The sequence below is a fragment of the Planococcus glaciei genome (assembly GCF_900099655.1).
Taxonomy (GTDB): Bacteria; Bacillota; Bacilli; order Bacillales_A; family Planococcaceae; genus Planococcus; species Planococcus glaciei.
This window is the reverse complement of sequence record NZ_FNDC01000012.1, coordinates 57,672-112,620: the sequence shown is the minus strand read 5'-3', so window position 1 is coordinate 112,620 and position 54,949 is coordinate 57,672. Positions and strand designations below refer to the sequence as shown.

Genomic DNA, 54,949 nt, shown 5'->3' with positions numbered 1-54,949 from the left:
TCTGATTTTGAAGGCTTCGGCAAACCGGAATGGATGGCCAACCGCTAAGGGAGGAGAATGTTTGTGGAAGACATTATCGTAAAAGGCGCGCCTGCTGAATATATCTGCAATACCCATGTTCTCGAAGGACTCGAGGACAAACTGTTGGCGCGTAATATCAACAAAGTGTTGCTCCTGACTGGCAGCAAGTCGTGGGAAGCGCTGCGTCCGTTCTTTCCAAAACTGGAACGAGTTGAAGTAGCCTTTGAAAATTACCATGGGGAATGCTCGCTCCCTGAAATTGCCCGGGTGGCGGAAATCGCAAAAGCTATCGGTGCGGACGCCATTATCGGAGCGGGTGGCGGCAAAGTGCTCGATATTGCAAAAGCCGTCGCCCATGACACCGGCATCAAGTCGGTGCTGATTCCGACACTTGCCTCTAACTGCGCGCCGTGGACACCGCTTAGTGTCGTCTATACCGAAGAAGGGACGATGACCCATTACACCATTTTCCCGGGCAGCGTTGATCTGCTTTTGGTTGAACCGCGCGTTCTGCTCGGCGCTCCGGTACCGCTGCTGGTCGCGGGAATTGGCGACACCATCGCAAAATGGTACGAAGCAGACGTTCAGATCAGTCGCTTCGATAACCCGCCGCTTGCCTTGAAAATCGCCCATTATACCGCGAAGCTCTGTGCCGATGAAATGTTTGAACATGCGGAAGTTGCCATTCAGGATGCGAAACAAGGCAGGTTGTCAGAAGCCTTTATCAAAGTGGCCGAAATGATCATTATGGCGGGCGGCATGGTCGGCGGGTTCGGCGACAAATTCGGCCGCACGGCAGGTGCCCATTCCATCCACAACGGCATGACCATTTCACCGGAATCGCACCACGCCTTGCATGGCGACAAAGTGGCTTACGGCGTCCTGGTCCAATTGCTGCTTGAAGGCAAAAACGGTGAAGTGGAACGGCTGAAAGTGTTCTATCAAAAAATCGGATTGCCGGCTTCACTGAAAGAAGTGGGCATTCCGAGCAAGTGGATCGAAGACATTGCCATCCAGTCTACACGCGAGGGCGAAACAATTCATGTGTTAAGGGAAGAACCAATAACAGCACCGGAAGTCGCTGCTGTGATGAAGGAAATTGAAGAAACGGTAACTGCGTGAGTGAGCTAAGCAGTTCAGTGATAGGAATCTACTTGATGTATAATATGCTTTTAGAATCTGAAGGCTGTTCTTAAACTTCTTCGCGAAAAAGTGAACGTCCGTAAAGTGTTTTAGCACTTTTACGGACGTTTTTTTATGGGTTTTTGGAGCAGAATTAGAGCGTTCGGAAAGGTGTACTTTTACGAACGCTTTGAAAAGTATAGCGAAACTTATAAAAAGGGAATAAAGGAGAAATCGGCGAATTACCTATTTAAGGAAGTAACCTACTTGCTAAAGAACAAATCAATACAAATGGGAAAGGAGGACAAATCCATGCATCTAACAGAGGAAGAAGCATATCTAGCGATGTTCAAGTTTTTAGAGAACTACTACTTTTTAACAAAGACAGATGATGTAGGAGCATTATTAGGCATCATGAGTTTTATGGAAGACGGTAAACCAGTTGATATCGCACTGTGGGATGATTGGTTAGAATGTATTGAAGATGTGAAAAAGCAGGAAGACATATAACAAAGCAACAGAGATTGCTCCTACCACGAACTTGCAGCTCGTCTAAACGTTCTGAAAGCAACTTAAGTGCAGTTAAGTTACATTCAAAACTATAAAAATTAGTTAGGGAGGGTATGAGAAATGTCGAAAAAAAAGAAGGAAATGAAAAAAGAGGAAGAGATATTTTACGATTTTGATCCATACTTTTCAAAAAGAGCAAAAATGGAAATCAAAATTGATGAAATTGGCGTTTCATTTGTTGGAAACGCGGAAGAATATTTGTCACTGTCCAGGTTCTTTACCTATTTGGCAGAGGTTCATACGTCAATTCGAGAAGAGTCTCCTCAATCTGAAGATACAAATACGGTAAGAGGATATGGAGCTTACCATTTTAAAGACTACGTGAGGGAAGAAAAAATCCAGCAAGGGGATTATGTCTTTAACCCTGGTCCAATTAGCCACTTAGAACCCGAGAATCATGAACAGGATGTTTTATTTTGGTTATCGGATGTGACAGGTCCAGCTTTTTGGCAAGAAGATGGAGATACGAAAAAGAAAGAAAAATAACGTACTTTAAAAGCGATTGAGAACGATTGATTCTGAATGTAACTTATTGGTAATTAAGTTGCATTTAATTTTAAAGATAAAAAGGAGTAATTAGAGGAGGAATAGATGGTGTCTAAAATAAAAATTACTCTAGAAGCTTTGAAGAAGCGACTGGATTCAAATGGCCTTCTGGAAGTTCAACAAGAAGATGGATATGTTACAAAAGTGAAAATGACTTTTAATCCCCCGGCAACAGAAAGTGAACTGCAGAAATTACCATTTACTGTACCCGAAGACTACGAAGAGTTTCTGCGGCTGCACAATGGCGGACTTATTTTTAGCCATCCCCAATATGGTAGCGGATTTGAACTGTTTAACGTAGATGAGATAATGGAATACAGAGCCATTCCGGGGTATGACTATCCGGATAATTGGTATCCAATCGCCTATGGATATGACGGCTGTTATTTGATTGTGACAGACAAAGTGGTGGGCAATGGCTATCTCTACGTGATGGATACCGGTTACAACTTTGAGGATAATATGTATATCGGCATGACCTTCGAGGACTGGCTTGAAAAGTTCGTCATCGCGCAAGGATCGAAATTCTGGGAATGGGGATTCATTATTCCATAAACAATCGATTGCTCATATTTAAAAAATTGAATGAAACTTATTAGTAATTAAGTTTCATTCAACTGCTAATAAATAAAGGGTTCCATTTCAGGCTCTATTTAAACTTTTTATATAAATAGGCTGCTATTTGGCAGCCTTAAGTTACTCATCAGTCTATTGTATATAAACGAGGTGTTTCAATTCGTTATACTTTTCCCTAAATGCCGCTAAATGTTGAGTCCGTGTGTCTTTCTGTCTCAAGTATAAAAAGTTGCCGGCACTTGAAACAATCTTTTGCAGGAATTCCATTTCACTCAACGTAGCTTTAATTTCAATTAAAACAGATGTCTCAATTTCCCCATCATAAAAAGCATTGGGTCTCTTAGAATGAAATAAAAGAAGATTCTTGGGTTTTGCCTGTACTTTTTTTATGGACCATTCCAATCCATTTATTGATGAATAGCTGGCCCCATACCCGCCATTTTGCAAGTAGTCCAGCCCCATCGTTACAAGGCCGGTCCAAAGCAAATCCAAATCGTCCCAGTCCGATAAAGTGGTCAATTTGTTTTGATCCACTTGAATAACAATGGCACCGTTTAACCCACGATCTATATTTCGAGAAGAAATTGAATCGATGACAGCCAGCGCTTCTTTCGATGTAACAGGCACAAAGAAGGCATCTGCAGCTTCCTTGTTTTCCTCGTAAGTTCCCAATTCTTTTTGTCCAATGTATGTATTAATTTCGATCACTTTTACTCCAGTCTCCTTCTACGTCAGTTTACTAGTTGTACTCTCATACAAATTAGTTGTGGTTACTATACCAATTTCTTTCCAGCAAGGTTTCGTTTTTTCTAAAATATGGACGTTTAAAGAAATTTCTCTAATGGTTTTGAATGTAACATACTACGAATTAAGTTACATTCATACTTCTAATACCATGCACTATATTAGAAGATCCATTGAAGTTGATTTTAAATGAAAAATGATAAATTCAAATGGCCAGGCCCTAAGGTGTTAGAACTCATATTTTTAAAGGATCTGGGCTTATTTACGCTGTGATTAACTATTATAATGTTTGCAGCTAAATAATCGCTAATTACAGGGCGATTCCAGGAACAGCTTATAATTGGAGGAAGGCTGCTTATGGACAAAATAAAAAAAAGCATAATGAAAATATCTGAAAAACAAAAAGTCATTTTTGTTTTAGTGCTGGCAATACTGGCCTTTATCTACTCAATTGCAGATATCATCAACCAGATACAGTTAGATATATCGCCGAGATCGACTTCCTGGTTTGTATTTATCTACAGTCTTTTCATTATTATTGTTTTATTAATCGTGATAGTAAAAGACTGGAATAAAATTGAATAATAGAGCAAATGCCTATCGTAGTTGGCATTGTCGCTGTGCTGATCTAAGCTTTGATCGCCGCTGTGTCTTCAGCGTTCAATTTTAATCAGGTTAGTTACTGTGAAAACCAATAAAAAGCTAACTATTCGTTGCTATTAATGATTTTAAGCCAGATCATTTTAAAAAGAGTTATATGCCAAAACAGAAGTTACCTTTGGAACCATGCTTATGCAGGTGGAAATCTGATATAATTTATTCAATATCAGCTCTTTTATTAAATTGAAATTTGGTGAATCTCATGAAGGAAAAAGAGAGAAGAAGCAGCGATAATTCTGATCTGAAGAAGACCTTATTGCGATACAAGGAAGAAACAAATGAAGACCGTTTGCCGCAGCAGGCTTATATAATTATTCAAAAAGCGATCCGAAACTTACAGCTTCAGCCTAATGAAGCTTTTTTGGAACGTGAAATTATCGAAATGCTGGAGATGAGCCGGACGCCTGTTCGCGAAGCATTGATTCGATTGGAGATGGATCGCTGGATTCGATTGATCCCCCGCAAAGGGTTTACCGTCGAACCAATCGTCAAAGAAAATATTGAGCAACTGTGTCAAATCGCTGAAGCGCTGGAGGGAGTGGCTGCCGAGTTAGCGACATTGCATATCAGCGAAGAGCAGCTCGAAATTCTGGATTCTCTCATTGCGAATCAGGAAAAGTATCTGAATGAAAATAATTTAAAAGCTTATTTAGATATAGACAATCAATTTCATAATCTGATCGTTGAGTCCTCACGGAATGAACGGCTGAAAAATATAATGGACAGCCATTCGGATCAGTTGTACCGGGCAAGATTGTTTACCATTAATGAGCGAGAGCTTCCTGTCCGGTCCATTAAGGAACATCGGGCAATCGTGGCTGCCATGCGAGCCCAAGACAGCAAAGCGGCTCAACTCTTGATGCATTCCCACAGGCATCGCGGCGGGCAGGAAATTTTGAGAATTATCGAAAATAAACCAAGGAATAAGAAAAACGAATAATGGAAGACGTTTCTTACCAAGAAGCGTCTTTTTTATATGCATTCAAATTAAAAAATTTATTATTTAGCTTTTTTAACTATTTTAAAGTAATTAAGCGCTTTATATTGACATTAATAAATTTATTAATTATTCTTGAACTAGATTATAAATTCGAAATGGGAGGTTTCAAGATGAAGATTATTGATATCAAAGAAAAAGCCGTACCTATTAAATCGAGTATCAGCAATGCGTATATTGATTTTTCAAAAATGAATGTTTCGGTCGTAGCAATCGTCACGGATGTGTTTAAGAATGGCAGACGAGTGGTGGGATACGGTTTTAACTCAAATGGCCGGTATGCGCCAAGCGGACTGCTTCACGAACGCTTTGTCCCTCGTCTGTTGGAAGCGGAAACAAATGATATTTTAAATGATGAGGGATCCAATTTTGATCCTCATAAAATTTGGGACATCTTGATGACGGGCGAAAAACCAGGCGGCCACGGGGAACGGTCGGTTGCGGTCGGAACGCTTGATATGGCAATTTGGGACGCCGTTGCCAAAATAGAAGAGAAGCCGCTTTATCAACTGCTGGCCGACCGTTATGGAGATGGAAAGCCGGACGATAAAGTATTTGTTTATGCGGCAGGCGGCTACTATCAGCCAGGAAAAGACGATAAAATGCTTCAAGATGAAATGAGAGGCTACCTGGATCTGGGGTATTCCGTTGTGAAGATGAAAATCGGAAACGGTTTAGAAGAAGATCTTCGAAGAATCGAGGCCGTCCTGGAAGTGGTGCCATCCGGCCAATCTTTGGCAGTGGACGTAAACGGACGGTTTGATCTGGAGACAGCGATTCAGTATGCAGAAAAATTAGAGCCCTATAACTTGTTTTGGTATGAGGAAGTAGGAGATCCGTTGGATTATGAACTTCAAGCGGAGCTTTCCAAGCATTATAAACACCCAATGGCTACAGGAGAAAATCTGTTTTCCATGCAGGATGCCCGAAACCTCATTCGCTACGGGGGAATGCGGCCGGACCGGGATTATCTGCAGTTCGATTGTGCATTGAGTTATGGACTGGTGGAGTATATGAGAATACTGGATATGTTGAAAGAACATGGCTGGTCTTCTCGCCGTTGCATTCCGCACGGGGGGCATCAATTGTCTCTGAATATTGCAGCGGGATTGGGGCTAGGCGGAAATGAGTCGTATCCGGGAATTTTTGAACCATTCGGAGGATTTGCCGATGATATTCCAGTTGAAAATGGATATGTGGGCTTGCCGGACGTTCCAGGAATAGGATTTGAAACCAAAGCCCCGTTGATTAAATTGCTTCGCTCAGTGGCTGAATAATACAGGGCAAGGAAATGATTTTTTAATAAAATCTAGCTACGGGATTATCTAAGAAACAAGCTTTTGCTACAAAATGATGACATCAGTACAGTGGTTTAACCATTGGTACTGTGTCATCTTTTTTTGTTCACTAATGTAGGAATTGAGTAGATTAATCACCATCTTATGAAAAGTTGCATGGATATATAGTATAGAAGAGGCCAGTAAGACGTATATTCGCTTTTGAAGCAGATAAAAAGCTTTAAAGAACTTTTTAATTTGCTTAACCATCCAATATTTAGTATTTTGTTTTTTACTAAATACTGGTAATATATACCTGGCGTGGAATTTATTAAAGATGTTGAACGAAGTTTCTGAAACGCGAAGCAGGAAATAACAGGAATAATAAATTCGTTGTAAAAAAGATGATTTTAAAGCAAAGAAAAATCTTTTGATAAAATTATAGTTCATTGCATCGACTTCAAAAGAGCCTGCAGGATAGATACAGGCAAAACGAGGTGAAATTTAAGGTATTTCAGAAAGGAGCAGAAAATGAAGAAAAAGATCGGCTGGACACTTGCTTTGACTATGGTTTTGTTAAGCGGAGTGGCATATTATTTCATAACCTTATCCCTTTACGAATCAAATATAGAATTATTCGGCTTTCCAGTCCCTAAAAATGCTGAGCTCGTAGGAGAAAGCAGCGTTGGGAAGAACTATGAGTGGAAGAGAGCATCGGAAGAATATGGCATACCTTATGGATATGAAGTTGCCCTTAAAAAGAATGGATGGAAAAAAGGTGAAAGAGAAGGGGCTTCTGTCTATTATACAAAAGGGAACCATAAAATAGACTTGATCAGTATGACAGAAACCTTAGATATTCTTAGGGTGTATTGAGAAGAAAGACGGAAAAGCAGAAAAACATATGCTTCTTAAAGCAGAATAGATATTCCAAGGAATAGTGTCTCTAAAGTATAGCTAAAATCATATTTCCTTGAAAAAGGCTGGACCATATATTATCGAAAAGCACTATCGAAACAGCAGCACTGTGTTTTTTGCGGAAATTTTTTACCCATAAAGCGAGGGATCAAATGTCGGATTTTGAAGAACATCCACCAAAGAAAAAGAACAGAAAAGATGCCCCCACTAGAAAAAAGATTTTAAAGAAAATCATGCGGTACCTGTTCATCATAGTCAGTATATTGGTGATGGCTGTTCTACTGGTTATCAATCTATCGCCGACGTTTGGTGGTAATCCAAGCAAAGAGCAAAAAGAAGCATATGAGGTATTTGATAATTACAAGGATGGAAAATTTGTCAATCTGCCGTCTGAAATACCAGCCGGCAGTATTGAAGTTCCTGCGACACTTGCTACTTCAATGTCCTCGCGAGAAGAAACCAGTCCGTCCGTTCGCTTGCCGGTTTCTGAAATTGATTGGAATGCAATCAACTCGGATGAAGACAGTTTAACTTGGCTTGGCCATTCTGCTTTTATCTTAAGCATCGACAAGAAGAAAATTTTGGTGGATCCAATGCTGGGCCCTATTGCATCCCCGGTTTCCTTTATCGGACCAAAACGATACAGTGAGGATTTGTTGGGGATTGTAGAAAAGCTGCCTCCTATTGATGCAGTCTTTATCACACATGACCATTATGACCATCTGGATTATCAGTCCATAACCAAACTGGAAAGCAAAGTCGCTCATTTTTTTGTGCCATACGGCGTGAGCAGCCATTTGATCGATTGGGGCATTGCAAAAGAAAAAATTACAGAACTGAACTGGTGGGAGGAAGCGGAGTTCCAAGAGTTGACTGTAGCATTAACGCCCGCCAAGCATTTTTCCGGGAGAGGCATTTTAAACCAAAATTTGACGCTCTGGGGCGGATGGGTCATTCTCGGAGAACAAACCCGTTTCTATGTCAGTGGAGATGGAGGGTATGATGCACATTTCAAGGAAATTGGCGATACGTACGGACCCTTTGATATTGCTTTAATAGAGGGCGGTCAATACGATACGCGCTGGCCCGAATCCCATATGCAGCCGGAAGAATCCGTTCAGGCCAGTATCGATGTACAAGGCAAGGAAATGGTATTGACTCACTGGGGAGCGTTTACGCTAGCGCGGCACGGATGGACAGAGCCGATTGAACGGGCAGCGGCAGCGGCCGAAGAAAGAGGAGTAACCCTCACTTCTTCGCCTATGGGTGAAACTGTCCCACTGGATGGAAGCCTGTCTTCTCCTTTTTCCACATGGTGGAAGAGTGCAACAGTCAAGTGATAGAAGAATTTAAGAGACAGTGAACTAAATAGAAAACGGAGAGGAATGCTAGCTATAGAGCACCCCTCTCCGTTTTTTTGCTTATAGCCAATGTGGGGGGGTTAGATTCACTAAGTGGAGAATGACGATTGTGCAAAGGACTTTCAACGAAAGCTTACTTATTGATCACAATAGAAAGTTTATAGTTGACGTGTTCATTCAGCTTGATTAGCAATTGGTCCAATTCTGCGTTGGAGGGAAATTTACACTCAAGCAAATAACAGCTGTCTCCACTGATTTGTGATTTTTGAGCACAAAAGCTTCTTGTGATTTAAGAAAAGACAAATAGGGCTACTTCTATGTGTTTCTGGTGAAAATGCTGATGATGGCTTGCACAAGAAAATCCATATTTGCTTGAGTGACTTTGAATAGCTCTCGATAATTCCGCTGTCTTCTACTTTCTTTAAACTAGCTGAGGCGGCTGTTCAAGGATCTTTTTTCTGGCAACCGTCACCCTTATACGAAGCAATTAATTTCTCTCTATGATTGAAATGTTCGTTGTCTTTCGTTACAGTAAATTTCGAGTGTAAAGAGATTAGCGAATAGGAGCATTTCTATGAATCACAAATCATATTTGGCATTAGCATTGCCGCTGACGCTTTCGACAGTTACCACACCTTTATTAGGAGCCGTGGACACGGCTGTCGTAGGTCAACTGGACAACCCTGCTTACATTGGGGGAGTAGCCATCGGTACAGTGATTTTCAATACCATGTACTGGTTATTCGGATTTTTGCGCATCAGCACTTCGGGCTTTGCTGCCCAGGCTTTTGGAGCAAGGGATGAATTGCAGGAAAGACTCTCTTTCATAAGGCCTTTTTTTATTGCTTTGTTGATCGGGCTTGTGTTCCTGCTTTTACAAAACCCCATTGAGTATGCAGCGTTAAAATTACTTAACCCGGAATCTGACGTTGAGGCGTTGGCTTCAAGTTATTTTGCAATTCGCATATGGGGAGTTCCGGTGACGTTTGTCAATTACGTTATTCTTGGGTGGCTTATGGGCATGTCCCGCATCAAAATAGCAGTGATGATCCAGGTGTTGATGAATTTAGTCAACATATTCCTTGATCTCCTTTTCGTGCAGGGGTTTTCCTGGGGAGTCCCGGGAGTCGCTGTGGCAACCTTAATTGCTGAGAGTCTGGCCTTGGTAATTGGAATATATGTAATAGCTAAAAGTACATCAATTACGTTCAAATCTTTATCAATGGCTCATATTCTGGATACTTCGGCATTAAAGAAAATGTTGTTGGTCAATCAGGATTTATTTGTCCGGACAGTCTGTTTATTGCTTGTATTCAACATCTTTACATACAAAAGTGCGTCTTTTGGCACCGAAACCCTTGCTGCGAATGCGGTGCTGATTCAAATCCATTATTTGATGGCGTACTTTTTCGATGGTTTTTCCAATGCTTCCAGCATTCTTTCCGGAAAAGCGGTGGGATCACAAGATTACTCGCTGCATAGAAAGACACTTTCCATTTCAGCACAGTGGGCCGTTTACACGTCCATCTTTCTAACGGTCTTGTACGGACTATTTCATGAAAGAATCATTCAGCTTTTCACGAACAATCAGGAAGTCATTGCAATTGCAATGACTTATAGCGATTGGTTATTATTGTTTCCCATATCAACAAGTATCGGCATCATCTTTTACGGGATTTTTACAGGAGCTACAGAAACTGCACCTGTCCGAAAGTCGATGATTTTTGCCTTTCTTTTCTTCTTGGTAGTTTACTTTGTTTCAGTTCCATTATTAGATAACCACGGGCTTTGGTTGGCTTTTATCGCTTTTAGCGCTGGTCGTTCTATATTTTTATCATTCTACGTACCGAAGCTGAAAACCAGCTTCGCGGGTTTGAATTAAATTCAGCGAGTTTTCTATCAGAAGAGCAACGGGTGAATTAGCGTCTTTCAACAACTTTCATGAGCACTTAAATTTAGATGCTTTTCTTAAAAAGAGAAATCTAAATCCAAATTCTTTGCGTTAGTACTGGTGAAGCACAGCCGACCAACTTCAACAATTCTTATGGAAAATGTAAGTAAGTGAAGTTCGAATCCTTATCAAGAACCGGAAAATTTCAAGGCGGCTCGGGAAAAGAGGAGTAACAAATGGAAAAGAATACAGAGAAAACGAGTGCTGCTAAAGCACCGAAAAAATCAGTGAATGGCAGATTCTATAAAACCGTGTGGAGATGGCATTTGTATGCGGGCATTATTTTCGCGCCGCTTCTCGTGCTGTTAGCTATAACAGGTTCCATTTATTTGTTCAAGGCTGAAATTGAAGAAGTACTATACAAAGATTACTATCAAGTTAGTCCACAGGATGAAAGAGCCGCCGTTACAGAACAGCTTGATGAAGTGAAACGGCTGTATCCGGATGCGGTGGCGACGAAATACCGACCCGGTGAAAGCGAAACCCGCTCCAGCGAAGTGACCATCAGTTCGAACGGCGAGTCTCTTACTGTATTTATGGATCCCTATACTGGAAAATCCATTGGGGAATTGAACAATGACGACCGGATCATGGATAAGATCGAAGAAATCCACGGGGAATTGATGGCTGGGACACTCGGGGATCGAATTGTTGAACTGGCTGCCTGCTGGGCTATTGTGCTGATGGTGACGGGCTTCTTTTTATGGTTCCCCAAAAAGAAAACCGGCATCGCCGGGACCTTGATCCCTCGATTGCGAAAAGGCAAGAAAATCCTGAGGAGGGATCTTCATGTGGTTCCGGCTTTTTGGGTAACGGGAGGGCTGTTGTTCTTGGTGCTGACCGGGCTGCCTTGGTCCGGTTTGTGGGGAGCCAATTTTCAAGCCATCACGACGAATACAGGGGAAGGTTATCCGCCATCCGTTTGGATTGGGGATGCACCAACTTCGAATATCCAGACACAGGATATTGCCGAAGTGCCATGGGCTGCCGAAACTTTGGATGTGCCTCTTTCCGCTATACAAGGCCAAATTCCGCTTTCACTGGATAAAGTAGTGGAGGTGGCGGAACAAGAAGGAATTTATCCGAGTTATTCCATCTTTATCCCACAAGAACCAGAAGGTGTTTATACGCTTTCCGTCTTCCCTCCAAAAGCGCAGGATGAAGCGACCATCCATATTGACCAGTATTCAGGGGCTGTCTTGGCAGATTACCGTTACGAAAACTATGGCGTCATTGGGAAAATTGTGGCATGGGGCATCACGCTCCATAAAGGTTCTCAATTCGGACTTGCCAATCAATTGATCAGCTTGTTCATCTGCTTAAGCGTTGTTTTTGTAGCCATCAGCGGCATATATTTATGGTGGAAACGTAAACCCCAGAACGGAATAGGGGCGCCAGCAGCACCAGCCCTTTTCAACACGAAAGCTTTTCTGTTCCTTATGATTGGATTGGGGATTTTATTCCCATTGGTCGGTCTGTCCATACTCGCCGTCTGGCTGATTGATTGGCTCTTAATCCAACGCATTCCTTCTGTAAAAAAATGGCTGAATGCTTAATGCAAAAAGGAGGAGAACGCAATGAGAAAATCAGGAATGCTGGCATTGTTGCTTCTATGTATGCTTATTCTAGGCGCATGTTCCCTTAACAGCGATGCAGCTAGCCTGTACAAGCAAGAAAGCCCGCTTCAAGTAAAAATGAACGTGCCGGAGGACCTTTCGGTGAATGAAGAAGTCGTATTTGAAGTTTCGTTAAGCCAAAATGGAGCGCCGGTGGATAGCGCAGACTTTGTCCATTTCGAAGTCCAGAAACAGGATGGTTCAATCCGCTTTCCAATGGAGGAAGCGGAAAATACCGAGAACGGCGTATATCAAATGCAATTTGAATTTGAAAGCGAAGGCCTCTACTACTTCGAAGTGCATGCAGGGAATAAGGGATCTGTTGTAAGCCCTCAGCAGCAATTCATCGTCGGCAAGCTCTCGGACAGCGAATTGGAAAGTCTGAAGCAAGGATCCAAGCCAGAACAAGGCTCATCTGGGCATCATCATTAAATTAAATTTTATAAAAAAATAAACTTCCGGAGTCATTATTAAGACTTCGGAAGTTCGAGGCTGCCGATATTTTATCGGCAGCCTATTTTTTTCAATTAGGCGAAAGATTTTAAACTTCTATTAATTCTTCAACCAAGATGGCTGGTTTAATAGTTCGCTCACACACCAAGATTTCCCGCAGAAACAATCCTTTTTTCGCGATGCAGCGGTCGGTTACCGTGAATCCAGCTTCTTCTATCATGTGATCGATGGACTCAATGGTCACGACAAGCAGTTTTTCGGCGAAGGGCAAGGCATGGCTAAGGATTTCCTGTTGTTCGTCTGGTGTGGCGTGCGTATAAAGGTTATAAGGCATATCTATAATGGCGACGTCATATTGCTGGCGGATGTCGGCAATCGGTCCTAAGTCAACTCTACCCGTCAAACCGAAATGCGCAATGTTTTCACGTGAACCATCCACGACAAGCGGATTGATGTCCCGGCCGACAATATCGATTCCCATCGATAAAGCTTCGACCAGCACAGTTCCAATGCCGCAGCATGGATCGATTGCTTTGACTCCCGCGGGTTCCGGAACGGCAATGTTGGCGATCGCACGCGCCACTTTTGTGCTCAGCGCGGTAGAATATTCCCGCGGTTTTTGCTGGTGCTTGAACCAGACTGACTCACTTTGCAGGTATGTGCCGAAATACCAGCGGCCGCCAAACGGCATGAGTCCGAATATGACATCCGGGTTATGGACGTCTGCTTTTCCGGTGATGACAAAGCCGATCTGGTGCTCAAGGTCGCGTTTTTCCATATAATCGATCTTATCTTCAAAAGCCAATCCGTTGATTTTCGGGAAAATCACTTTAAACGTGGAACTGTCCATATTCACCTGGGCAGCCTGCTCCAGAATATCCGCTACATTTGCGCCTTCAAAGAGCACTTCGATGCGCTCCTTGATGAACGGGCTTCTGCTCGGGTCTATATCGCGCGTGCTTTTGACAACTTTCTCTTCAGAATCTACTCCAAAAAATGCGCGCATTTCCAAGAAGCATAGGTCTTTCTCATCTTGATGGTATGCGTATGTATAAAGAAATTCACCTGTTGGCGTTAATTGTTTCAATTCATCCCGTCCTTCTTTGCGCCTTGTTCCGGCTGCGTTTATCTAGTATACCAATAACGGAAGAAAAATAAGGCATAAGAACATCAGAAAGAATCTGGTTTTGTACTCATACTCGATTAGTTGTTCACTTGAATGTGCTTTTAAGCCTTTCAATCATTATTAAGAACTCTCCTTTTTAGCAGTTAATTTCATTTTTAAGATGAAAATTAAAGGGGTTGCTTATAGAAAATTGACAAGGTTAGTCAATATTATATTGATGGAAATTAATGCTATTATAAGTATATTAAGTATTTTTTTAGAGATTTAATTGAGTGAAAAATGCGTCGCGAAGGAGGGAGTAGTTTGAATAAAATTGTGAAGGAGTGGAAAGAACTGTCGGTCTTATTGACATCACTGGGTATTGCCGGTATCGGTGATTTCATTTATCTGGTCGCCATCAATATTATTGTTTTTCAAATGACCGGCTCTGCAGCAGCGGTCGCAGGGCTATGGATAATCGGACCGGTTGTCAGCATCTTCACCAAGTTTTGGACGGGCAGTTTTATCGATTACCGCAGCAAGAAGAAAGTGATTATCGCGACGTATTTATTGAGGGCAGCACTTATAGCGTTGATTCCTTTTGCGTCTAACATTTTTGTCATCTATGCCATTTTAGTTTTTCTAAGTGTGGCGAAGTCTTTTTTCGGTCCTTCTTCGATAACTTATACGGCCATGCTTGTACCACAATCGAAAAGGAAACGCTTCAATTCCATTCGGTCCGTCACTTCCTCGGGCGCTTTCATTATTGGCCCAGCCATCGGAGGCACCTTGATCTTGCTTAGTTCGATTCAGATGACCCTTTGGATCAACGCTCTTTTCTTTGTGATGGCAGCTTTGCTGTTGGTAAGACTGCCAGAAAAGGAAGATATTAAGCGGGAGCTCATTCCTTCGATGAATATGGCTCAAATATGGAGCGACTTTACTATCGTTAGCCGATTCATCTCTAAAAACAAATACATCGCTTTTATTTATCTCGGATTTATTTTGGTCATGATATTCTCTTTTGCGATGGATGCCCAGGAAGTTGTATTTACGCAGCGGGTGGTGGGGTTGTCGGAAGTCGACTACAGTCTGCTCATCAGCATCACCGGGATTGGTTCGGTAAGCAGCGGCGTTCTGCTTTCCGTCTTTTCTTCAAAATTTTCTTTAAGGCTGATGATTGTGGTGGGTGTTCTGATGACGGCAGTTGGCTATGTCGTGTATGCCTTTTCTTGGTCGTTCTTGACGATTACGATCGGCTTTTTAATTATAGGTTTTTTCAATTCGTTCATGAATGCTGGCATCTCTACATTTTACCAAAACAATATACCGGTTCCGATTATGGGGAGGGTCACCAGTATCTTTCAATTGATTCAAAGCGGTGTACAAGTGAGTTTCATCATGGGAATCGGAATCTTGGCTGATGTTATCTCTCTGCGAACCACGATTGTCGCGCTGGCGATCATTATGCTTCTGGCAGCATTCACCTTTTCTTACTTTGTGCTAAAGCCTCAAAAAAATTTATATTACCGGGAAGAAAAAGAAGAACCTGACAAGGAAGTGCTGGTTTAGGGAGCTTTCTCATGGATTAGCGTAAGAAAATAAAAAAAGCCCTTTCAGGAGAGCTTTTGAATTTATGTATTTTATAAATGCTATTACCAGTTTATAAATGAGATTTCTTGTCACAGGATTCCGAAAAAGTCGGTGGAGAATAATACAATAAGCAAAACTAAAATGAAAGCGGATTGGTAGATTGTAGAAAGATAGGCATTTGGATTTTCCGCGTATTTTCGTTCCATGACGGCTCTTATGATTTCAGAAGTGAACACCAACACAAATAGCAAAACCCAGGGCTGCAGGAACAAATAGGGTTCCTGGCCGATTCTTCCCGCATTAACAAAAGCTCCGATTATCATCAAGACAATGAAGAAAATCCTTAGAGTCCAATCAATTTTTTTATGTCGGTCATTTACATGGTTATGGGAAAAGGCTTTTGGCTTCTCGACTTTTAACCATTTTCGTATAAGGGCATTAAATAACGTGGTCAGTCCGATAAAAACGGTTAGCACGAGAATTAACTTCAACCAAAAAGAGGGCTCAACTGCATACATAAAATCTTCTCCTTTCTTTGTTTTTTTGTTCTATTACTATACCAATTAATTTCCAATAAAGTTTCATTTTTTAAAAAGGCTTTATCGGGATTATTTAATGTTCGAGATAAATAATATCCCGCGGTTGGCGTAAATGCATGGAGAAACATTATGAATACGAGTTCTGCTGTTTGTAAGTTAAGAGAGATTAAAAGTGTTTGCGGAGGCCTAAATTTTTTGATCTTCTAGGAGCAATAAAATTTTATTCGTTGCCTTGCGCTTCGTTAATTTTTTTTATTAATGCATCTAAGGCAAAGCCATAAAGTAATGCTAAAAGAAAATGGAGAAGCAGAAGAAAGGGGAGTGTATCCATAATATGCGGCAATAGTGAACGAATAAAACCGAATACAGGATCTAATCCCATCCAAACAAGAGGCTTTGCCGGCTGCACAAACAACTCAAATAAAATCAGCATAAAACTAAAGAAAGGCAGCCAAAACGAAAATTTGAAAAAAAGTTTCATGTTCAACCTCCTCCTGACGGATGTAAAATGAAAAATCGGTTTGATTTTGTCTGCTGTATCTGCTTCAAGCACTATTAATAAGTACTTTATTATAGCATTCGGATTTCGAGAAAAATGAAGTATTTCTAAGTGAAGACTTTCTTACAAATCATGTGTAATACATGGACTTAATGCAGAAAATAAAATCTTACAAAATACTAATTAGGTTCGAAAGCAAGTCGGAAAGTTTATGAAATTTTGTTTTAGGAAGATTTCCTTTTTGTATAAAATACATAGTTTCATAGAGTTCTATAATCTTGCTTGAATAAACGTTAACAAGATTTTTGCCCAACAGCTAAAGAGGAATTCGATTCTTTCAAGACGAATGTATGATATTGAAAGTCTGTAAAATTCAAAAGAATTGGATTGATCTATATGAGCTATACAACTAGACATATGGAAAGAGATGCATCTTTACCAGTACAACGGGAAGTGCTTTTACACAATGCTTTGGAGGATTTAGCAGCAGATGCAGATGTTCTTGCTATTTATCTAAGTGGATCATTAGCAAAACAAAATGACGACAATTACTCGGACATTGATTTGCATACGATTGTTCAAGCTGAAAAAAGAAGCGGATTTATTGAAAATAAGCGTAAAAGGGCAAAAATTTGGGGAGAAGTGCTATTCCATGAGGATGCTCATCCATTAAGTCCAGCAGTAGTTACTCATTACGATTGTTTCGTCAAAGTTGATAGCTGGTATCATGCCCTAGAAGAAATTCAACCTTCAATCTGGTTAAAAGGGGCAATAGTGCTTTATGATCCGAACGATTTAATAAATCCGGTCGTTAAGGCATCATCTGCTATTTCATATGAGCTGCTTTCGAAAGATGTGGAACTTTGGAAAGGAAAACTCCTTGCTTTCGTTCATGAAACTTATCGAGCCGTCATGAGAGAAGAAGTATACTATGCCGAAGCTAATCTAGATAGAATTCGCTGGTTGATTGTTTCTGGGTGGTTTATGGAAATGGATCAGCATTTTGATGCATCTCCAGGCAGTTGGTCAAAAGTCGAGGGGAAAAGAAGTCTATTGACTAAAGGACAACGCTCTATGTTAAAACAGTGGCGATGCGGGAAAGAAGCTGGTGAAACTATGAGGATATTAACGAGCATGGTGCCCGAAATTCTAAGATTGAATCTTATTTTATGCCGAAAAGTCGGAGTAGAAGCAAACGAAGCACAATTTAAAAAGATATTGGCGATGGTTTTTTAAATTTACTAAGTATAGAGAAGCGACTTGGCAGAGAATTTTTATGAGGTGAGAAGGAACAATGGCTTTATACTAAGTGACGTTTTAATTCTTTTGGTCACTTAAAAGAAGATGAAACTAACTAAACAAGATTTTTATAGAGGAGGATAATATGAATAAAGTTATTGTATGTTTGTTACTGGGCTTATTGATTTTAACTACAGGCATATATATTTCTACTTTTTTAACTGAATCATGGATTTTAATCGGAATAATCCTTTCCGGGTTTGGCGGAATACTAATGGGAGCTAGTTCCTTTTTCTTGCCTAAGCGCATGGTGAAGTAGTTTGCTTAATAGAGGGGTGGGACTCTATGTTGGAGTGGGAAGTTTTTAGAAACACTCTAATCTATTTTAAAGGAGAGGAAGAAGAAAAATGACTCAAAACACATACAAAGCCGCTAAAAAATTGATATTGAAATACAAAACAAAAGCAGATTTTGTAGGTGAAATACCTTCTGGAATTATTACAAAAGCTGAAGAGGCTTTAGAAATTAAATTTACCGGTTCTTATTTGGATTTTTTACAGAATTTTGGATCAGGAGATTTTAATGGAGAAGAAATTTATGGCATCGTAGATAGCGACTTTGAGAATTCTTCTGTCCCAGACGCAATCTGGTATACTCTCCAACAACGAAAAGAAACGAATCTCCCATCCAATCTTCTTATCATTTATGATACTGGGAGCGAGGAACTTTTGTGTTTGAACTTCAATGATTGTGATAAAACAGGTGAACCTAAAGTTGTTTCTTATATGCCAGGGATAGATATCGATGAACAAGAGTTTGAAATTATTGCTGAAAGTTTTGGCGACTTCTTGTTGGAGCTATTAGAAGACTCGTTGGACTAATAGGCTGAAATTCTACATATAAAAAATGTTTGAAAACAAAAAGAAGAAACTCTAGAACATCCTGATTTTTTAATACATTAGGATTTATTACAATCACCTCGTTTTGAGTACGCTGTTTTGGTACCAACTACATGAGTCTTGCTGCATCAACCACAAAGATTCAGTATAGTGGTTTTCTTAAAAGGAGTGTTCGTATGTTTTTAAACGAGATAGTTTGGGCGAACCAACAAACATTTGGCTGTGAATATTTAAAGTGTCTTATTGCGGATACCGCCGTCCTGGCAGAGAGTACAGTCGTATATTTGGAGCCAAGTTCTTCTGTTCAAATCGATTACCAAATTGAAATGGACCGCTCATGGCGTACAAAGCATGTAAATATCTATTCCAAGAGTGGGCAAAGCTTACGTCTCACTTCTATTAAATCAGGAAAGTGGACCGATCAGAACGGAACTGTGATGACGGAGTTGGAAGGTGCGATTGATATTGATATATCAGCCACTCCTTTTACCAACTCACTTCCGGTAAATCGTTTTGATTGGAAACCGAATCAACAAAGAGAACTGGACATGGTCTACATTGCTGTTCCTTCACTGGAAGTGTCCAAAATGAAGCAGACCTACACTTTTATAGGGAGCAGGGGGGAGATTCGGGTTTTTAATTTCCAAAGTCCTGGATTTGAGTCCCTCATTTCCACTGATGAAAAAGGATTTGTTGTTGATTATCCCGGGCTATTCAAAAGAAAATATTAATGGCTATTTTCTTTTTGGTGAAATAGAAAGGCAATTTTTATAGGGCATAACAAAGAAGCTGAAATGTTCCAGGAACAATTTCAGCTTCTTTTTGTATAATTTGTGTATAAGTTTTTAAAATCCACTAGGCCGATTGGTATTTTCTTCATTTTGATGTTTTCTCCAGCTCTTTTAAAGGTAGTGAATAAGAAAAGGGGCGTTCAAAGCGCAAAAGGGAGCAGCATCATGAAAACACTCGACTATTGGGTCTACCTGGCCCTTACTGCAGGAAAGTTGTATATGTTCAGCATCTACACCGACACACCGTTCAGCTTTGGGTTCTTTCTGATCAGTTTATCAGGAGCGCTTGTGTTATCGAGCTGGACTTTATTGATAGGCGCGAAAAAACGCCGGTGGATTTTGCTTTCGCTGTTGGCACTCCATAGCACCTTGCTGATTTCTGATGTATGGTATTACCGGTATTTCGGTGATTTGCTGTCCGTGCAGCTGATATCTTCGATGACGCAAATGAGCGACGTAGGCGGCGGCTTTATGAGTCTAATCCGCTGGACAGACTTTTTCTTCTTCGCTGATTTCTTCGTTTTCCTGGCCTTCATCCTAATTTTTCGGAAGCGCCAGAAACCTGTACAAAGTACATCGAATAAGAAGCTGGCAGGCGTCATTTTAGCTAGTGGCCTTGTTATTTTTGCAGCACCCCTTCTGTCCAGTGTCGTAAAAGGAGAACCGTGGCTCTCCGGCGACGCGGTCAGTGATATGCGGGAATACTACGAACTTGGATTTTGGGGCTACCATGGCTATGACCTCGCAAAAGGAGCCGTTTCGTTGGTGCGTGATGCATCACCGTCCGAGCAAAATCAGGCCCTGGTACAGGAAGCCTTTGCGGCGAGCATCACAGAGAATACCGGTGAACAGCCGAATGTCATTCTCGTGCAGCTTGAATCCCTTCAGTCTTCCCTCATTGGACAGAAAATTGGCGGGGAGGAAGTGACCCCGTACTTGAACGAACTGAAAAACGAAATGCTTTATTTCCCGGCTTTCCATCACCAAACCCATGAAGGGCGCACGTCGGATGCCGAATTCACGATCAACACATCGCTTCATCCTCTGCGCACCGGCTCGGTCTACACCCGCTATGCGGACAGCACGTTCAATTCCTTGCCGGAAACCTTGCGGGACGGCGGCTACGATACCGCGGCGATGCACGCCTACGAAAAAAGTTTCTGGAACCGGGATATCGTCTACGAGAACATTGGATTTTCCCATTTCTTCAGCAAAGAGGATTACCCGGAGACCGAGAAAATCGGCATGGCCATAAACGATGAAGACTTCTTCTTAACTTCCATCGAGCACATGAAGCAATTGGAGGAACCTTACTACAGCTTTCTGGTTGCCTTAAGCAGCCACATCCCGTTTGAAATGCCGGAAGATCGAAAGCAATTGGAACTGCCGGGCTACGAAGATGAACTCGTACGCAATTATTACCACTCCGTCCATTATGTCGACGGGGCTGTCGAGTCTTTCGTCAATGAACTGAAAGCACAGGACATGTGGAACGATGCGCTCGTCATTTTCTACGGGGACCATGACAGCGGCTTAGTCGAAGCTGAAGGCGAAATGGCAAAGGAGTTAGGTGTTCAGGGTACAACGGAACAATTTGAACTGTTCCGGACGGTCCCCTTGTGGATCAAGCCGCCGGGTCTTGCAAAAGGCGAAACCGTTGAAACTGCCGGAGGCCAAATTGATGTAGCGCCAACCATTTTGGAAGTGGCAGGCATCGACCAAGGGTTCATGCTTGGAACCTCGCTGTTGTCAGCTACCGAACGCCTCACCGTTTTTCGCAACGGTTCGTTTCGCAAAGGAGATTTGTATTTCGAACCTGATTTGACGACCGCTGCCGGATCCGGAGAATGCTATTCCATCGAAAGTGGAAAAAAAGTTGAAGATGCCCGTTGTGAGCCGTATATCGAAGACGCCCTCAATCAGCTGCGCATTTCCGATACCGTCATTGAAAACAACGGCCTCGAATATATAGAAACGCAGTAAAAAGCTTTGGACAACATGTCCAAAGCTTTTTTTATGGGGATATTCCTTAAATGAAAAATCTAAGTAAATAATACGTGTTTCTAATAAGGAATACGCACTATACAATCGCTCAATTCCTAACTTTAAACCGAATTAAATGAACTATAATGATTGATTTTATAAAAAATTTGTTTTATTCAGGCTACAAATTGTATAGAATAGGATTAGCTTGAAAAATTCCCGCTGTTTGAGGAGGTACTTTACTGCTAGACTAGACATCAAAATAACAGCTCGGCTGCAAGATTTTTAAAAACAAAGGGGATGCACTAATGAAATTATTAAGTACGTGGAATCGAATCAGTCTTGTGAAGCAAATCATGATCGGCTTGGTTGTTGGGGTGGCTTTGGCTCTTTTGATTCCGGAAGCAGCGAAATCGTTGACTATTTTCGGCGCCTTGTTCGTTGGGGCATTAAAAGCGATTGCTCCTGTATTGGTGTTGTTCCTGGTCATGGCATCAATCGCACAGCATAAAAAAGGCCAGCAAACCAATATGAAATCAATCATCTTCCTTTATCTGTTAGGAACATTTTTAGCAGGTTTGATTGCAGTTATTGCCAGCTTCATTTTCCCGGTCAACATTGCACTTACGGAAGGGGCAAAAGATTTAGCGCCTCCTGGCAATGCAATTGAAGTCATCAAAACCTTAGTCTTGAATATTGTCGACAATCCGGTTAACGCACTGATCAATGCCAACTACATAGGCATCTTGGCTTGGGCGATTGTCCTTGGACTGGCGCTTAGAAATGCTGCAGATTCAACGAAAACCTTGATCACGAATTTCTCGGATGCAGTGGCCAAATTGGTTGGATGGGTCATTAAATTGGCGCCGCTTGGCATCATGGGCCTAGTTATTGAATCGATCACGACAAACGGATTGGAGTCGCTGCTTGGCTACGGGAAACTGCTTGCCCTTTTAATCGGGTGTATGGTGTTTGTTGCACTAGTCATCAATCCAATCATTGTGTTTATCAACATCCGCCAAAACCCTTATCCATTAGTATTTAAATGTATTAGAGAAAGCGGAATTACGGCGTTCTTTACGCGCAGTTCAGCAGCAAACATCCCGGTGAACATGACGCTATGTGAAAAACTGGGCTTGGATCCGGACACGTATTCGGTTTCCATTCCGCTTGGCGCAACAGTCAACATGGCCGGTGCAGCCGTAACGATTTCCGTTTTGACGCTTGCTGCGGTGAATACGCTTGGCATCCAAGTGGACATCCCGACAGCCATCATCCTGAGTGTGCTTGCTGCAGTTTGTGCATGCGGCGCATCGGGTGTTGCCGGCGGTTCGCTTCTGTTGATCCCGCTTGCGTGCAGCTTGTTTGGGATTCCAAATGACGTAGCGATGCAAGTAGTCGGTGTAGGATTCATCATCGGCGTATTGCAGGATTCTTTTGAAACATCGCTTAACTCTTCTACAGACGTTCTTTTCACAGCAACAGCTGAATACAAGAAGCGCCTGAAAGAAGGGGAAAAAGTGAACTTCAAGAAAGTATTCGCTCTACACAAAGCTTCTAAAGATTTGGCGAAAAATTAATTTTTTTACTGACACTTTAAAGAATGCGGTTAGCTAAAAAAGGCTGTTTGAACCTGGGAAACCAAGGTTCAAACAGCCTTTTTCAATAAGTGGAATCAGGGCCAACTTTAATGCCTCTCATTTGTCTCTGAACAATCAGATTACCCGCAAAAGAAATCCGGCAAACCTGTGGGGACAGGGGTGCCGGGTTTCTTAGTTTTACCGTCAATTGTTCGGCTTAATGGGCCATGCGTTTGGATTTAGCGAACGCTTTTGTTCCAGCTTCGGCCCTAATTGGAACAGGAGCACACCGCCGCTGATCAGCAGGACGCCAAGAAGCGATTGCCAAGTGAACGGGATTTGTTCGAGTCCGAACCAGCCAAGCCCATCCCATACCAAACCGAAGAAAATCTGAGAGACCATGACGAGTGAAATGGCATGGCTTGGACCGAGAATCTGCACGCCTTGGGTGACGCAAGCCACCACTCCGACTCCGACGATTCCGCTGAACCAAAACCAAGGTTCTGCCTGGAAGCTGAACAAACCGCTTCCTTCAGAAACTAGGCCAGCCACAAATGATGCAGCAAATCCAAGAAACAGCACAAGTGCAGTAGTCGTCCAGACGCTCACCCGTTTTTTGACGTTTGCATTAAATGTATTCTGCAGGCTGACAAATCCGCCTCCGATAAGTGCCAGCAAGATGCCGCTAATCATTTGCTTTCCTCCTATTCGTATATATTTTGACCGGCTTGCGCCAACAATGCCTTTCGATCGAGCAGCGTAATTTTTCCGCGCTTTTTCACAAGCCAGCCCGCTTCTTCAAACTGCCGCAGGACCCGGTTTAAATGGCGGTAGCTGGTGCCAATCAAATCAGCCATATCGACGAGCGATGTGGAATCCAATACCGGCTGCGTGGGCGTCATGGATAAAAGGTAGCTCGCGACTCGGACATCGACGGTGTAAAGCAAGTTGAAGTTCATTGCTCTGGATTTGTTTTCGAATTTTTGAGTGATCGTCCGAAGCAAAAATTGCAGCCATGCAGCATTCTCACTCAATTGTTTTCGCAAGCTGTCATGCGAAATTCCAATCACTTCGATATCTGTAACGGCTTCCACGGTGTTGATGAAAGGGCAGTTCCGCACATATTCAATGTCGCCTACAATATCGAAGGGTGTTTTGAAAGCCAGGATCAATCGTTTTCCTTCTGGAGACAACATCGAGATTTTCAGCTTTCCTTTAACAAGAAAATAAAGGATATGGGCTTCATCGTCTTGAGAAAATAGGCGTTCACCATTTTTAAAAGTAGCCAGAGTCATTTCTTGCCTTACCCCAGGCGGGAACAACTCCATTAATTGAAACTGCTTTAAATAATCAATTACACGCGGATCCATTGTTTTCCTCCTCACCATTTCAAGACAATAACACCTGTAATCATCAACAAGACGCCAATGACTTGTGTCCGGCTAATTTTCTTTTTGGACATATCAAACCAGCCATTGCCGTCGATGGCAAGTGCCATGACGAGTTGGGCGATCAAAAACACGCCGATTGTCAGCGTAACGCCCATGATGTGGACAGCTGTCATATTGCAGAACAGCACAATGGCTGCCAGCATCCCGCCGGATGCATAAAGAGGCGATACCCGGTTAAGCTGGCGATAAGTTTTGTCTCTAATCAGGACAACAATCAGCAATGCGAACAAAAATCCCGTTAACTGCGTCATGGCAGCCGCTTGCCAGGTGCCGATATGGCTGCTGATCTCTGCATTCGCTACGCTTTGCAAGGTCAGAAAAAAGCCACCCGCCAGCGCAAAAAATATCCCTTTCATAATTTCCCACACCTTTCTGTCTTCTTAATGTACAGGGAATTAAAGGGAGTCGAAAGGACACATGTCCTATTATCTTTTCGTATTCAACGAAATTTTACAAGTATTAAAGTACTCAGAGGAATCTAGAAAAACCATTGCAAATTGTACCAGCATTAGTCGTGAAAAGTGGCGGCTAAAAGTCCAGCCGAGAAATTTGCAAAGCTATCCATTTTAAAGAAAAAAGAGAAGTGAAACTTTATAGAAATTAGTGCGTAAGTTAAGAAAGCGAGAACTGATTTTACTGATTCGAAAAAGCAAATGAGGGATTAACTGCTTTGAAGAAAAAATTTTAAGCGGATTGAAGGTGCACGGATGGAAAAGTCAAAATTAAAAGCCGCAACTATGCATGCAGATGTTGAAGTAATTGAATTTCTTGGTGAAGGGGCCTGGCACTATGCCTGGAAAGTAAAGAAAGGCAGAGATAAATTGGTCCTTCGGATTCCAAAAGATATAGCTTATGGCAAACCGGTTCCTTTCAACGAAGAAGCATTAAAAGCTGAGTACGGAGGAACGGAACTGTACTATCGATCCGTCAATAAAGCAGCGGGAGGAGCAGCTCCTGAATTCTTCAAATTCCATGTTTCAGCGGAACTGGCATATACGCTGGAAACTTATGGTGGGGAACAAATTGATTTACATAGTACGACAGAAGCAACCGCTTTTCAGATAGGGAAAGAAATAGGAGAGATTCATCGGAAAACAGAAGAAGTTCCGCACGGTTTGGACGGTTTCGGCTATTTGGCTTGGTCAGAAGAAAAGGGATTGCGAGGCAGCATAAGCGGAGACGCAAGGAAGTTTCTTGATGAAGAAAGTGCAGAGCATTTAGCAGATTATCAAGCCCTATGCGCAGCTTATTCGGAATTCGAAGACAAAGTTCTCTTTCAAACGATTCAACTGGCTGTTGACCTAAGAAAAAAATCATTTTCAAAGCCGCTTTTGGTAAATCAGGATGCATCTCCTGAAAATATTTTGATGAACGACAATCGTGTGTGTTTAATAGATCCTTACCCAAGCATCTATTACCCGAGAGGGATGGCCGGAAATTTCATGAATCTCTATGAAACTTACTTTATCGCTTTGGCGCAAACGGAGCGTTATAAAAAGCACCGGTTTGCAGCTTGTGACCGGCAGTTAAAAATGATGGCAAAAGGATTTATGGAAGGATACAGTGCAGAGGATCAAAAGGTTGCTGCAGAAGTCAAAGGGGAACAATTGCTGCAACTGCTTGAAATTGCAAACATCCATCGCCAGCTGTTAGCGGAGAACTTAACAGAAGAAACGATGATTCGTTATGGCAATAAAGAAGAAATAAAGAAAAGGCTCTTGTTCCTGTCAGAAGAGTTAAAGACGCTGGCATCCCGGCAAGTTAAACAGCTAGAGGATTTAGTAGTGGAAGAACTTAAATGATTTAATGAAAGAACTGGACTGAGCGGCAGCACTTTAAAAGGTGATTGCCGCTCAGTCCAGTTCTTTTATACATATTATTAACAATGAAATGAAATGAACAGCATTCCAGCTTGAAAAAGAAGCGTTAATTTGGAAGCATTTCTCTTGAGTCGCCAAAGTGCACACTAGTTAATTCTTACTCTCCTCCGCTGGTGTAGTTGTTGTCCCCCATTTTGTAATTAGTGCTTTCTCCAGGTCTGGTGTGGGGGTTGATTGTTTTAAAGACATCATCGTTTCTTCTTTTTCGCTTCCATTCGATCAAAAGCCCAAAGGATAAAAGAATCGTTATCGGAATGAAGAAAATCCACATGAATGATGCACTCCCCCTCTTAAAATTAAGAAATTAAAACGTTTGAATTTAGTTAGCCTCACTGAATAAAGCTTAGTAAAAGTATAATATGATTTCTTTGAATAGTACCACAAATATCCATAAATACCAGCAATTTAGAATGGACACTTCCTAAAAGGCAGTCAGCAAAAATTGCTTTCTTTATCTGTTCTTATTCAATAGGAAAATCAGGAGAGGTAGGCAGTTTTATTTCCAAATTTGTGAAACAATTCTTTTTCCTTCACGTATAAAAGCTAACATACTTTATTTGATTTAAAAGAAGGAGGAGTATATCTTGAAACGATTTCTCTATTATTTTATTTGGACATTGGCCATTGGGCTAGTGCTGTATTATGGAATGCACTTGCAGCAGCAGCTAGCCGAATGGTCCCGGACCACTTTTAACCTTTTCCCGCTCCAGGTCTATATTGCGCTTTTTCCAGTAGTGATTGGCTTGTTGCTCCGGACGCCTAAGTTTCTGCTGCAATTCAAAAATGGCGGACCATGGTCTTTTGATTGGATTCTTTTCACGGCCGTTGGATTGCCTGCACTTTACTTGGTACTGATGGCTTTCTTGCCATTCTCTTCGCTCGGGGAAGGCTGGCTGCCTATTCCAGCACTTCTTCTTGTTGGCGGAACGACTGTTTCGACGGTCGCCGGTCTGGTTTTCGGGTATAGCGTGTTAGCGAGTTTCAAAGAATCGGACGCAGGGAAATCCGTTGGAGATCTTTGAAATGTTCCGTGAACAGACAGAGGCTTTTGTTGCTGCCAAGCTTAGAAGCAGAAACCCTGCATAGAGATAGAAATGAGCCTTCCCGAGTGGAAAGGCTCATTTTTTGAGAATAAGATTAGGGGGATCAATCAGCGGGGCATCGATAAATAATATATCCGTAAATCTCGCTGCATCAAATAAAAACATACGGCTATATGGACAAGAGAATAACAGAAGGCAGCTTTCCTTTTGATTAACGGCTGCCAGGAATGGAAGCAGCGATATTCTCTTGTTTATGGATGTCTTCAGTGCCTGCTTCCAACGCCGTTTGGTAGTACAAGCATTTATGTTCAATGACTTCCATCGTTTTTCTCAGTTCGGACATCTGGGCTTCTACCGTCGCTTTTCGCTCCATGAACATATCATAGCGCTGCTGCAGCGTGGCATCGCCTTCTGCACACCAATCGATGAAATTCTTGATTTCCTTTATCGGCATGCCGCTCGCTTTCAGGCATTCAATAACATTCAAAGCGGCAATATCGCTTTCTTTAAACAGACGTACTCCGCTTTCTGATCGTTCCACAAACGGGATTAGCCCCTCCTTATCATAGTAACGGATCGTGTAGACCGTTAAATTTAATTCTTTCGCAACTTCGCCTATAGAATATGTTTTCATCGTTCGTTCCTCCATTCAAATTCCACCTTGAATGAAAGCTGGAATTTGGAAAGACTTTATCACGTATGGCGCCGGAAGTCAAAATCAATGCGGTGTGAGGTTCGCGCAGTTTATCGCTTGACCTAGAGTTAACTCTAAGGTTTATCATGGGTTTTCAAGAGAACGAAGCAGGGTACAAAGCGTTAGGAGTGAATCTGCAATTGACTCCTCGTGGGTGCCTGCAACAGCGTTCTTAAAAAATACTGGAGGTTTTCGATATGGTTACAGCAAAAGCAAGAGCGGTCGATGGACCGGACAAATCTTTTCATGAAACGGAAATTCAGCGCCGCGACTTGGATATCAATGATGTTCTGATTGAAATCAAATTTTCAGGGATCTGCCATTCCGATATCCATACGGCTCACGGCGAATGGGGGCCTGTGAATTATCCATTGGTTCCGGGACACGAGATTGCCGGGATTGTTACGGAAGTTGGATCGAATGTTTCCAAGTACAAAGTCGGCGACCGGATAGGGGTTGGCTGCATGGTGGACTCATGCGGCGAATGCAAGAACTGCCAAAAAGGCGAAGAACAGTATTGCCTAAAAGGCAATGTTCCGACTTATGCCGGAGTAGATAAATACGGGGAACCAACCCAAGGCGGGTATGCGACGCATATCGTGGTCACGGAAAATTTTGTAGTCCGGATTCCTGACAACATTGAATTGGACACGGCTGCGCCTTTGCTTTGTGCAGGCATCACGACGTATTCACCGCTGAACCACTGGGGAGCCGGGCCAGGCAAAAAAGTGGCGATTGTCGGTATGGGCGGACTCGGCCATATGGCTGTCAAAATCGCAAGTGCAATGGGGGCTGAGGTGACAGTGTTGTCGCAGACCTTGAGCAAAAAAGAAGACGGCTTGGAGTTTGGCGCGAAAGACTATTATGCCACAAGCGATCCTGAAACCTTCTCGAAACTTGCCGGTACGTTCGACTTGATCATCAACACGGTAAGCGCCAAGATCGACATGGATGCGTATTTTTCTTTGTTGACGCTGGACGGCACATTGGTAAACGTCGGTGCGCCTGCAGAACCGCTCGCGGTAAATGTCTTTTCCTTAATCGGCCATCGCCGTTCATTCGCAGGATCCATGATTGGCGGCATCCGTGAGACGCAGGAAATGCTGGATTTTTGTGCAGAACACAATATTGCTCCGAAAATTGAAGTGATATCAGCGGACCGGATTGACGAAGCTTATGAACGCGTATTGGCTTCAGATGTGAAATACCGTTTTGTTATCGACATCAGCACAATGTAAACCAAAAGCATGCAGACCAGCCATTCTTGGAGTTGAAATAAGCTGAGCTCTTAATCTTCAATAACTGATTGGCAGCAATACATTTCATTCACTGCAACGGCCAAATAGAATTCCTCTTCATAACCTAATGACGGGAGTTTTCTATTTGGTTTTTTTGATTAAAAAACAAGGAGGATTTCTATGGATACCAACGACTTTTTAGCACATCTAAACAGTGGGAAAGCAATTGAGGGCGGTTCGGAGATGCACCAAACGATGCATAATCTTGCGCAGGAAGCCTTAAAAATAACGGTGGAATTGAATGGGAAATACCATACGCCTGAAGAAGTCCAGGAATTATTTTCCCGGTTGACCGGCAAACCAGTAGAGCCTACTTTTGCCTTGTTCCCACCTTTTTACACGGACTGCGGCAAAAACATCCGTATCGGCAAGAATGTCTTTATCAATTCAGGCTGCCGCTTTCAGGATCAGGGAGGCATTACGATAGGCGATAGATCGCTTATCGGGCATAATGCTGTGTTAGCGACGCTGAATCATGACATGGACCCCCAAAAGCGCAGCACGATGCATCCTGCTCCTATTGCTATTGGCAAAGATGTTTGGATTGGCGCAAACGTCACGGTGGTTCCCGGCGTCGAAATCGGAGACGGAGCTGTTATTGCGGCTGGTGCAGTCGTTACACGGAATGTTCCGGCTAACACCATCGCAGGGGGAGTGCCTGCAAAAGTGATAAAGAAAATTGAAGCCGGCGAACAATAGCCAATCTTCCGGAATTATCTATAGGAAGCGAGCAGTTTTCAACACGCATTATTTTTAGAATAAGTGGGAAGTTAGATTTTTCCGTCTGTTTCCTAAGAGAAACATTATTTTAGGAGAGCTATTTTGGTTGATTGAGGAAAGAAGATTGCTGTAGACCCACTCAATATCCCTCTGTTATGCTGTTCGAGGACGTATTTTGGAGGGAACCGCATGGAACGGAAATACCAGGATTTAAAACGCGGCGAACGTGGTGCATACCTCAGCATCGTTGCTTATCTTTTTTTGTCGGCAATTAAATTGCTGGTCGGACAGTTGACCGGTTCGGAAGCGTTGCTAGCAGACGGATTTAATAACACCACTGATATAGTGGCTTCCTTAGCTGTTCTAATTGGCTTGAAGATATCACGGCGGCCGCCTGATGAAAATCATCATTACGGACATTGGAAAGCAGAACCGGTGGCTTCTTTGGTGGCGGCTTTTGTGATGATCGCAGTCGGCCTCCAGGTTCTTTATGGAGCTGCTGTCTCTGCTTTTTTCCGCCAGTCGGAAGCACCTGACCCCATTGCAGCGTGGACTGGTTTGTTGTGCGCTGTAGTTATTTATATGGTATATAGATATAACAAAAAATTAGCATTAAAAATTCAGAGCCAATCGCTTATGGCGGCAGCAAAAGACAATCGGTCAGATGCATGGGTCAGTGTTGGGGCGGCGATTGGCATCTTCGGTTCTCAGTTTGGCTTGCCTTGGCTGGATCCGGCAGCGGCATTAGTCGTTGGCTTTTTAATTTGCAAAACCGGATGGGACATCTTCAGAGAAGCTTCCCACGATTTGACCGACGGCTTTGACGAAGAGAAACTAAAAACGTACGAGCAAGCAGTTTATACCGTGGCCGGAGTAAAAGGGGTCAAAAATATACGTGCACGAAAATATGGCAACAACCCTGTGGTGGATGTCGTCATATTGGTCAATTCCAAATTAGGAATAGCGGCAGCGCACGATATTTCAAACGAAGTAGAGGATCTCCTGATAAAACGCTACGGAGTGATTGAAGCGCATGTTCATGTGGAACCGAAATAGACGCCGCCTGTTTAAAGCAAAATTAAAAACAGCCGCATGATGAAAAGACGAATTTTGTGACGTTTTTCTAATGGAGATTCCGGTCTTATTTTCATAACGAGCAACTGCTCAAATGTAAGTTACAGTGCGATTTACGAATGACTTGCAGAAATGGCTGAAAAGGAATAGTATTACTAATTGACGGGAGGCGAACACTATGCCAAACATAGGTGTACCGGGATTAATTTTAATCTTCATCATTGCATTAATCTTTTTTGGACCAGCTAAATTACCGGAGTTGGGTCGTGCTGCAGGACAAACTCTGAGAGAATTTAAAAACTCGACTAAAGGCCTCATGGACGATGCAACAGAAGATTCCAAATTGGACGAAGACGCTGAAAAAGAAAAAATGATAAAAAAATAAGAACGCAAAAAACCTTTCTTCGCTTCGGCAAAGAAAGGTTTTTTTATGTTGAATCCTATTGCTTCAATCGATAGGCGAAATTCATTTTAGCTGCCTAGCTTCAGTATTACAATCGGAAAAAGTTCCTTATATCCTATATTTCAGCAAAGTAGATTGGAGAGTTTATATTGGTATAGGAATTTATGTAAAAATATGGTACGTTTATTTGAGTAAAGCTTACAAGCAAATTAACGCATTAAATCCTCCAAGTTAAGAATCACGCGATGGACGAACCGTTGCCCATGCAAATGCAAGAAACGAAATGGCAAAAGCAGCCCACAGATTATAACTGGCATTATACCGGATGGTAAGTGTACCTGCCCCTGCGCCCAACATGAAAATCAGGACAGTCGCTGCCAAATTGGTCAAATGGGCTTTTGCTTTCGAATCATTTTTGAAAACAAGTTGATATAAATGGCTCATCAAGTTTTTTGTATTGCCAGTCATGATTCCATTATTGACCACTGTGCCCCGGAATTTACGGAAGATGGTCAGTTCATATCCCGCAAGTGTCCCGAGTGAAAATAGCATAAGCGCCCCGGTCAACTGATTCTGGAATAGCGCAAGAACGAGCAGCAATACCGTTTGGATCAATAAATAATAACGGTATCTTTTCACGCCTTTATCCTGGTAACGGTCCATGACTGCTTCACCGGCAAATGCACCAATCAGAAATCCTCCAAATGCCCAAACATGGCTCATGGTTTCTCCCCATTCCCCGGAAAAAAGCTTCGAGCTTAAGCTGACGAGATTGCCGGTCTGTGCACTCGCAAAGACTTCATCTTGCTGCAAGAATGTATAAGCATCAATAAATCCCATTAGAAACGAAGCAATGATTGTCAATATTGTGCTGATGTAAAGTGTTTCATTTTTCTTGATGTGCATGTTTTTACTTTGTTCCTTTAAACTTTCCACAGTCCAATCACTTCCAATACTTGAAATAAAAACTGTTCAAGGCGGTGTTGTTTTGGCCAAATACACCAAGAGGCCGGATATTGTCGAAAAAGCTATTTTACACTTTTAAAGGGAATTTGTAATGCAATTACCTTATGAGTACTAGAATCGTGCGATAGAGCAAATGAGATAAAATTTTATGGAATGAGGGTAGCAAAGTGAAAAGATTACTCGGCGTTCTGATCATTTTGCTGTTTCTTTTAGCAGCCTGCGGAAACTACGAAGGAACCGTAGTAGAAATTAAAGATTCAAGTTTCATGTTGGAAAGGCCATCTGGCAATTCTGAAGCCGTGGTAGAGGAAATGCAATTGATTGATTTGACGACTTTTAGTGGAGACGTAAGTTCCTTTGAAGAGTTGGAAGTAGACGACCGTGTAATTGTTGTCCCTGCCGATACGCCATCCGATTTTCCATATTTCCTGCCAATGGAAGTAATTGTGGAGCGATGAAAAAACGTTCACTACTCATACGAAAAGTAGAAAAGGGAGGAGAGAAAAGATGGCGATTTATTATTTTATGGTGGAAGCAGTACCGCTTCCCGGGAATCAGGAAGAGGAAGAACTTGAAGGGGCTTTTATAAACTGTTGGGTAAAATCAACGAGCATGAAATCAGCTTTAACAAAAGCAACTGAATACATCCAGAGTGAAGGATGGGCAATGCAAAAAGTGGAAGACCGCTTCATTGTTCATCGGGAGCGCTACGAAAAAGATCCGGAACTTCTGGAATCCCTGGAATGTTTTGATCAAGCTGTAAATGACGGGATTTCATCTATTTTTTACGTCTGGCCGAGTGAGGAAAGCTAATTTTTCAGCTCTTAACGAAATGGAAAACGAAACAAGATGAAATTAACAAGGGCTTTCAGTTATTAAAAAAGGGAGGAATTATGATGATAAGTTCAATCGGTATTCCAGGCTTCATTATTACCGCTATAGCCATTATAGGATTGGTTTTACTGTTTTGGAGACTGTTTAGGACGTAAAAAGGAATGTCGAAAGAGGGATATTAGAAATGGTAAGCTGTATGAAGATGATTGGTAGCTTTTGCATCGGAAGAGAATGGCAATAAAATGTAATTCATAGGCAATTAATAGATTAAAAAGGGCTTAGCTTTAATGAATATTTTTATATATATACGATTGTTCACGTTCTATTTCTTAAAGCATTTCATTTTAGTTCTAATGTATTTTTATGCAGAAGATAATTTCCGGAAACCCATATCAGCATTTCAGACTTCTGATATTATTCGGATCGGCATCGTCGTATGTGTAATGTATATGGCCTGAAGTCTAACATCGGAAAGTTTTAATGAGTTCCAGTCAATTTCTAAAAAAATACGTCTATTCCTCGGCCTAATCGCTGCAGTGGCTGCACTCTTATGTGGAGGTTATTTGTTAGGCATATATTTTGAACATATGTGATTCGGACATGATCTATTCCTATTTTTATGGCCTGTAACATGTGTGCGACGGTTTAAGCCAGAACAAGAAGTTAAATGTGCAAAAGGATTATCCACATCCGAAAAAATTCAATTTGGATATAAGCAAGCCGTTCAGCAGCCAAAAAGAAGTAAGAAAGCAGGAGGGTTTTAGTGTTTTTTAGAAGAAAGTATTTTGTCTGTTCAGTCTGCGGATATCCTCGGTTGCCCGGTCCGTTATACAACGATAAAGGCATTCCGGATGTAAGTCTGATTTGTTCTTGTTGTGGTTTCCAACCAGGATATGACGATTTTGAGTTGGGGTATTCAATCGAAAGTTACAGAAACGAGTGGATTGAAAATGGAGCAGTATGGTTTGATGAGAAAAAGAAACCGAAGAAATGGGATATACAAGATCAATTTATGAACCTTAAAAAGTCTTTGTAAATCAAAAGCGAATTATTTATAGAGTGATCTGGAAATAACTATTTTAACTCCTTTTTTATTTGTCTATTACTCACTTGAATTCGGTTGGGAAGAAACAATCCTGACTTTGCAAAAAAGAAATAGAAAACCTGCCACTCCGAAAAAGACAAAAGCAAAGGGGTAAGAAATTTCTTCTATCAATATACCGGCAATGACCGAGCCGAAGGATTGGCCAATTCCCAACGAAAAAAAGGAAATGCTGACGCCAAGAGAAGGTGATTCAGGAAACTGTCTCGTGCCCCAGACAATAAACAAACCAGTCATAAAAATAAAGGATGTTCCAAAAAGCAAGGCAGAGAGGTAGATTGCTGCAGGATGGGAAAGCGTTAATCCAAGTATTGATGCCGTTATAACCAACAGACCCAATCGATAAGACAAGCGAAGGCCGATTGACTGGATGACGGTTCCGGCTATTCCTCCAAGAATTCCGGCCCCTCCCATTAGAATCCAAAAAATCACACTTTCATTTTCTGTTAGGCTATAGATTTCAGTGACGTAACTTCTTGAAAAGGTCCAATAGATCGAAGAACTAAATCCGATTCCAATCGACGCCGCAATCAAAAACCGTGCCTTTTTTAATAGCCTCATTCCCAAAAAATTCTGGGTAGAAGGAAGCCGCTGCTGCTTTTTTTCGGTAAGGGCTAAAGCGTTCCACCAACATACGATGGAAGCCAGAACGGCAAAGAGTCCATAGCTCCATCTCCATTCTTCCGCAAAGAGAAAGGCGATCAGACCGGTAAAAATAATTCCAAAGCTCGTGCCTGTGTTAATCCAAGTGTTTCCTTTATCGCGCAAGCCAGATGCCATGGATTGGGATACGACCTGGCTGAAAGCCGGCGAAATCCATCCGCTTCCTAAACCGGCGAAAAACGCGCTAAGAGCAAACGTATAAAAACCTTGTGAAAATGCCATTCCCATCATGCCGATAAATGCGGTCGCTCCCGACAAAAGAATCATGTGCCGGGCGTTGTATCTATGTATGAGTACGGAAGCACTCAGAAGTGAGAGCGTATAGGCAGCGTATGCAGCGGAACTCACATATCCGGCTTGGCTCTCAGATAACTTTAATGCGGAGCTAATCTCAGGCAAGAACAGCCCGAAACTATATCTTGCTAAAGCATACGTGACCGCAATCATTGCAATCCCAGGAAGAACGAGTTTCCACATATTTTCTCACCCTCATCAAATAGAACGTAATACTCAGCCTCTTGGCTTATCCGGCTTTAAAGTATTCTTCGGCTTTAAAACAGCAATAAAATAAAAAAGTCCAGGCAAGACAATGAGAGCGCCGATGCCAATATAAAATTGGCGAATAGTGAACGACAGGAAAGGCAAAGAAGCAAGCAGAATCCCAAATGGCATCGAAAGCCGGAAGAACAAAAGCCGTACTGCGCATAATTGAGCCAGTCGCTCCCGGGGCGCTTCCCGCTGGAAAATAGCAGCACTTTGGGCATTGAACAGCGGAAACAGAATACCGCCGATCCATTCGCACATCCACGCTAATGGGACTGAATGTACAAAGGACAGCAGCAAAAACGAAAATCCTCCGCCAATCAAACCAATATACATCGTAGCAGGCGTTTTTGGCAGCTTGGTTAAAAGAAGCATCCCGAGCACATAACCGACCGGAAAGGCACCGTTGAAAATGGCATATTCCCAAGTTTCTCCTCCCAGTTCTCCCCGAATGAAAGGAATGCTTAAAACGAGCGTAGCGCCAACTGCAAATTGAACGGTGGAAGACAACATGGTCATCCGGAGCAACTGAGGGTAACTGAAAAAACTAAGGTAGCCTTCTTTCATTTCTGCCCACCAAAATTTCTTTGTCCAGAGGACGGTTTTTTGTGTCGAAGCTTGTTTAATCCGGAAAAGTGCCAAAAAGCTGACGAAGAATAAAACAGCAGAAACGGCGTGTATCCATTGCATCGGTGCAATCAGCAGTAAAAGCGAAGCTGCACCAGGTGCAAGAAAACTCATCAGTCGGAGCGACCCGTCCAGCAAAGCGTTGGCATCGGCTAATTCATCCTCGCTGCAAATTTCCGGAAGCAGAGAAAATGAAAGGCTGGCAAAAATGGGCTGAAGCAGTCCCAACAGGCATTGCAAAATTACCAGCCCCATAATGATACCCGCATCTGAGCCGATCCAAAACCCGGCTAAAGGAAGCAGGTAGGCGCCGGCTCGGATCAACTGGATCCGTTGAAGCATTTTTCCCTTGATTACATGGTTGAGGAAAGGGGCGCTGATTCCTTGCAGCACCAAAGAGGGAATGAAATAAACGAGCCATAGAACGCCCATCCATTCCCGGGAACCGGTCAATTCGTACAGCAGCAAACCATTGACAATGGCTCCGGCAGCACCGCCGAATTCGGAGACGATTTCACCTGCCCAAAGGGATCGAAAAGACCGGGAATACCTTTTCATACCCCGCTGCCAAGGTATCGCATCAATTGAGAAGTGAATTCTTCCAGCTTTCCAGGATTTATAGAATAAACTCCTTTTTCCACACGGATAAATTTTGCTGCTTTCAGCAAAGCGAGTTGATGGTGAAGCGTTGTTTTCGATGTGTTAAATTGCCCGCTCAATTCTTGAAGAGACAGCGGGTTTTTCTGCAGTTGGTACAGCAATTTCAAGCGAAGTTCATCGCCTAACGCTTTATGCCCGCGAATCAATTCATTCGAAGGAACGCCCGGTTCAAGCAGGTGCTCTTCTTTGACAGGGTAAAAAAACAGCCGCGTGTCCGCTGTGCGAATCGTCTGCACCCAAGGGCGGTAGGATACTTGGGGGATGAGTTTGACCGACCAAACGGATGGTTCCGGCAAATAGTCTGCTCCGCCAGTCACCCGTTCGATTTCTTGGACCGGATTCATTTCATCTAATTGGCGATGCTGTTTTTCTTCAAAAGCTAATGCCTGCAGCCACTTATTCCATTCCTCTTTTTTTGCCATCCACCTATGCCATCCGATTAATACAGACGACATCAGTGCAACCATATCGGAATGGGAAAGTAGGTGGAGCTGGCGGACATAGTCTTCCAAATAATCATGCCCCTCAAAAAGATTCGAATAGTTTTCCCATAATGCCGTCTGATCTGGGTTTCGGGCTGCTTCTTTTCTTAGCGATTCAGATTGGCGGCCGTGATAAGGAAGGAGACATTCATAGAAATGATTTCTGGAAATCGCGGAAAGCAAGTCCACGAATTCCAGGACAGAAGCTGCATGAAACCGGTTCTGCAGCAGAATCATCCCATACCAAAGATTCGTTTCTTCAATCTGCTGCAGCAGTTCGTCCAGTGAGGCAGGCATTTTCGCTTTGTCTGCTGTCCAGTCTTCATCCAGTTCGAACGTATGCCGCAGATGTGTATGGGTATAGCCGGCAATTCCCAGAATCAATTCCCAAACCGGTGATTGCGTCACTTCTAAAGTGGCAGCTTCAATATGCGAAATCGGATTTAATATTTTCAAAATAAGGTCTCCTTAAAACTCAGTTTAATTAATTCTATATTAATTGAATATATAGTTCAATATATTTAGAATTGTTGAATGAAATAAAATAGATTTAGTTATCGGAAAAGAAATCTAATTTTTCTTATTCTTTTAGGTGGTTGGAATATGTATACTTGGTTTACTGATCCTAAAAATTAGCGTAAATGAATAAAGGATTTCTAAAAGGAGTTCAAATATGAAAAGAGAAAAATGTCCGTGCTGCGAATACCCTACGTTAAATCAGAGAGGACAATACGAAATATGCCGACTTTGTGATTGGGAAGACGATTTTCAAAGCGAATTTGAACCGGACAAAGCTTGGGGAGGCCCGAATGGAAATTACTCTATGTCAGAGGCGAAAAATAATTTTAAAAAGAACTTTATTATGTATCGTTCCAATAAAAAAACAAATCCAAAGATTATAGGGATGAAAAAAAGCTTGATGAAGGCTTATGAGGAATTGGAAAAAGAGCATGAGCCGCAAAGTGCATGGGAAAAGATTCGGGAATTAGAGAAAGAGCTGGATTTTTCATCTTAACTAAGGAGTAGAAATTAATGAGGGGATTTAAAAAGTTTTTCAACCGTCAGCCACAGTCTCTTAATGATCAATATCGTGGCATTCCAGACGATTCCTTTGATCAAGAACTGAAAAACAAGATACACCAGTTAGAACATTACGCAGAAGAAGTAGGGAAATCTCTGCAAAACAAATATGCAGAAGACTTCCAAAGGAAAACCGGGAAAATTTTAAGGGTATGGATACAACGTGATATTGATGGTGACCTTAACGCAGGTTTATCAGCTGAAAATGCTTTTGAAAAGGAATACCGTTCTTTAATTGCCATAGATTGGGAAACTTCCGAAATGGATGAAGAGCTTGAAGGCATAGACATCCCTTTGTGGTATTACTTCGGTGGGTATCGACAGGGTACAGGTACCATCTATAATTTATCTCAAGAAAAGCTGGAACTGGAAATTGTGAATGCAATAGAAGAGTTGCTTAAACAGTTGGAATAAGAAGGAGAGCAAATGCTGCTCAAAATTCCAATTCATTTTCTAATTATGTATTCGTCCCACCCAAGCTCCGAGATTTCTTCGAAAGACGGATCTTCAACTGAATTATCATTCCATTCTTTACTAAGTATATTGTATTGGGCATGGAGCGGATGATCCCATTCCGCTTCACATTCTTCACAAATTACACAATATCGGCCGATAGCAGGAACCTTTCTGATCGTGACCCAGCCTTGATCACACAGTTTGCACCAAGCTACTTTTAAATCGTATATATTTCTCACTTAAATCATCCGTCCTTATTTTAATATTTTTTTATGTATTCAATTATAGTAAATAAAATTGCCATGCCAATCAATAAGAAAAGTGTATTTTCGATTGTGCTTCAACGGAGGGAGAGCAAAATTAAATGCATTTGAGTGAAGAAACGATTTATACAAACAAGCAGCTGCTCATCCTGGATGCCGATTGCAAGAAAGAGCAGACCATCGTTTTGTTAAAAGGAAAAGGTGAAAACATTGTCCAGTTGAATGGGGAAACTATATTTACTGGCCCAACTGGACATCATAAGATCCGGTTTACAAAAGAGCATTTTTGTCTTCTGAACGACTCGACTTTGTCTTTTTACAAGCTCAACGGAGAATATGTATCCGAATGCGATATTGGCACGAATGTCTTTGAGTTGTTCCCTTACCGGCAAGGTGTGCTTTGTATTTATGGAGATGAAGGCGTATTTGGCAAGAAAATGGGCAAAAACAGACTCAACTACGCTGCACCTCTCGCCAATCCTGAATCCTATCTTGAGACAGCTCTTGAAAACAAAATCCTTTACGATGCCCTTTTCGCAAGGTATAAACCTTTTGCATGCTTGGGTTGGGAAAGCGATGAACTGATTTTCCTTAATGACAAGCTTAAAAAAGAAAAGGCAATAAAGGTCCCATTCGCTACAGGGAATATCATTGCTTTTGCTTTAACTTATGAATTCGGCATGTTTCTTGAAGAAACTAGGTTTTGGCTGTGGGATTTTGAAGCTAACGGAAGATTTTTAGAATACCCTGGAGATTTTTCCTATAATACGAGAGCCATTTTACATCGGCATGAATATTTGTTTATGAGCGTTTTCAAACACGAAGTACAGGTTTTTAAGCCGGCTAATTCTCTTATGTATAAAGTTGCCGATTAATTTGTAAGAAATTCTGAGAACAAACAGGGTCTCCAGTTCAAAGTCATTAAATAGATATGGGTGTTGGCCTTTTAAAACATCGGTAAATAAATCTTTTCTTAATTAAGATTGCAATTTAAAGGTGGTGCAGTAATGAGGCTAAGCGGCAGGGAAATCGAAGCAGCTTTAATGGAGAAAGGCTATATTGATACGCAATTAATAGACTTATATTACAACAACAAAACACATTCAGTTACATTGAAGTATAAAGCTCCTGGCCACAATGAGGAAGAAACTGCTGTGTTGTTCAAGGATTGTTTTTCAGCAAGTTTTAATATCTGGCTAGAAGGGATGGAAGGAGATATCCCAGACTCGCCAAATGAGTTGTCGTTCTTTTTTCATGAAATATCGATCAAGGATGTAAAGATTAATGGCGTTCAGCTTTATGAATGTTCAATGATTATTCCAATGATGGATTGCCGAATCGTTTGCAAAACAATTGTTTTATGAATCGCTGTTAAAAATGAACCTACAAGCATTAGAAGGCTTTAAAGAAGAGAGTTTATTATAATATAGGAGGTCATCGATGAAATATCCGTTACAAGCCTTTTTAGCCAACAATTTCGATGGGCTTATCTTGAGCCCCGCCTTATTCTATTCCTGGGAACCTGGCATTCGTTTTGAGATTTCTGACCCTGCTCTTTCTTTTCATGATCCAAATTTTATGGTCCAGGCACATCACCGGGCCGTTACCTTGTTTAATGAAGTATTCGATGAAAAAGACGAACTCCTGCTGGTGACGGACATTGTTGCCAGGCCAACCAGTACCATTCTTCAACAGAAACCGCTCCATCTATACCGGAAGTATGTGAAAGATAAACGCAGCTTGTATCAACTGCAGCTAGAAACTTTTTCATATGGAGAGTATATGGAGGAGGAGCTTGATGAAGAGGATGCGATGGCCATCCACCGCTTTAGCCTGAAATGCCAGAAAACCGATCTTCGTTTTGTCCAACTGCTGCAGGCCATCTGTTATGAAGATTTTAATCATCCGACGACAATTTTGAAGAATAATCCGGAAAGCGGGATTGAAGTTTATTTCATAAATCTGTCTAAGAAACTAATCTTTCATTTATACGATGACCGGGGATGCGATGTTCTGGCGAGAGACACACAAAACATTCGCTTCTTGTATGAACAATATAATGGCTGGATCCTGGACTGTGACCGCCAAGAAATAGATGCCGTATTTCAAAGAGACTCACCTGAAATTCCCTGAATACAGTAAAAAGTAAAAGTCCGTATGCAGAGTTCAGCAGTTACAAAACGCCCTCAACTAGTTAAGAAACTAAAAAACAGAATGCCTTGTTACTCGTGGCATTCCGTTTTGCGCTTTGAATTATTCTGTTTCAGCTCTGCGGACCACCAATACATCGCAGGAACTGTTTCGGACAATATGCAGCGATACGCTGCCCATTAAATAACGCTCAAAAGCATTCATGCCTGAAGCACCGCAGACGATGAGATCCGCCTCGACCTTTTTGGCAGTATCGCGTGAAATTACTTTTTTGGGCGAACCGGGAATGAGAAAGGTATTGACTTCCGAAACACCATTCGCCTGAGCTTCTTGCTTGTAGCTGTCGAGCAGTTCTTTTCCATAATCATAAGCCTGTTCTTCAATATCCGGTTCGTGCAATTTGACGCCTGTAAACGAACGGGTATCTACTACAAAAATCAGATTCAGGGCAGCTGCGTTGCGCTTGGCAATACCGGTTGCTTTCTTGAACGCCCATTCCGCTTCATCCGATCCGTCAACAGCCACCAATATGTGTTTATACGCCAATGTCATGATTAATTCCCCCTGTCATAAAAGCTTTATCGACGTATTTCTGTAAACAATGGCCAATATCCTGCAGGGAATGAAATATATTTTAATCGGCTGCCTATTAATTAAGAAGGAATAAATATTTATTGTATTTCAATAAATATTATGATAAATTCAATGTAAAAGTTAGCGAGTTCTAAATTATCTCCCTTAGTAATTTCTTTTTAATGAGAAATAAAATAAATATCTCGTTAAATGTCACAAAATTCAGTGATATGGTGTCATTAAGGTAAGGGCTTTTCTGGAAGGAGGCATCAATGATGGAGGTGAAGGCGAATTTGTCCGACAGCCATAGCAACTCGTCAGGCGAAGAGTCGTTCCAGGAGTTATTCAAGCAGCATTATTCTCTGGTGGTCCGGAAAGCTCTGGTCATTGTGAAAGAACAAGCCTTGGCAGAAGACATTGCCCAGGAAGTTTTTGTGAAGCTATACCATGCCGACCGGAAAGCGATTGAAAATATCCAGGGATGGCTGACAAAAGTGGCTGTTACCACCGCCTATAACCATATACGGACCGAGAAGCGCCACCATGCACGGGAGGAAAAGCAAAAGCGGTTCGGGAAAAATGCGGTCGGGTCTGTAGAAGACCGCTACTTGGAGCTCGAAGATGCCCAGGAAGTCCAAAAAGTTTTGTTGAAGTTATCCGAGCGGGACCGCGACATATTAATCATGAAGTATTCAGGATACAGCTACGAAGAAATTGCCCAAAGCAATGGACTCGAAAAAATATCCATCGGCACCTTATTAGCGCGGGCAAAAAAGCGGTTTCGGGATTTTTATGCGGAGGAAAGGGGCGACGACCCATGACATGCCAAGATGTGGGAAGGCTGCAGGCTTATTTGGACGGAGAAGTCAGCCGCGAAGAAAAAAAGGAAATCATGAAGCATCTGGAAAACTGCCAAGCATGCCGCAGAAGCATCCTCGAGTTGCAGCAGCTGAACTCTTTTTGTGAGAAGAATTTAGAAGCGAAAGAAGTTCCGCTTGATCTGGAAGTGGCCTGGGCACAGTTCGAAGAAAACCTGCAGCACGGCGGAAGCCGGAAGACGGCTGCCGTTCAAGAGATGAAAAACAGGAAGGGATGGAGTACCTTGAAATCGAAAACCAAACGTTTGCTTGTTTCAGGAGCGATTGCAGCCGCATTGTTCAGCACGCTTGCCCACCCGCAAGTCCGGGTAGAAGCAAACCAATTTTTGTCGCTGTTCCGCGTGAACGATTTTGAAATCGTGACGCTGACGCAAAATGACCTACAGGAAATCGAGTCTTGGGTCAGTGAAAACAAAGAAGGCACACTTGACTTGAAAGACATCGGACAGCTGGAAATGTCAAAATCCGTCGCAGAAGCCACTTATTTTGAATCAAAACAAGCGGCTGAAACAGCAGGACATGCGGTACCGGCACTCGGAGATTTTGAAGTGGAAGGGGTAAACGTGATGCCGGCTTCGACGATCACGTTCACGCTGGACGTCGAAAAAGCGAATCGGATGTTGAGCCAATTGGGTTCTGACCAGCAATTTGACGCTTTGCTCGACGGCAAGCCGTTCTCGGTCGCAACTTCTGAAGCCGTTCACACCGATTACTCAATGAACGGCCAATACGTTTCGTATATGCACACCCAATCACCGGAGATCACAGTGCCGGATGGTGTCTCGATCGAGCAGCTGAGAACGACGCTGCTGTCGCTTCCGTTTTTGCCTGAAAACGTAAAGACGCAGATTGCCGGCATCGACAATATCGAATCGACTTTGCCGATTCCGTATGCCCAAACAGAAGGATCGGAAATGACGGAAGTTCAAGTAGGCGATGGGGAAGGGTTTGCTGTTGAAAGCGACGAACATTCCTACATCGTTTGGCAGGCAGATGGCGAAATCCATACCATCTTTGCGGAAGGCAGTGTAAGCGCTGAAGAACTGGTAGATTTAAGTGAACAAGTGAATGAATAGGAAAGAAAAGTTCAGAGTGGTTTCATCAAGCTCTGGGCTTTTCTTGCGATAAAGGGGGAAGAGGATGGACGTCATCCGGACGAATTCATTGACGAAAACATACGATGGCAAAGGCGGCATCAGGGATGTGACTTTGTCGATTGGGGAAGGCATTGTCTACGGATTTTTAGGGCCGAACGGTTCAGGGAAAAGCACGTTCGTCCGGACGCTGCTCGGCTTGATGCAGCCGACAAGCGGTGAAGGGTTCATTCTCGGCGAACAGATCGGCACGGTAAAATCGCGGGAACAAGTCGGGTATTTGCCGGAGCTGTTCCGCTATCCCGATTGGTTGACAGGCAGACAGCTGCTCGACGCTCATGCCGAACTGTGCAAAATCCCGGTACGTAACCGGAACAAACGCATTCAGGAAGTGGTGGAGCTCGTTGGCATGGCCGGCAAGGAAAAGGGGCGCATCAGTGGATTTTCAAAAGGGATGAGCCAGCGCATCGGCCTCGCCTGTGCCATTTTAAATGACCCAAAAGTGATTTTTCTGGATGAACCGACGTCGGCTCTCGACCCCATCGGCCGAAAAGACGTCCGGGATCTGATGGTGTACTTACGGGACCAGGGGAAGACCGTTTTTCTGAACAGCCATCTGCTACAGGAAGTCGAGTCCGTTTGCGACCACGTATCAATTGTCCATGAAGGGGAAATGATTGTACAAGGGCCATGGCGGGAACTGATGACAATCGAAGCCCAAGTGGAAGTGGTGACCGAAGGGGCACTGGCTGCACCTTTCCCGGCCTTTGTGGTGAATTACCAAAAAGGCAGCGAGCAGGGAGGGCGGACGCGGTGGCTGTTCCAGCTTGAGCAGGAGCGGGACATTCCCAAAATCCTTCACTATTTGTCTGCCCAAAGGGTGAATGTCTTTGAAGCGAAACCGATCATTCCACACCTGGAAGACGTGTTCATGCACTGGGTGAACCACAAAAAGGAGAGCGGCTATGTGGACCATCGCTAAACTGACGATTCAGGAAATGGTAACCAAACGCATCTTTTTGATAACCGTCGTCATGACGCTCATTTTTCTGGCGCTTTACGGAACGGCTATTTATTTCGCCGGACAGGAAGGCGCTGAAGAAGTGGGGAATTCCGGACAGGGAACAGAAGTCTTTCTCATGCAGCAATTTATCTCCTCCCAGCTGCTCGGAGTCGGCCTCTATTTTTCATCGTTCATTACAGCGCTTCTGGCCATCATGTCCAGCGTCAGCTCGATTTCCGGAGAAGTGGCCAGCCACCAGATCGATACGTGGCTGATGCGGCCGATTGCCCGTTCCCAATTTGTACTCGGCAAGTTCATTGGATTGGCTTTTCTGCTGATTGCCTATGCCTCCAGTTTATTTTTTGGCATCATTCTGCTGCATCAAGGAATCGGAGCGGATTGGATGTCGCTGGATTTCCAGCCGCTGCAATTGATCAAAGCGGTCAGTGTCTTCGTGATTCAGCCCTTTGTTTTAGTGGCGTTCGGTGTATTGTTGAGCACACGGATGACGACCTTGAATGCCGGAATCATCTCAATCATTCTGTACGGTGCGGCTTTTATCGGCGGCTTTATCGAACAGTTCGGGGCAGTCATCGAAAAAGCGAGCCTTGTAAACATCGGCATCGTCATGAGTCTGGTGTTTCCAATCGATTCGATGTACCGCAAAATGACCGTGTTTTTATTTGATACGACGGACAATCCGCTTTCTATGGCGCAAGGCGGCATGTTTACGAGCATCTCCGTGCCGGGCAATATCATGATTGCTTATGCAGTAATGTACGGCGCAGTCGCGGTGCTGTTTTCCATTTACAGCTTTAATAAGCGCGATGTGTAATTCAGGAGCTGGTGACGGTCCATTTCATGGAATTGTTTAAAGGGTCCGTAAAGGGGTGTTTCTCCTTTGCGGACCTTTTTCGGCTTTAATAAAAAAAAGAGGAATTGCTTTATATCAGGATATGTGAAACCATAGGAGTGAAAATAATAGATTTAAAATACAGTAAATAGAAAAGGTTAAAGGGGTATGCACAATGGAACAAAACACAACCGTTTTAATCTGTGATGATAGTGAAGCCGTCCATGAAAGCCTCCATGCTTATCTGGAAGCGGAAGGGATGAAGAGTGTATCGGTATACAACGGGAACTTGGCCTTGCAGCTTTTAAATGAGCAGCACTTCGATTTAGTGGTGCTGGATATTATGATGCCCGGGCTTTTCGGCACCGAAGTCTGCAAGGAAATCCGGAAAACGAGCGACATCCCCATTTTGATGCTGAGCGCGAGGAGCGAAGAAGTGGACCGAATCATCGGCCTGGAAATCGGCGCAGATGACTATATTACGAAGCCGTTTTCTCCGCGTGAAGTGGTGGTGCGGATCAAGACCATCCTGAAGCGGGTCCAGCCGAAAAAAGACAGTGTTCCATACTTGAAAGCGGGAAACTTGTCCATCGATATCACGGGGTACGAGGTTCAAGTGAACGGCCAAGTGATTGACTTGACGGCAAAAGAAGTCGACTTGTTGGCCTACATGGCCAACCATAAAGGCAAAGTGGTCAGCCGGGAAGAGCTGCTGTACAAAGTATGGGGCTATGACTACACAGGCGACACCCGCACGGTGGATACAATGATTAAGCGCATCCGCCAAAAAATTGCCCAAGCTTCGCCCGATTTCTTCATCAAATCCGTCTATGGCGTCGGCTACAAATTCGAGGTGGGCCAATGAAACGGTTATTTTCAAGCAAGCTGTGGATAGCTTTTGTCATACTGGCCATTTTCATATCCGGCCAGCTGCTCGGAGCTTTTGCCATCAAGCATTATTTTATCGAGTCGAAAATTGAAGAACTTCAGCCGCCTTTAACTTTAATCGGTGAAGAAGTGGCGAAAGGCGATAAAATCAGCCGGACCGACGATTTTTTGGTAAAAGCTTTTGATGTGCACGGCAAAGAAATGGACGTATACACCGATGAAGGAGTGCCGTCTTCCGATAATGCCAAAGTGAACAAGAAATTGGCGTCCTATTTGCCCAAAATCATCAGCGGCAAAATGGCCGTAGAGATTCACGAAGTGCCAGGCTACTCGAAGCGGGCCATCATCATTGGCCAGCCGATTGTCCACAACGGCAAAGTAACTGGCGGCATCTTCTTATTAAAAGAAGCACGTGCCTACCAGGCGGCGCTGGATGGATTTTACCTGGTATTTTTCGTCACGTTGGCAATCGGGACAATTATTATCCTTGCGTTTCTCACTGTATTTATTCGAGAAAAAAATGAACTGGATCAGATGCGGAAAGACTATGTTGCCAATATCAGCCATGAATTGAAAACACCGCTTTCTTCGATCAAGGCGTTGACGGAGACTTTGGCGGACCATGTGGTGACTGATCCCGAAAAAATCGATCAGTATTACAGCATCATTCTGAGAGAAAGCGCACGCCTGGAGAAACTCATTGCCGATTTGCTGGAATTGTCGCGGCTGCAGCACAAGAAAGTGGCCTTTGACAAATCGGTCGTGGATACAATAGAAGTGATCGAAGAAGCTGTCGAGCCATTTGCCATTTTGGCGGATGAACTGGATCTCCAACTCCAGATTACCGAGCGGGTGAAGAACCTTCCGGAAACTTATTCGAACAAAGACCGGATCATTCAGGTACTGACAATTTTGCTGGACAATGCTTTTAAATTCGCCCCCGAACAAGGTAGAGTGGTGATTGATGCCAAGACGACCGGGAAGAAGGCAGAAATCCGGGTATCGGACAACGGGCCAGGGATCTCCAAAGAAATCCTGCCGCATATTTTCGGTCGTTTCACTAAAGAAGATTTGTCGCACACCAGCACGGGAAGCGGTCTCGGGCTTTCCATCGCGCATGAAATTATGGAGCAGCTGGGCGAAAAAATCAGAGTGGAAAGCAAAGGCGATTCGGGAACGACCTTTATTATTACCTTGAGACGGGCATAATATTGAATGTTTTTTATTCTGAAACCAATGGCAGAAAAACGTGCGTTTTGCATCGTTTTTCTGCCATTTTTGTGCCACATTGTTTTGTTACGATCAATGTATCGAAAGATCAAACAAAACAAAAGGGAGTTGTACGGAATGAAAAAATCATTGTGCCCAATTATTTCAATGTCCCTCGCCGCTGCTTTACTGGCCGGTTGTTCAACGGATATTTCTGAAGAAGCTTTGCTGGAAAGTGATGGAACTGTTGAAGTTTCTGAAACAGCTCAAGCAAAAGACATAAAAAAAGATTCTTCTGAAGGAGTGGATGCTTCCTTTATTGAAAACCAATTTTTAGATATTCCATACGCTAGTCTGTCCGAAGCCCAGCAACTTGATATATATTTGCCGAATGAAGGAGAAGGGCCGTTCCCGGTAATCGTCGCCATCCACGGCGGCGGGTTCAAGGAAGGCGATAAAACAGGTGCCGATCTTGCGCCGATGCTTGAAGGCGTCAATCGCGGTTATGCGGTTGTAGCGGTCAATTACCGTTTGTCTCAAGAAGCCTTTTTCCCGGCAGCGATCAGCGATGTCAAAGCCGCAATCCGCTACGTGAAAGCAAATGCAGAAGAATACAATTTGAATCCTGACAAAATAGCTGCGTGGGGGGGCAGTGCCGGCGGCCATTTGGCAGCACTTGCTGGCACAAGCGGCGACAGTGATGCGCTGAAAGGGAAAAATAGGGAAAACATCAACTATACCTCGGAGGTACAGGCAGTTGTTGATTGGTACGGCCAAATCGATTTCCTGAAAATCGATGAGCAGTTTGCAGATTCTGGCATCACACCGAAGCTGGGTGAACGAAACGCTGCCGGCTCGCCGGAAAGTAAATACATGGGCCGCAGCCTTTTGGAGAAAATAGATGAAGTGAAAAAAGCGAATCCCGAATCGTACATCACCGAAAACGATCCGGCTTTCCTGATCCAGCATGGAACAGCAGACCCTAACGTTCCGGTTCAGCAATCGGTCAATTTCGCTGAAAACCTGAAAGCTGTTTTGGGCGAGGAACAAGTGGAACTGACCCTGTTTGAAGGAGCTGTACATGGCGGGGAACCGTTTACTGCAGAAGAGAACCTGGAAGAAGTGTTCAGCTTCCTGGACGAAAAATTGAAATAGCATTCTGCGGATGGCCTAGGCCATCCGTTTTTTGTTGGCTCAAGAGTCAAACCACAACTGATTCGAAGCAGAGTTGCGGAGGGGATGAAGCGGCTAAAAGAGAACACCGTTTTTTAGCAATTAAAAAATGACGGTGCCAGGGAAGTTCCGTCATTTTGTATGAGTGAATAAGTTATCAAACTACTCGCCTTCTGCGAAGTGGTCCTGAACAGCTTTTGAAACCTTTTTCAGTATTTCGGTTTTAGTCGATAACGCATTGATGCGTACCGGAAGTATGCGTTCCGTCGCTGCTTGAGCTGGCGGATGGACAGTCAATAACACCTGGCAGGCTGTATGTCCGGGATTACAAGGTGGAAGAAGGTCGACTGAATAAAGGCTGGTTTCGATGATTCTTTTCTTGATTGCCTGTTGTTGATTTGAATTGGTGGCATAGTTCATAGCCGTCTGGCTGTTTTCGAGTAAAGGAGACATAATTCCACTCTTCTTTCTGTGAGTTTCTAACTGTATCTAATTCTTTTCCCAAAAATAAAAGAAGTTAATCTTTATTCAGTCAAGTAAAGGTCATCGTGCCGCAGTAATGTAAAAAAACAAAACGAATTTCTTTGAACCGTAATTAATGGTTGTGTGTTTTACAATTAATATGTATTGTAAGATTAAGGAATTATTGGGTATAAAGATCTATCAATCTTTTAGCTTATACCAGTACCTATTCATATCGGAAAAGGCGGAGAATGCGGTGAAAAAGAAAAATGTTTTCATAATAATCACGGTGATAGGAGTTTTACTGGCGCTGTATCTAGTGCTTGTTCAGCCGAAACTCGAAGCGGAGTATTCATTTGCAGGATATGACGGGAAAGTGGTGATTTTGACAATCGGTAATAGAGGGTTTCAAGATATCCACATACGCGATGTACTCGTCAATATCGTGGACAAACCCGAAACAGCTAAAATCCAACTTCAACAGGAACAAGAAGGTTTTGCCATAACTGAAACCTTTGACGACCCAGGATATACTTTTGCTGATTACGATGCAGTGGCGATTGAACCTGGAACAGCCTCGAAAGGAGACGCGGAAAACTTGCCGTCACCTTACGGCTTAACGGTCAAAGACAGCATCGCAATTCCGTCCGTCACAATCGTTTACGAATATCTGGGAAAAGAATTTAAAGAGACGGTAATAATAGATTGAGGCTTACTGGAAATTAGAAACAAAGGATTCGAATGCAAAAAGATTGATGCTTTTTTAAGGAACGGCGGAGGAGACCTATATATGGATTACATTAAAAATCTAAGATCGATGGTTGGACATGAAAAAGTAATCATGGTTATAGCAGGGGCTTTTGTTTTTGATAAAGATAACCGGCTTCTCTTGCAGCAGCGGTCGGATACGGGCGAATGGGGACTGCCCGGCGGCTTTATGGAGTTAGGCGAAAATGTCCAAGACACCGCCAGAAGAGAAGTTTTTGAAGAAACAGGGCTTAACCTGGGCATGCTGGAGTTGTTTGGAATTTATTCCGGACCCAAATACGATAAAACGTTTGCAAATGGAGACCAGGTTTCTTTAGTGCAGATTATCTTTTCCAGCAGAGACTATACCGGCCTTTTAATCGAAGCGAATGAAGAATCATTAAGCAACTGCTTTTTCCATTTGAACGACTTGCCTCCAGTTCTTTTTCCAGATCATCAGATTTTCTTTGAGGATTTGTTGTCGGGGCAAGAAATTCCATTGTTTAAGTGAGGCATCGCACTACATAGCACCATGAACGCATAAAGGGGGAACAAAATGGACTTCAACTTATTGGAAGAAGCTCTAAAAAACTGCGATATGGAACTTCTGGAGGAAATCATCGATGCGCACGAACCGCATGAACTTTCAAGTGCCGTCCCGCTTTTTATTAGGCATTTAAGGGAAACAGAAGACCCCGCTTTAAGAAACACGATTGCTGTAGCGTTGCGGGATATTGGTGATGAAGCTGCAGTCTTGCCTTTAATTGAACTGCTGAACCATCCAAAAACGCTAAACAATCGTGGAACGCTCCTGTATGCTTTAGAGGTTTTCGACTGTTCGGCACATCTGAAAACCATTGTTCACCTTTTCCTATCGGGAGGTTTTGAAGTTCAAGCTACCGCTTATCATCTGCTTGAATCGATGGCGGGTGAAGTGCCTGATGAATTTCTGTTGGCAGCCCTTCTGCAGGTAAAAGAGCAGTTAAACGAAATCGAAAGGCAGCAAGCCCTTCATAGCGATGTACTGGAACTTCTGTATAACTTGAAGCTGAAATGAAGTAAAACCATACTTTAAATAAACATGTATATGAAAAAATTGCGGTGTTCAAGTATCAAATACCTCTAGAAAAGAAACAGGAGCAAAGCGTATGTTTAAAACAATTTCTTGGCATATCATCATTGATGCAAAAACCAAAGAAAAAGCAAACAAGGTGATAAATAAACTGATATTGCACATTGGAGAGATGGATATTCAATCTCTCGATAGCTATTGGAAAGACCATACGCAATACGAGTTGTTCGGAAGCACCCCTCTAGTATTGGAGCGGCCGGAAGAAGCCGTATTCGAAGTGCTTCAACTAGCTGCACGTCTAGGCAATGAAAATTATGTGATCGGACCTGTTATGAACGAGAGCCAAGTCGCCTTTGAAGTGGTATGCTCTGCGTCCACAGTTAGTGGAATCAGTTGGCTCCATATGGAAATAAATAATTTTAACTAATCAAATCCAAGTTCATTCTTTTTGTGGACTGCTTGAATCGAATGTAGCAGTTAGAACAGGAGAAAGGAAATGCCAATGGTTTAAAGGTCTGGAAAAGCAGGCCGATAGAATCAAGGTAAAATAAAAAGTCAAACGTGATTAATTAATCTCATGACAAAAAATCTTTGAAAGGAAGCAACCATGACTAAAACCTGGTATGAAGAAATCGAATTAGCAAAACTGCTTCCTAAATTTAAGCCGCCTACTATACTGAGAATCGAATCTTTTCAATACTACGAAGCGTACACACCTGCTTGTGAGAAAATATCCGTTTTGGATATGTCATTTTGTTCTGAAGAGGCAGAAGGACAATTCGAAATGATCCTGAAGTTTAACAATGTATCTTCCCTCAAATTGAGTGGTTTTGGGAGTGCATTTAACCAGATATCCGGATTTAACATACGCAATTTTAAAGAATCGGGATTCGAAAAAGAACGCCGCTACCTGATAGAAGACTATGAAGATGACTTGCTGAACTTTTATTGCGAAAGCATTGTAATTACAAGCGCAAAGATGAATCTGTATAAATCCTGATTGGTTCACTGGATAAAAATCTGATATTCAATTTTGCGGTGCAAACTGGCTGAAGGAAGATGATAGTCGAAAGGGGCGTAACGATGAACGAAAAACTGATCGAAGAAATTATTTACTCGGTAGACGTGCCACCAGCAATCCATCAGGAAATCCTTGACGCAGACTGGAAAGAAGGCTGCGGGCTTGCTTTGCTTTTGAAGAAAGAAAAGAAAAGGGAAGTACTTGTAAATGAAAAGGAAGTGCCTATTTGCTTGCCGTCAGAAGAGCTGGGCTTCATCAGATGGATTGATCGCAATACGATCCTGGTTGCAGCATATGGCGATGAAAATGGAGAGGAAAACTTGTTTGTGATGAATTTGAATGGAGAAATTATCCATTCCTTTCATGGCGGAATGGCAACCGAAAGCATAGCGGTTGGAAAAGAAGGCATCTGGGTCAGCTATTTCGATGAAGGAACAATGGGGACTGGCATTTCGACCGAAGGGCTCGTGCTATTTGATGTGACAGGAAAAGTACTATTCAGGTATCACTCCGATTTATTGGATAGCCCGGAAATATTTGATTGCTATGCGATAAGCAAAGGAAAAGGGTCCACGCTCTGGCTTTTCCCGTACACCGATTTTCCGCTAGTGCTGGTGAATCCGAAAGAACGGACTTCTCGTTCCTATTCCGTTCCGGAGAAGCTGCGCGGTTCACATGGCCTTTGCATTAGAGGAAAGTTTGCCTATTTTTTTGATCCCTATAATTCAAATCGAGAATTATACCAATTGGAAATCGGGGAACAGGAACCGCAATTAATAGGCACGCTGCAGGAAAGAGCAAGAGGGCTCGATCCTTCAGAATCCTGCCACTTCATCGCCTTTACAGAACAGCAAGTGCTGCTTTATCAAGTTTTAAATGAGGACGAATACAATTTTCTATAGATAACATTGGAGTGCCTACTAGAAATCCAGAAACTTTTTGTACCCTTCTCCCAACAAATTGAATCCCGAATCTCCCGGATTCGCCAACGGAATAAACGACAAGGACTTGCCTTCCTTTAAAGAGAAAACCGCTTTTATAAGCCATTCTTCTTTGATAGCTTCACCGTCCTGATAAACGCGCATCTTATGCTTTGATTTGTATTCCAAACCGTTCAATAGATTTCCCCTTTTGGCATAAAGATGCAGGGCAGCTTTATCTTCTGCAGTTAACGCTTCGCCTGATTCAATAACCGCATACCGATTGCTGAATTCTTCATTGTCTCCAAAAGACTGTTCGACTATGTAAAGGCGATGTTTGTTGTAAAAGCCGTAGTTCTTCGGTGTATGCAAAAAGGTGCCTTCTACCGGTCCGAATTTTTGAAGATCATAGGCAGCTACGGTTTTTTCAACTTATCTTTTGCTCGGAACAGGTTCATGGGACATCGAAAAAGAGTAGATGGGAAACAAAGAGAACAGCAAAAAGCATACAGCGAGCATTACAAAAAATATCCTTTTTCCCATAAATGAATTTCTCCTATTTTCTGTAAGGTGATTGCTTCTTTATCATATCAATAAAACTGCGCTTATCAATCTATTTTCAGCAGGTCAAGCGAAAATAGGAGGAGAGGAAGATTGAAGATGAAAAAGGCAGGGGTCATATTCATGGCTTGTTTGTTGCTGTCCGGCTGCCAAAACGAGCATGATTCTTTTCCGGAAGAGGATACCGTTACAATAGCGAACTCAGGTGACAAGGAGAACTTTGGTCGCTTGGACCGTTTTTTGCAAAATTTCCAGCAACGGGAACCGGACCATATAAAAGTGATATTCTATACAACGGAAGGCGATCCAATCTACCAGGACCTTGAATTTGACGGCCAGGCGATCCAGTCCGTCTACGATTCAAGGGAAGATCAGTATGGCTCCGGGGAAGTCATCGAAACCATATGTGCAGAGTTTAAAGCTGTAGAAACAGGTGATAAACCGGATTATATTTTGACCGGATGCGAGAACAAGGACTATGAGGCAGAGTTTATCCGGGTGCAATAACGGGCTATAAGCAGGAAATTCATCGCGTCGGGATGAATAGTTAGGAGAATGACAAAATTAACTCATCTATTGGATTTGGTGTATGGTATATTGGGGTTTGTGCTATCTTTGACACTAGGTGACCAACAACATTTGAAAGCGGGTAGTCTGATGAAATTTTGGAAATACATCGAACTTGATGACGGCATCGGCCAAGGTCTGACTGAAGAGGGCGTTCCTTTTTGGGAAGTGGAGATTCAAGGCTGGAACGATAATGAAACCTTTACCGATTTGACGAGTTTAGTGAAAATAACAGCGATCGATTCTCCTTACGATTCAGAAATCGAATTGAATGTTGAGTATAACCGACCGGAATTAGAGCACGACTTAATGATCGGCAAACTTGTCGATGAAGCAAAAATTGAATTGCAATCAGCCGTTTCGGCGTTCCGCCAGTCGGAAAGAAATCTCTGATTCCCAAGACCACAGCTCCATTTTTATTAACTGAAAAATATACGTATCAGCGCATTCAAAAAGGCAGCCCCAGGGCTGCCTTTTTGAATGCGCTTGTTTTATTGT

Annotated in this window: 66 protein-coding genes (2 of these 66 only partly in view); 49 read left to right on the top strand and 17 right to left on the bottom strand. The window is 42.7% G+C overall.

Annotated features, from left to right (window positions below; all coding sequences use genetic code 11):
- From BLQ32_RS14625 to BLQ32_RS14605, 5 genes are all read left to right on the top strand, one after another.
- On the top strand, window positions 1-48 hold the 3' portion of the coding sequence (locus BLQ32_RS14625; RefSeq protein WP_074510909.1) for a MetQ/NlpA family ABC transporter substrate-binding protein. 771 nt of this gene lie to the left of the window's left edge; only the last 48 of its 819 coding nucleotides appear in the window; its start codon lies off the left edge, out of view; the stop codon is at window positions 46-48.
- Window positions 49-63: 15 nt separating this feature from the next.
- A complete protein-coding gene (locus BLQ32_RS14620; RefSeq protein WP_074510943.1) occupies window positions 64-1,143 on the top strand; it encodes an iron-containing alcohol dehydrogenase family protein in 1,080 nt (359 codons plus the stop codon).
- Window positions 1,144-1,455: 312 nt separating this feature from the next.
- Window positions 1,456-1,653 (top strand): hypothetical protein, encoded by a 198-nt coding sequence (locus tag BLQ32_RS14615; protein ID WP_074510942.1) that lies wholly within the window; start codon window positions 1,456-1,458, stop codon window positions 1,651-1,653.
- Between the two features lie 120 nt (window positions 1,654-1,773).
- Window positions 1,774-2,199, top strand: a complete 426-nt coding sequence (locus BLQ32_RS14610) for a hypothetical protein (protein ID WP_074510908.1) — start codon at window positions 1,774-1,776, stop codon at window positions 2,197-2,199.
- A 105-nt stretch (window positions 2,200-2,304) separates the two neighbouring features.
- Window positions 2,305-2,814, top strand: coding sequence for an SMI1/KNR4 family protein (locus BLQ32_RS14605; RefSeq protein ID WP_074510907.1), 510 nt, complete (start codon window positions 2,305-2,307; stop codon window positions 2,812-2,814).
- Between the two features lie 153 nt (window positions 2,815-2,967).
- Here the strand turns inward: BLQ32_RS14605 and BLQ32_RS14600 are convergent, their stop codons facing one another.
- Window positions 2,968-3,543 (bottom strand): hypothetical protein, encoded by a 576-nt coding sequence (locus BLQ32_RS14600; RefSeq protein ID WP_074510906.1) that lies wholly within the window; start codon window positions 3,541-3,543, stop codon window positions 2,968-2,970.
- A gap of 393 nt (window positions 3,544-3,936) precedes the next feature.
- Between BLQ32_RS14600 and BLQ32_RS14595 the strand changes: the two genes are divergently transcribed.
- The 5 genes from BLQ32_RS14595 to BLQ32_RS14570 all read left to right on the top strand — a co-directional run bounded on the left by BLQ32_RS14595 (window position 3,937) and on the right by BLQ32_RS14570 (window position 8,771).
- Window positions 3,937-4,164 (top strand): hypothetical protein, encoded by a 228-nt coding sequence (locus tag BLQ32_RS14595; protein WP_074510905.1) that lies wholly within the window; start codon window positions 3,937-3,939, stop codon window positions 4,162-4,164.
- A gap of 277 nt (window positions 4,165-4,441) precedes the next feature.
- Complete coding sequence (locus BLQ32_RS14590) at window positions 4,442-5,179, top strand: GntR family transcriptional regulator (RefSeq protein ID WP_074510904.1); 738 nt, start codon at window positions 4,442-4,444, stop codon at window positions 5,177-5,179.
- Between the two features lie 170 nt (window positions 5,180-5,349).
- Window positions 5,350-6,513: a mandelate racemase/muconate lactonizing enzyme family protein gene (locus BLQ32_RS14585; RefSeq protein ID WP_074510941.1), complete on the top strand. Its 1,164-nt coding sequence runs from the start codon at window positions 5,350-5,352 to the stop codon at window positions 6,511-6,513.
- Between the two features lie 531 nt (window positions 6,514-7,044).
- A complete protein-coding gene (locus BLQ32_RS14575) occupies window positions 7,045-7,389 on the top strand; it encodes a hypothetical protein (protein WP_074510902.1) in 345 nt (114 codons plus the stop codon).
- A 275-nt stretch (window positions 7,390-7,664) separates the two neighbouring features.
- Window positions 7,665-8,771 carry an MBL fold metallo-hydrolase gene (locus BLQ32_RS14570; protein WP_074510940.1) on the top strand — a complete coding sequence of 369 codons (1,107 nt, stop codon included), beginning with the start codon at window positions 7,665-7,667 and terminating at the stop codon, window positions 8,769-8,771.
- A 154-nt stretch (window positions 8,772-8,925) separates the two neighbouring features.
- Here BLQ32_RS14570 and BLQ32_RS20225 read toward each other — a convergent pair whose 3' ends face one another.
- Window positions 8,926-8,994, bottom strand: a complete 69-nt coding sequence (locus BLQ32_RS20225) for a hypothetical protein (protein ID WP_425312175.1) — start codon at window positions 8,992-8,994, stop codon at window positions 8,926-8,928.
- Between the two features lie 372 nt (window positions 8,995-9,366).
- Here BLQ32_RS20225 and BLQ32_RS14560 point away from each other — a divergent pair, with 372 nt between their 5' ends.
- The 3 genes from BLQ32_RS14560 to BLQ32_RS14550 all read left to right on the top strand — a co-directional run bounded on the left by BLQ32_RS14560 (window position 9,367) and on the right by BLQ32_RS14550 (window position 12,791).
- On the top strand, window positions 9,367-10,674 hold the full coding sequence (locus tag BLQ32_RS14560; RefSeq protein ID WP_074510901.1) for an MATE family efflux transporter: 1,308 nt from the start codon (window positions 9,367-9,369) through the stop codon (window positions 10,672-10,674).
- 245 nt (window positions 10,675-10,919) lie between these two features.
- Window positions 10,920-12,299, top strand: a complete 1,380-nt coding sequence (locus BLQ32_RS14555; RefSeq protein WP_074510900.1) for a PepSY-associated TM helix domain-containing protein — start codon at window positions 10,920-10,922, stop codon at window positions 12,297-12,299.
- A gap of 21 nt (window positions 12,300-12,320) precedes the next feature.
- Window positions 12,321-12,791, top strand: coding sequence for a FixH family protein (locus BLQ32_RS14550; protein WP_074510899.1), 471 nt, complete (start codon window positions 12,321-12,323; stop codon window positions 12,789-12,791).
- Window positions 12,792-12,900: 109 nt separating this feature from the next.
- On the opposite strand, the gene BLQ32_RS14545 is transcribed toward BLQ32_RS14550, so the two are convergent.
- Window positions 12,901-13,899, bottom strand: coding sequence for a TRM11 family SAM-dependent methyltransferase (locus BLQ32_RS14545; protein WP_074510898.1), 999 nt, complete (start codon window positions 13,897-13,899; stop codon window positions 12,901-12,903).
- A 342-nt stretch (window positions 13,900-14,241) separates the two neighbouring features.
- On the opposite strand from BLQ32_RS14545, the gene BLQ32_RS14540 reads away from it, so the two are divergent.
- Window positions 14,242-15,489 (top strand): MFS transporter, encoded by a 1,248-nt coding sequence (locus tag BLQ32_RS14540; RefSeq protein WP_139150559.1) that lies wholly within the window; start codon window positions 14,242-14,244, stop codon window positions 15,487-15,489.
- A 110-nt stretch (window positions 15,490-15,599) separates the two neighbouring features.
- On the opposite strand, the gene BLQ32_RS14535 is transcribed toward BLQ32_RS14540, so the two are convergent.
- Entirely contained in the window at window positions 15,600-16,028 is a 429-nt protein-coding gene (locus BLQ32_RS14535) for a DUF4181 domain-containing protein (RefSeq protein ID WP_074510896.1), read from the bottom strand.
- Between the two features lie 241 nt (window positions 16,029-16,269).
- A complete protein-coding gene (locus tag BLQ32_RS14530; RefSeq protein WP_074510895.1) occupies window positions 16,270-16,530 on the bottom strand; it encodes a hypothetical protein in 261 nt (86 codons plus the stop codon).
- A 414-nt stretch (window positions 16,531-16,944) separates the two neighbouring features.
- On the opposite strand from BLQ32_RS14530, the gene BLQ32_RS14525 reads away from it, so the two are divergent.
- From BLQ32_RS14525 to sstT, 6 genes are all read left to right on the top strand, one after another.
- Window positions 16,945-17,784 carry an aminoglycoside 6-adenylyltransferase gene (locus tag BLQ32_RS14525; RefSeq protein WP_074510894.1) on the top strand — a complete coding sequence of 280 codons (840 nt, stop codon included), beginning with the start codon at window positions 16,945-16,947 and terminating at the stop codon, window positions 17,782-17,784.
- 148 nt (window positions 17,785-17,932) lie between these two features.
- Entirely contained in the window at window positions 17,933-18,106 is a 174-nt protein-coding gene (locus tag BLQ32_RS19880; RefSeq protein ID WP_175557126.1) for a hypothetical protein, read from the top strand.
- An 88-nt stretch (window positions 18,107-18,194) separates the two neighbouring features.
- Complete coding sequence (locus tag BLQ32_RS14520; RefSeq protein ID WP_074510893.1) at window positions 18,195-18,668, top strand: SMI1/KNR4 family protein; 474 nt, start codon at window positions 18,195-18,197, stop codon at window positions 18,666-18,668.
- A gap of 194 nt (window positions 18,669-18,862) precedes the next feature.
- A complete protein-coding gene (locus BLQ32_RS14515) occupies window positions 18,863-19,417 on the top strand; it encodes a putative glycolipid-binding domain-containing protein (RefSeq protein WP_074510892.1) in 555 nt (184 codons plus the stop codon).
- Between the two features lie 225 nt (window positions 19,418-19,642).
- Window positions 19,643-21,460 carry an LTA synthase family protein gene (locus BLQ32_RS14510; protein WP_074510891.1) on the top strand — a complete coding sequence of 606 codons (1,818 nt, stop codon included), beginning with the start codon at window positions 19,643-19,645 and terminating at the stop codon, window positions 21,458-21,460.
- Between the two features lie 308 nt (window positions 21,461-21,768).
- Window positions 21,769-23,040 (top strand): serine/threonine transporter SstT, encoded by a 1,272-nt coding sequence (gene sstT / locus BLQ32_RS14505; RefSeq protein WP_074510890.1) that lies wholly within the window; start codon window positions 21,769-21,771, stop codon window positions 23,038-23,040.
- A 204-nt stretch (window positions 23,041-23,244) separates the two neighbouring features.
- Here sstT and BLQ32_RS14500 read toward each other — a convergent pair whose 3' ends face one another.
- Genes BLQ32_RS14500 through BLQ32_RS14490 form a run of 3 tightly spaced genes read right to left on the bottom strand, consistent with a single transcriptional unit; the run spans window position 23,245 to window position 24,847 of the window.
- Window positions 23,245-23,733: a DMT family transporter gene (locus BLQ32_RS14500; RefSeq protein WP_074510889.1), complete on the bottom strand. Its 489-nt coding sequence runs from the start codon at window positions 23,731-23,733 to the stop codon at window positions 23,245-23,247.
- An 11-nt stretch (window positions 23,734-23,744) separates the two neighbouring features.
- On the bottom strand, window positions 23,745-24,410 hold the full coding sequence (locus BLQ32_RS14495) for a Crp/Fnr family transcriptional regulator (RefSeq protein ID WP_074510888.1): 666 nt from the start codon (window positions 24,408-24,410) through the stop codon (window positions 23,745-23,747).
- Window positions 24,411-24,421: 11 nt separating this feature from the next.
- Window positions 24,422-24,847, bottom strand: a complete 426-nt coding sequence (locus BLQ32_RS14490) for a DMT family transporter (protein WP_074510939.1) — start codon at window positions 24,845-24,847, stop codon at window positions 24,422-24,424.
- A 351-nt stretch (window positions 24,848-25,198) separates the two neighbouring features.
- Here BLQ32_RS14490 and BLQ32_RS14485 point away from each other — a divergent pair, with 351 nt between their 5' ends.
- Complete coding sequence (locus tag BLQ32_RS14485; protein WP_074510887.1) at window positions 25,199-26,293, top strand: hypothetical protein; 1,095 nt, start codon at window positions 25,199-25,201, stop codon at window positions 26,291-26,293.
- A 662-nt stretch (window positions 26,294-26,955) separates the two neighbouring features.
- A complete protein-coding gene (locus tag BLQ32_RS14480) occupies window positions 26,956-27,393 on the top strand; it encodes a hypothetical protein (protein ID WP_074510886.1) in 438 nt (145 codons plus the stop codon).
- 232 nt (window positions 27,394-27,625) lie between these two features.
- On the opposite strand, the gene BLQ32_RS14475 is transcribed toward BLQ32_RS14480, so the two are convergent.
- Entirely contained in the window at window positions 27,626-28,048 is a 423-nt protein-coding gene (locus tag BLQ32_RS14475; protein WP_074510885.1) for a MerR family transcriptional regulator, read from the bottom strand.
- Between the two features lie 257 nt (window positions 28,049-28,305).
- Here BLQ32_RS14475 and BLQ32_RS14470 point away from each other — a divergent pair, with 257 nt between their 5' ends.
- From BLQ32_RS14470 to tatA, 4 genes are all read left to right on the top strand, one after another.
- Complete coding sequence (locus BLQ32_RS14470) at window positions 28,306-29,346, top strand: NAD(P)-dependent alcohol dehydrogenase (protein ID WP_074510884.1); 1,041 nt, start codon at window positions 28,306-28,308, stop codon at window positions 29,344-29,346.
- 180 nt (window positions 29,347-29,526) lie between these two features.
- Entirely contained in the window at window positions 29,527-30,105 is a 579-nt protein-coding gene (locus BLQ32_RS14465; RefSeq protein WP_074510883.1) for a DapH/DapD/GlmU-related protein, read from the top strand.
- 210 nt (window positions 30,106-30,315) lie between these two features.
- Complete coding sequence (locus BLQ32_RS14460) at window positions 30,316-31,182, top strand: cation diffusion facilitator family transporter (RefSeq protein WP_074510882.1); 867 nt, start codon at window positions 30,316-30,318, stop codon at window positions 31,180-31,182.
- Window positions 31,183-31,378: 196 nt separating this feature from the next.
- Window positions 31,379-31,585, top strand: coding sequence for a twin-arginine translocase TatA/TatE family subunit (gene tatA, locus BLQ32_RS14455; protein WP_074510881.1), 207 nt, complete (start codon window positions 31,379-31,381; stop codon window positions 31,583-31,585).
- 249 nt (window positions 31,586-31,834) lie between these two features.
- On the opposite strand, the gene BLQ32_RS14450 is transcribed toward tatA, so the two are convergent.
- Window positions 31,835-32,509, bottom strand: coding sequence for a YoaK family protein (locus BLQ32_RS14450; protein WP_139150558.1), 675 nt, complete (start codon window positions 32,507-32,509; stop codon window positions 31,835-31,837).
- 227 nt (window positions 32,510-32,736) lie between these two features.
- On the opposite strand from BLQ32_RS14450, the gene BLQ32_RS14445 reads away from it, so the two are divergent.
- From BLQ32_RS14445 to BLQ32_RS14435, 3 genes are all read left to right on the top strand, one after another.
- Window positions 32,737-33,027 carry a hypothetical protein gene (locus BLQ32_RS14445; RefSeq protein ID WP_074510879.1) on the top strand — a complete coding sequence of 97 codons (291 nt, stop codon included), beginning with the start codon at window positions 32,737-32,739 and terminating at the stop codon, window positions 33,025-33,027.
- A gap of 49 nt (window positions 33,028-33,076) precedes the next feature.
- Window positions 33,077-33,382: a hypothetical protein gene (locus BLQ32_RS14440; RefSeq protein WP_074510878.1), complete on the top strand. Its 306-nt coding sequence runs from the start codon at window positions 33,077-33,079 to the stop codon at window positions 33,380-33,382.
- Between the two features lie 784 nt (window positions 33,383-34,166).
- The gene (locus BLQ32_RS14435) at window positions 34,167-34,439 is read left to right on the top strand and encodes a hypothetical protein (protein ID WP_074510877.1); all 273 of its coding nucleotides are present in this window, start codon (window positions 34,167-34,169) and stop codon (window positions 34,437-34,439) included.
- A gap of 66 nt (window positions 34,440-34,505) precedes the next feature.
- Here the strand turns inward: BLQ32_RS14435 and BLQ32_RS14430 are convergent, their stop codons facing one another.
- The 3 genes from BLQ32_RS14430 to BLQ32_RS14420 are packed head-to-tail and all read right to left on the bottom strand — an operon-like array spanning window position 34,506 to window position 37,936.
- On the bottom strand, window positions 34,506-35,645 hold the full coding sequence (locus BLQ32_RS14430; RefSeq protein ID WP_074510876.1) for an MFS transporter: 1,140 nt from the start codon (window positions 35,643-35,645) through the stop codon (window positions 34,506-34,508).
- A gap of 33 nt (window positions 35,646-35,678) precedes the next feature.
- Entirely contained in the window at window positions 35,679-36,896 is a 1,218-nt protein-coding gene (locus tag BLQ32_RS14425) for an MFS transporter (RefSeq protein ID WP_074510875.1), read from the bottom strand.
- Window positions 36,893-37,936 carry an ArsR/SmtB family transcription factor gene (locus tag BLQ32_RS14420; protein WP_074510874.1) on the bottom strand — a complete coding sequence of 348 codons (1,044 nt, stop codon included), beginning with the start codon at window positions 37,934-37,936 and terminating at the stop codon, window positions 36,893-36,895. The genes BLQ32_RS14425 and BLQ32_RS14420 overlap by 4 nt, the downstream gene beginning before the upstream one ends.
- A 217-nt stretch (window positions 37,937-38,153) precedes the next feature.
- On the opposite strand from BLQ32_RS14420, the gene BLQ32_RS14415 reads away from it, so the two are divergent.
- The 5 genes from BLQ32_RS14415 to BLQ32_RS14390 all read left to right on the top strand — a co-directional run bounded on the left by BLQ32_RS14415 (window position 38,154) and on the right by BLQ32_RS14390 (window position 41,412).
- Window positions 38,154-38,495 (top strand): CPCC family cysteine-rich protein, encoded by a 342-nt coding sequence (locus tag BLQ32_RS14415; RefSeq protein WP_074510873.1) that lies wholly within the window; start codon window positions 38,154-38,156, stop codon window positions 38,493-38,495.
- A gap of 17 nt (window positions 38,496-38,512) precedes the next feature.
- Window positions 38,513-38,974 (top strand): hypothetical protein, encoded by a 462-nt coding sequence (locus tag BLQ32_RS14410; RefSeq protein ID WP_074510872.1) that lies wholly within the window; start codon window positions 38,513-38,515, stop codon window positions 38,972-38,974.
- A 406-nt stretch (window positions 38,975-39,380) separates the two neighbouring features.
- On the top strand, window positions 39,381-40,154 hold the full coding sequence (locus BLQ32_RS14400; RefSeq protein WP_074510870.1) for a hypothetical protein: 774 nt from the start codon (window positions 39,381-39,383) through the stop codon (window positions 40,152-40,154).
- Between the two features lie 132 nt (window positions 40,155-40,286).
- Window positions 40,287-40,643: a hypothetical protein gene (locus BLQ32_RS14395; RefSeq protein WP_074510869.1), complete on the top strand. Its 357-nt coding sequence runs from the start codon at window positions 40,287-40,289 to the stop codon at window positions 40,641-40,643.
- Window positions 40,644-40,719: 76 nt separating this feature from the next.
- Window positions 40,720-41,412 (top strand): DUF3885 domain-containing protein, encoded by a 693-nt coding sequence (locus BLQ32_RS14390; protein WP_074510868.1) that lies wholly within the window; start codon window positions 40,720-40,722, stop codon window positions 41,410-41,412.
- 120 nt (window positions 41,413-41,532) lie between these two features.
- Here BLQ32_RS14390 and BLQ32_RS14385 read toward each other — a convergent pair whose 3' ends face one another.
- On the bottom strand, window positions 41,533-41,982 hold the full coding sequence (locus BLQ32_RS14385) for a universal stress protein (RefSeq protein ID WP_074510867.1): 450 nt from the start codon (window positions 41,980-41,982) through the stop codon (window positions 41,533-41,535).
- Window positions 41,983-42,275: 293 nt separating this feature from the next.
- On the opposite strand from BLQ32_RS14385, the gene BLQ32_RS14380 reads away from it, so the two are divergent.
- The 7 genes from BLQ32_RS14380 to BLQ32_RS14350 all read left to right on the top strand — a co-directional run bounded on the left by BLQ32_RS14380 (window position 42,276) and on the right by BLQ32_RS14350 (window position 49,083).
- The gene (locus tag BLQ32_RS14380; RefSeq protein ID WP_083335350.1) at window positions 42,276-42,824 is read left to right on the top strand and encodes an RNA polymerase sigma factor SigX; all 549 of its coding nucleotides are present in this window, start codon (window positions 42,276-42,278) and stop codon (window positions 42,822-42,824) included.
- Entirely contained in the window at window positions 42,821-43,957 is a 1,137-nt protein-coding gene (locus BLQ32_RS14375) for an anti-sigma factor family protein (protein WP_074510865.1), read from the top strand. The genes BLQ32_RS14380 and BLQ32_RS14375 overlap by 4 nt, the downstream gene beginning before the upstream one ends.
- 64 nt (window positions 43,958-44,021) lie before the next feature.
- Window positions 44,022-44,957, top strand: a complete 936-nt coding sequence (locus tag BLQ32_RS14370; RefSeq protein WP_074510864.1) for an ABC transporter ATP-binding protein — start codon at window positions 44,022-44,024, stop codon at window positions 44,955-44,957.
- Window positions 44,941-45,813: an ABC transporter permease subunit gene (locus BLQ32_RS14365; RefSeq protein ID WP_074510863.1), complete on the top strand. Its 873-nt coding sequence runs from the start codon at window positions 44,941-44,943 to the stop codon at window positions 45,811-45,813. Before BLQ32_RS14370 ends, BLQ32_RS14365 begins: the two co-directional genes overlap by 17 nt.
- Before the next feature lie 193 nt (window positions 45,814-46,006).
- Entirely contained in the window at window positions 46,007-46,696 is a 690-nt protein-coding gene (locus BLQ32_RS14360) for a response regulator transcription factor (protein WP_074510862.1), read from the top strand.
- Window positions 46,693-47,928: a sensor histidine kinase gene (locus tag BLQ32_RS14355; protein WP_051413691.1), complete on the top strand. Its 1,236-nt coding sequence runs from the start codon at window positions 46,693-46,695 to the stop codon at window positions 47,926-47,928. The genes BLQ32_RS14360 and BLQ32_RS14355 overlap by 4 nt, the downstream gene beginning before the upstream one ends.
- 138 nt (window positions 47,929-48,066) lie before the next feature.
- Window positions 48,067-49,083: an alpha/beta hydrolase gene (locus tag BLQ32_RS14350; protein ID WP_244890369.1), complete on the top strand. Its 1,017-nt coding sequence runs from the start codon at window positions 48,067-48,069 to the stop codon at window positions 49,081-49,083.
- A 180-nt stretch (window positions 49,084-49,263) separates the two neighbouring features.
- Here BLQ32_RS14350 and BLQ32_RS14345 read toward each other — a convergent pair whose 3' ends face one another.
- A complete protein-coding gene (locus BLQ32_RS14345) occupies window positions 49,264-49,554 on the bottom strand; it encodes a hypothetical protein (protein WP_074510861.1) in 291 nt (96 codons plus the stop codon).
- 265 nt (window positions 49,555-49,819) lie between these two features.
- Between BLQ32_RS14345 and BLQ32_RS14340 the strand changes: the two genes are divergently transcribed.
- From BLQ32_RS14340 to BLQ32_RS14315, 6 genes are all read left to right on the top strand, one after another.
- Entirely contained in the window at window positions 49,820-50,272 is a 453-nt protein-coding gene (locus BLQ32_RS14340) for a hypothetical protein (RefSeq protein ID WP_074510860.1), read from the top strand.
- A gap of 81 nt (window positions 50,273-50,353) precedes the next feature.
- Entirely contained in the window at window positions 50,354-50,821 is a 468-nt protein-coding gene (locus BLQ32_RS14335; RefSeq protein WP_074510859.1) for an NUDIX hydrolase, read from the top strand.
- Window positions 50,822-50,866: 45 nt separating this feature from the next.
- A complete protein-coding gene (locus tag BLQ32_RS14330; RefSeq protein ID WP_074510858.1) occupies window positions 50,867-51,367 on the top strand; it encodes a HEAT repeat domain-containing protein in 501 nt (166 codons plus the stop codon).
- 91 nt (window positions 51,368-51,458) lie between these two features.
- Window positions 51,459-51,809 carry a hypothetical protein gene (locus tag BLQ32_RS14325; RefSeq protein WP_074510857.1) on the top strand — a complete coding sequence of 117 codons (351 nt, stop codon included), beginning with the start codon at window positions 51,459-51,461 and terminating at the stop codon, window positions 51,807-51,809.
- Between the two features lie 180 nt (window positions 51,810-51,989).
- Complete coding sequence (locus BLQ32_RS14320; RefSeq protein ID WP_074510856.1) at window positions 51,990-52,382, top strand: hypothetical protein; 393 nt, start codon at window positions 51,990-51,992, stop codon at window positions 52,380-52,382.
- A gap of 83 nt (window positions 52,383-52,465) precedes the next feature.
- Window positions 52,466-53,305 (top strand): TetR family transcriptional regulator, encoded by an 840-nt coding sequence (locus tag BLQ32_RS14315; RefSeq protein ID WP_074510855.1) that lies wholly within the window; start codon window positions 52,466-52,468, stop codon window positions 53,303-53,305.
- 18 nt (window positions 53,306-53,323) lie between these two features.
- Here BLQ32_RS14315 and BLQ32_RS14310 read toward each other — a convergent pair whose 3' ends face one another.
- Complete coding sequence (locus tag BLQ32_RS14310; RefSeq protein ID WP_074510854.1) at window positions 53,324-53,695, bottom strand: hypothetical protein; 372 nt, start codon at window positions 53,693-53,695, stop codon at window positions 53,324-53,326.
- Between the two features lie 288 nt (window positions 53,696-53,983).
- Between BLQ32_RS14310 and BLQ32_RS14305 the strand changes: the two genes are divergently transcribed.
- Together BLQ32_RS14305 and BLQ32_RS14300 are read left to right on the top strand one after the other, a co-directional pair.
- Window positions 53,984-54,391 carry a DUF4362 domain-containing protein gene (locus BLQ32_RS14305; protein ID WP_244890372.1) on the top strand — a complete coding sequence of 136 codons (408 nt, stop codon included), beginning with the start codon at window positions 53,984-53,986 and terminating at the stop codon, window positions 54,389-54,391.
- 48 nt (window positions 54,392-54,439) lie between these two features.
- Window positions 54,440-54,844, top strand: a complete 405-nt coding sequence (locus BLQ32_RS14300; protein ID WP_139150557.1) for a hypothetical protein — start codon at window positions 54,440-54,442, stop codon at window positions 54,842-54,844.
- A gap of 104 nt (window positions 54,845-54,948) precedes the next feature.
- Here BLQ32_RS14300 and BLQ32_RS14295 read toward each other — a convergent pair whose 3' ends face one another.
- Window position 54,949, bottom strand: partial view of a DUF948 domain-containing protein gene (locus BLQ32_RS14295; protein ID WP_074510852.1) — a 1-nt sliver only. The gene runs 476 nt beyond the window's last position; just 1 of its 477 coding nucleotides falls inside the window; its start codon lies beyond the right edge, outside the window; only part of the stop codon is in view: it crosses the right edge, with 1 base visible at window position 54,949.

Excerpts from the sequence above, each read along its gene's own strand:
- BLQ32_RS14385 (WP_074510867.1), bottom strand. The coding sequence starts at position 41,982 with ATGACATTGGCGTATAAACACATATTGGTGGCTGTTGACGGATCGGAT.
- BLQ32_RS14465 (WP_074510883.1), top strand. The coding sequence starts at position 29,527 with ATGGATACCAACGACTTTTTAGCACATCTAAACAGTGGGAAAGCAATT.
- BLQ32_RS14450 (WP_139150558.1), bottom strand. The coding sequence starts at position 32,509 with ATGCACATCAAGAAAAATGAAACACTTTACATCAGCACAATATTGACA.
- BLQ32_RS14335 (WP_074510859.1), top strand. The coding sequence starts at position 50,354 with ATGGATTACATTAAAAATCTAAGATCGATGGTTGGACATGAAAAAGTA.
- BLQ32_RS14425 (WP_074510875.1), bottom strand. The coding sequence starts at position 36,896 with ATGAAAAGGTATTCCCGGTCTTTTCGATCCCTTTGGGCAGGTGAAATC.
- BLQ32_RS14510 (WP_074510891.1), top strand. The coding sequence starts at position 19,643 with ATGAAAACACTCGACTATTGGGTCTACCTGGCCCTTACTGCAGGAAAG.
- BLQ32_RS14615 (WP_074510942.1), top strand. The coding sequence starts at position 1,456 with ATGCATCTAACAGAGGAAGAAGCATATCTAGCGATGTTCAAGTTTTTA.
- BLQ32_RS14390 (WP_074510868.1), top strand. The coding sequence starts at position 40,720 with ATGAAATATCCGTTACAAGCCTTTTTAGCCAACAATTTCGATGGGCTT.
- BLQ32_RS14410 (WP_074510872.1), top strand. The coding sequence starts at position 38,513 with ATGAGGGGATTTAAAAAGTTTTTCAACCGTCAGCCACAGTCTCTTAAT.
- BLQ32_RS14305 (WP_244890372.1), top strand. The coding sequence starts at position 53,984 with ATGAAAAAGGCAGGGGTCATATTCATGGCTTGTTTGTTGCTGTCCGGC.
- BLQ32_RS14555 (WP_074510900.1), top strand. The coding sequence starts at position 10,920 with ATGGAAAAGAATACAGAGAAAACGAGTGCTGCTAAAGCACCGAAAAAA.
- BLQ32_RS14330 (WP_074510858.1), top strand. The coding sequence starts at position 50,867 with ATGGACTTCAACTTATTGGAAGAAGCTCTAAAAAACTGCGATATGGAA.
- BLQ32_RS14485 (WP_074510887.1), top strand. The coding sequence starts at position 25,199 with ATGGAAAAGTCAAAATTAAAAGCCGCAACTATGCATGCAGATGTTGAA.
- BLQ32_RS14350 (WP_244890369.1), top strand. The coding sequence starts at position 48,067 with ATGAAAAAATCATTGTGCCCAATTATTTCAATGTCCCTCGCCGCTGCT.
- BLQ32_RS14515 (WP_074510892.1), top strand. The coding sequence starts at position 18,863 with ATGTTTTTAAACGAGATAGTTTGGGCGAACCAACAAACATTTGGCTGT.
- BLQ32_RS14375 (WP_074510865.1), top strand. The coding sequence starts at position 42,821 with ATGACATGCCAAGATGTGGGAAGGCTGCAGGCTTATTTGGACGGAGAA.
- BLQ32_RS14530 (WP_074510895.1), bottom strand. The coding sequence starts at position 16,530 with ATGAAACTTTTTTTCAAATTTTCGTTTTGGCTGCCTTTCTTTAGTTTT.
- BLQ32_RS14360 (WP_074510862.1), top strand. The coding sequence starts at position 46,007 with ATGGAACAAAACACAACCGTTTTAATCTGTGATGATAGTGAAGCCGTC.
- BLQ32_RS14560 (WP_074510901.1), top strand. The coding sequence starts at position 9,367 with ATGAATCACAAATCATATTTGGCATTAGCATTGCCGCTGACGCTTTCG.
- BLQ32_RS14590 (WP_074510904.1), top strand. The coding sequence starts at position 4,442 with ATGAAGGAAAAAGAGAGAAGAAGCAGCGATAATTCTGATCTGAAGAAG.
- BLQ32_RS14490 (WP_074510939.1), bottom strand. The coding sequence starts at position 24,847 with ATGAAAGGGATATTTTTTGCGCTGGCGGGTGGCTTTTTTCTGACCTTG.
- BLQ32_RS14605 (WP_074510907.1), top strand. The coding sequence starts at position 2,305 with ATGGTGTCTAAAATAAAAATTACTCTAGAAGCTTTGAAGAAGCGACTG.
- BLQ32_RS14395 (WP_074510869.1), top strand. The coding sequence starts at position 40,287 with ATGAGGCTAAGCGGCAGGGAAATCGAAGCAGCTTTAATGGAGAAAGGC.
- BLQ32_RS14610 (WP_074510908.1), top strand. The coding sequence starts at position 1,774 with ATGTCGAAAAAAAAGAAGGAAATGAAAAAAGAGGAAGAGATATTTTAC.
- BLQ32_RS14325 (WP_074510857.1), top strand. The coding sequence starts at position 51,459 with ATGTTTAAAACAATTTCTTGGCATATCATCATTGATGCAAAAACCAAA.
- BLQ32_RS14440 (WP_074510878.1), top strand. The coding sequence starts at position 33,077 with ATGGCGATTTATTATTTTATGGTGGAAGCAGTACCGCTTCCCGGGAAT.
- BLQ32_RS14315 (WP_074510855.1), top strand. The coding sequence starts at position 52,466 with ATGAACGAAAAACTGATCGAAGAAATTATTTACTCGGTAGACGTGCCA.
- BLQ32_RS14370 (WP_074510864.1), top strand. The coding sequence starts at position 44,022 with ATGGACGTCATCCGGACGAATTCATTGACGAAAACATACGATGGCAAA.
- BLQ32_RS14595 (WP_074510905.1), top strand. The coding sequence starts at position 3,937 with ATGGACAAAATAAAAAAAAGCATAATGAAAATATCTGAAAAACAAAAA.
- BLQ32_RS14570 (WP_074510940.1), top strand. The coding sequence starts at position 7,665 with ATGCGGTACCTGTTCATCATAGTCAGTATATTGGTGATGGCTGTTCTA.
- BLQ32_RS14415 (WP_074510873.1), top strand. The coding sequence starts at position 38,154 with ATGAAAAGAGAAAAATGTCCGTGCTGCGAATACCCTACGTTAAATCAG.
- BLQ32_RS14575 (WP_074510902.1), top strand. The coding sequence starts at position 7,045 with ATGAAGAAAAAGATCGGCTGGACACTTGCTTTGACTATGGTTTTGTTA.
- BLQ32_RS14585 (WP_074510941.1), top strand. The coding sequence starts at position 5,350 with ATGAAGATTATTGATATCAAAGAAAAAGCCGTACCTATTAAATCGAGT.
- BLQ32_RS14475 (WP_074510885.1), bottom strand. The coding sequence starts at position 28,048 with ATGAAAACATATTCTATAGGCGAAGTTGCGAAAGAATTAAATTTAACG.
- BLQ32_RS14320 (WP_074510856.1), top strand. The coding sequence starts at position 51,990 with ATGACTAAAACCTGGTATGAAGAAATCGAATTAGCAAAACTGCTTCCT.
- sstT (WP_074510890.1), top strand. The coding sequence starts at position 21,769 with ATGAAATTATTAAGTACGTGGAATCGAATCAGTCTTGTGAAGCAAATC.
- BLQ32_RS19880 (WP_175557126.1), top strand. The coding sequence starts at position 17,933 with ATGAATAAAGTTATTGTATGTTTGTTACTGGGCTTATTGATTTTAACT.
- BLQ32_RS14460 (WP_074510882.1), top strand. The coding sequence starts at position 30,316 with ATGGAACGGAAATACCAGGATTTAAAACGCGGCGAACGTGGTGCATAC.
- BLQ32_RS14365 (WP_074510863.1), top strand. The coding sequence starts at position 44,941 with ATGTGGACCATCGCTAAACTGACGATTCAGGAAATGGTAACCAAACGC.
- BLQ32_RS14380 (WP_083335350.1), top strand. The coding sequence starts at position 42,276 with ATGATGGAGGTGAAGGCGAATTTGTCCGACAGCCATAGCAACTCGTCA.
- BLQ32_RS14550 (WP_074510899.1), top strand. The coding sequence starts at position 12,321 with ATGAGAAAATCAGGAATGCTGGCATTGTTGCTTCTATGTATGCTTATT.
- BLQ32_RS14400 (WP_074510870.1), top strand. The coding sequence starts at position 39,381 with ATGCATTTGAGTGAAGAAACGATTTATACAAACAAGCAGCTGCTCATC.
- BLQ32_RS14345 (WP_074510861.1), bottom strand. The coding sequence starts at position 49,554 with ATGTCTCCTTTACTCGAAAACAGCCAGACGGCTATGAACTATGCCACC.
- BLQ32_RS14300 (WP_139150557.1), top strand. The coding sequence starts at position 54,440 with ATGACAAAATTAACTCATCTATTGGATTTGGTGTATGGTATATTGGGG.
- BLQ32_RS14430 (WP_074510876.1), bottom strand. The coding sequence starts at position 35,645 with ATGTGGAAACTCGTTCTTCCTGGGATTGCAATGATTGCGGTCACGTAT.
- BLQ32_RS14495 (WP_074510888.1), bottom strand. The coding sequence starts at position 24,410 with ATGGATCCGCGTGTAATTGATTATTTAAAGCAGTTTCAATTAATGGAG.
- BLQ32_RS14535 (WP_074510896.1), bottom strand. The coding sequence starts at position 16,028 with ATGTATGCAGTTGAGCCCTCTTTTTGGTTGAAGTTAATTCTCGTGCTA.
- BLQ32_RS14470 (WP_074510884.1), top strand. The coding sequence starts at position 28,306 with ATGGTTACAGCAAAAGCAAGAGCGGTCGATGGACCGGACAAATCTTTT.
- tatA (WP_074510881.1), top strand. The coding sequence starts at position 31,379 with ATGCCAAACATAGGTGTACCGGGATTAATTTTAATCTTCATCATTGCA.
- BLQ32_RS14500 (WP_074510889.1), bottom strand. The coding sequence starts at position 23,733 with ATGATTAGCGGCATCTTGCTGGCACTTATCGGAGGCGGATTTGTCAGC.
- BLQ32_RS14520 (WP_074510893.1), top strand. The coding sequence starts at position 18,195 with ATGACTCAAAACACATACAAAGCCGCTAAAAAATTGATATTGAAATAC.
- BLQ32_RS14355 (WP_051413691.1), top strand. The coding sequence starts at position 46,693 with ATGAAACGGTTATTTTCAAGCAAGCTGTGGATAGCTTTTGTCATACTG.
- BLQ32_RS14525 (WP_074510894.1), top strand. The coding sequence starts at position 16,945 with ATGAGCTATACAACTAGACATATGGAAAGAGATGCATCTTTACCAGTA.